This is a genomic window from Tepidibacillus sp. LV47 (assembly GCF_048381575.1).
Lineage (GTDB): Bacteria > Bacillota > Bacilli > Tepidibacillales > Tepidibacillaceae > Tepidibacillus.
On the sequence record NZ_JBLWIF010000006.1, the window covers coordinates 57,672 to 115,342 of the forward strand.

Here is a 57,671-nt window from a genome sequence, read left to right on the forward strand (position 1 = left end):
GCCAACAAAATTTTTCCTGTTAATTTCATAGCATACCTCCTTGAAGATAAAATAAAGCCATAGAAGGGCAAAGTCTTCTATGGCTTAAAATACGCCAAAATAAGACTCGTAATAAACGAGATCCTACCCCTCGAGACGCTTACGAAGTTAGCTGTCGGGTTCGGACGTGAGAGTCGCCCTACCTTAATGATAAATATTAAGGATTCACCCCAAGTGGCAATGCCACAATCTTGGTTCCTCCGCTCATATATAAAAATGATTCAGCGTGCGGACTATTCAATTTAACTTTATCTTAACAATAGTTTACATAAAAGTCAATCATGCGCTTCTCCTGAAGTATAGATTCGTTCCATGATCTTTGTTTGTTAAACTATTAAACAACTATTTAAAACATCGTCTTTAACAAAATAAAGTTATTAAATTTTATCTAAAATGTAAAATTTTTTTAAATGATCCGATATAGAAATTGATACAGGTTAAATCACTTGAAATTGAACAGCGATAAAGGCAAACCCGGCGAAAGCCGGGGACGCAAAGCCACAGGTCTAAGGCAAGTGAATGCTAGGATGGCTGGGTTACCGAACGGTTCGTGCGTTAAAACTCTTTTCATCGACGGTGTTCCTTGTGTTTAGACTGATGGGAAATCGTAGATGGAAAGGAGTTGTTTTTGTTTTGAAGAAACGAGTTCTCTACAAATCTATTATTTATTTCATGGTTATTCTGCTCATCACAAATTCTGTTTTGCCTGGAATGACCAAAAAAGCTGAAGCGGCTACGCCTGAAGCATTTTTAAATCCTTTTCTAGAAGAATGGCTTCCGCAGCCTGGACAGCCGCCTAGGTATTCCCAAGGATTTGCTTCGTTATTTAATAACCAATATACAGATGGCAACTCAGCTATCCCAAGTTTATTAAACGACCATCACTTTGCCCAATCACCGGAACCACCTGTATTGGAGGAACCTGTAGAGATTCCAAAAGGGAATGCATTTGTTCAAAGAGATGACTTTATACTCCCTTCTTATGGGTTTCCAGTGACAATCCAGCGATTATATCATTCGAGCCAAAAGAATCGCTTGTCACCTTTCGGTTATGGCTGGACATTTCCTTATAATCACTACATACAAATGTTTGATGAGTTTCATATCACGGAATTTAAATCAGATGGAACAAAGGTGAATTATACTTATCACAAAGAAGACGAAAGTTTATTAGTGGATGAGTATGATGGCGATCCGGCGATTTATTATCCGCTTGATAAAGGCTATTACACTGCGGAAGGATTCGCCAAGTCATCCCTAAAACGAATTTCGAAAGAGGAATATCGCGTAACACAACCCCATGGAACCACTTATGTTTTTAAAGGGTATTATGCACCTTGGCGAACCAACGCAGACCCTGTAGCCGGAAAATTAATCGCCGTTGAGGACCGCAATGGAAATCGCGTGAACTTGAGCTACGATTCCCAAGGTCGATTGGTTGAAATAAAAAGTCCCGATGGACGTACCGTTACATTCGAATATGCCGGTCAGCTCATCACATCTATGACCGATCCACTTGGCCGTGTAACAACGTATACCTATGAAAACAATGAACTGCGAAAAGTCACGCATCCTGATGGAACGACGGAATCGTATTCATATGACAACGAGCATCGCCTTCTGTCAGTGACAGATTCTCAAACTGGCACTAAGCAGTTTTCTTATACAGGAGATCGCGTCTCCAAAGTGACACATGAGGGTGATTTACTATACAGATATGAGTACGGAGATCATCAAGTAACGGTTTACGACGGATTAGGACATTCAACGGCTTATTTTTACAACGAAGACTACAATATAACGAAAAAAGTAGATGCTCTTGGAAACATATACACATATTCATTTGACGAACAAAAGCGCTTGACCAATGTTTCGGGACCGCTTGAAACGATATCCATTCAATATAACGAGTTTCATCATATTACAGTGGAAAAGTCATCGTTAGGAGAAGAATCGAATATTACCTATGACTCCAATCTTCAATTGCCTATGATCATTAAAGACGGAGAAGGACGGGTATGGAAGCGGACATACGATGCGAAAGGAAATTTAATATCTGTTGAATATCCGTTAGGGCAAAAAGAAGAATTCAGATATGATTCGCGAGGACTTGTGACGGAGTCTAAAGACTTGAACAACAAAATCACACGCTATTCGTATGATGCATATGGACAGCTCAAAACGGTCACTAACCCATTAGGCCAAACGATTTCATACACCTATGACCAAGTCGGCCGCTTAAAAAGTGTGACGATGCCAAACGGCTCCGTTACGACCTATACGTATGATAACGGTGACCGTCTTGTTTCGATAACAGACGCCAAAAACCAATCGATTCGTTATGAATATGATGCAAACGGCAGGCTGGTAAAGGCCAAGCTGCCTAATGGAGCGGTTTATGAGTATCGATATAATTCGAAAGGGCAAGTCATTAGCAAGAAGGAGCCTAATGGCGCAACGACCTCCTACACTTACAATGTCAAAGGTCAACTAACAGACATTCAAGGGCCGTTGGGAGCAACCGTTTCCTATACGTATGATCCGTTAGGAAGGTTGAAAAGTCAATCGGGCTCATTCATGAACGATGAAACATTTGAATACGATGCATTGGATCGTCTTGTCAAACATGTGACGCCATTTGGAACATGGACATATCAATACAATAGCAAGGACAAGCTTGAAAAACGGTTCTTAAACGGAAAGCTTTATACGGCTTACACGTATGATGCCAATGGATTTCCGAAGAACGTTACGAATGCTAAAGGAGAAACCTATACGTATTCTTACGACAAGATGGGCCACTTATTAAGTATTCGTGATCCGAAAGGGGCTGAAACAAGCTATCAGTACGATGATTTTGGAAATGTCATCGAAATAAAAGACCCACTTGGAAGAGTAACCCGTTATGAGTATAACGAACTACAGCAACTGACAAAAATGACAGATCCAGAAGGTAACACGACCACTTTCTCTTACGATGCGCTAGGTCAAGTGACCAAGGTAATTGATCCCCTTGGTCAAGAAACGTCTTATCAATACGATAAGATAGGCCAGCTTATTAAAGAAACGGATCCACAAGGTCATTCAATCACCTATACGTATAATTCACTTGGACTCGTTACGGCGATCGTCAATCCGTTAAAAGCTGCCTATTCATTTTCTTATGATGAAGTGGGAAATCTCCTGAAAGTGACGGATTCGCTAGGAAATGCCTCTACATTTTCTTACGATGCTTTAGGCCGGATCACAAAGTATGTGAATGAAGAAGGACATGAAACCAAGTATGAATACAACTTATCTGATCGAAGCGTTAAGGTGATAGAGCCTGGTGGGGCAACTTCTGTTTACCGATTTAACGAAAGGTTTTTACTTGAGTCGGCGATCGATCCAAAAGGACACATCACCTCTTGGACCTATGATGAGCTGGGAAGAATGACTTCTGTCAAGGATGCGGAAGGATTTATCACACAATATACGTATGATGCACTTGACCGGATGGTTGAAATCGTCGATCCGAAAGGACAAAAAGTCCAATATGGCTATGATGCCGCCGGAAATGTTGCGTCGATCATAGAGCCAAACGGGGCTAAAACAGAATTCAAATATAACCTAGCAGGGGAGTTAATAAAGGAAATTGATCCTCTAAAAGGGAAAACGGAATATTCCTACACAGCAAATGGCTTATTGAAATCTGTGAAAAATGCGCTTGGGGAGATAACGAGCTATCAATATGATGCGCTGCAAAGGCTGACGAAGATAACGGATCCGCTTGGCCATATCACTAAAATCTCGTACGATGAGGTTGGAAATATTCGTGAAATCATCGACCCCGAGGGGTTTGTGACAAAGATGTCCTATGACGCTGTCGGCAACATGACGGCACTGATGGATGCTCGCGGCCATACATGGAACTACAAGTATGATTTAAATAACCAATTACGTGAGATAATCAATCCGCATCAACAAAAGATCAGCTTCACCTATAACAAGGTCGGAAACGTTGATTCTTTTAAGGACGAACGAGGCTTTGTGACAAAGTTTCACTATGATGAAGCGGGGAGATTGGTAAAAGTAACGGATCCATTAGGATATACCGTTTCTTATGGCTATGACAAAGCCGGAAACATGATTAAAATGACCAATCAACAAAATCATACGTCAACATTTGTTTATGACAAAATGAACCGTTTAATCCAAGAAATCAATCCAAAAGGGGATACAACTACCTATACGTATGACGAAGTAGGGAATGTTAAGAGCATTAAGGATGCGGAAGGCCGTATTACAAGCTATGAGTATGATTCGGTTGGGAACTTGACAAAAGTCAAAGATGCTTTAGGAAATCAAACCACTTATTTATATGACCAACTTGGACAAATGACAAAAATGATCGATGCCAAAGGGAATCAAACGGAATGGGTTTATGATGCCATTGGTCAAGTCATTAAGGAAATCAATGCCCTTGGCGAAGTGCACCAATACGTGTATGACAAAGTTGGAAACCTCGTGCAAGAAATCGATCCGAAAGGACAGACGATTCAATATGCATACAACAAGCGCCAAGAGTTGACCAGTATCGATTTAGGCGACGAGAAACTAACTTATTCATATGATGCGGCTGGGAATCTAATCAAAGCTGCAAGCCCGGCTACGACGGAAATCTATGAATATGATGCGTTAAATCGCTTAACCGCATTGACGAATACGAAATTGAATAAGACGACAAGATTTACGTATGATGCGGCTGGCAACCGCACACAAATCCAAGATCCAGAAGATCGAATCATTCGATATGAATATAATGGTCGCAATGAAATGACCAAGCTCATTGATCCAGACGAGAATGAGACATCGTTTACTTATAACGGCGAGGGGCAAATCGCATCCATCTCCCGTGCCAATGGCATCAAGACAACCTATCAATACGACGAAAACAGTCAACTAACATCTGTCAAACATCAAGGAAAAACATTCCTTGCATCGTTTCATTACACGTATGATAAAGTTGGCAACCGTCTCACTCAGGTAGAAGAGGACGGAGCGAAGACCGTATACCAATATGATGCGCTGAATCGTTTAACGGAAGTAACCTACCCGAAAGAAAAAATCGAAGCAATTCGAAATACCGTTTATACACCGCCTAACGAGAAAAAAGGGACAAAGAAAGAACCTTCAAAGGACAGTGAAGAGGAAGACTCCGAAGAATCTTCATTTGTCGCCAATTTTGTCAGCTATATCTTTGGAGAAAATAGCCAAAAGGCGACAGAAACAATAAAAGGACAAGAAGAAAAAGAAGCGGATCAAGAAACTAACGTTCCAAAAGAGAGAAAAGCAAAGAGCGAAGGCAAGCCCACATCAAAAGAAGAAGAAAAAACGTTCTTCGGTAAAATCGTAGAAAAAGCAAAAGCCGTCCTTACGAAGGTGATCAATTTCTTTAAAGAAATTTGGAAAGAAATCGTAAGCTTCTTTGACACCATCGCAGAAGCGAAAGAGGTTTCAGATGAACATAACCGTAACAACGGAAAACCAGACGAAGCAAGACAGAATCAAGAGGAATCAACGAAGCAAGAAGCGAACACGTCGAACAAACCGAATAATAACGAAAAAGAGCAGAAGAAAGAAAAACAAGCGGAGCGTTATCACGGCATTGGCAAAGGACCAAAGGATTGGAATCAATTTTATGAAGAGGGCCCAACCACCTTCGACGAAACGCCAGACTACGTCAAAAAGCCCGTCCGCACGGTAACATACAAATACGACGAAGTCGGCAACCGGATTGAACAGTCAGAAGACGGAAAAGTAACGAAATATCGCTATAATGAACTGAATGAACTTGTTCAAGCAGGAGACGAATACTATTATTATGATGCGAATGGCAACCTTATTGAAAAAGAAACAAAAGAAGGTACTATCAAATATGAATATACGACAGATAACCGTCTAAAGGGAGTTTACTATCCAGACGGTTCCCAAGTGGAATACGAGTATGATGCTTTACGAAGAAAAGCCGTAAGGGATCAAGAATATTATGATGCTTCCCTCATCGGCAACGGCCGAGGAAAGGGACTGGAAAATGCCATAAATCGTGGCAAAGGAGAAAAGAACGGTCTCAAGAAAAAGCTCGGCAAAGCCCTTTATCAAGAAACGACCCAATATTTATACGATGGTGTCAATGTCTTTAAAGAATACGGCGAAAACGGCCAGCCATTAGCCCAATATTACATCGGGGCCGATCAAGTCATCGCCCGGAAAATGTTCGGATTCCACGGCCGTAAACAAGAAGGCTACGAAGGCAACATACGTACACGGGGTGGGTTGTTATATTACCATGAAGACGCGTTAGGGAATATCATGGATGTCACCGACCGCATTGGCGAACCGATCATGAAATATCGCTATGATGTCTTCGGCAATCTGTTTACACAGATGGCAGCCCCATACAATGTAGTTGGATTTACAGGCAAATCCTATGACGCAAAAGCAGGACTCATTGACTTTGCGGCAAGATGGTACAGTCCAAATGAAGGGCGCTTTGTATCAGAGGATACATTGGCAGGATGGATAGATCACCCACAAAGCTTAAACCGATATGTGTATGTTAATAATAATCCACTTGCATTCATTGACCCGACAGGCCGACAAGCAGAATCAAGCAATTGGACAGGACAAATATTAAAACGTGGTGATGAAGGACCGTTTGTTTCGGACCTACAAACCATGTTGAAGAACGTTGGATTTTCTCCAGGCCCCATTGATGGAATCTTTGGTCCGCTAACCGAAGGGGCAGTCATCGACTTTCAAAGATATGCCCATATCACGGTGGATGGCATCGCAGGACCTCAAACCTATGGGGCATTAGTAAAACATGGGAGCCTTGGAGGGAGTACAGGAGGCGAAAGTGGTCGTCAAGAAGTGACGCCACCACTTCCGACAAAAGAAGAAATCATCGCCATGAGAAGCAGCTATTTTCGATCGGTAGCCGGTGTAAGACAGCCATATGATGTTCAAAATAACGTAACCGTCCAAAGCCGGTATATTTATCATCAATCAACGCCATCAAGGTATGGATTTGACTTTAAAGCAGGATACTCATTGAAGAAACTGCCGAAATGGAAGAAGTTCCGTTTGCCATCATCATCCTTTAAACGGCAAGCAGGATCGATGGCCCTTGACTTCATCCCTGTAGTCGGCAATATTAAAAGTGGAATAGAGGCGATTATTGGCCGAGACTTAGTAACAGAACGGAAGCTATCGGTAACCGATCGGCTGATGGCGGGAGTAGGGATTTTTACCGGCGGAGCAGGAAAAACAGCCTTTAAAGGATTAAAGGCCGGGTTGGGATTTGCGTCTAACTTTGTTGAGAATATTAGGCGAAGTAGTAAGCTGAAGGGTAAGGGTACTCCTAATCTTACTAAACCAGCTTCAGGAGATAATATAGGAGTTAATTTACGTCCTAAGGGTAGTAGTAAACTTGATTGGAGTATAAAGGGTAAGAAAGGCGAAACAAGAATTGAACACGTTAATAAACATGGTAAAAATGATTTACAGAAGAAGCATCATGGCGTATTTTATGGAAATCCTATTGATGTAGTAAATAAAGCATGGGCAAAAAAAGGGAAGGTAAAGCCAATAACTCAAGGTAATGTTCAGATTTATCATATCCGATATCCAAATGCAGGTTATGCAGGTGGCTATGCAGGACAAGGTCAGAACTTAAATTATGTTACAATTATAGTGAAGAAAGGTACAAACAAGATTATTACAGCTTATCCATCATCAGGAAGGTAAACAGAACGGAGGTATATAAATGAGTAATAACTATGATTTCAAGGTTGTATGGTGTCCGATTTGCTCCCAAGGATGGGTTGAAATTGTAAAGGACGTTGCAACACAAGAACTTTATGTTATGTGTAGTGAATGTGAAACAGAATGGGATAATCCTGAAAATATTACAACATCAAATGCAAGAATGGAATTAAGTGAAAATCAAGTTACTAATCCAACTATTGAAGAGATACGAAATATTAACTGGGAAAAATATATAATTAATGAATAATAGCCACAGTTGTAAAGCCTTAGAGGAGTAATTACTCTTCTAAGGCTGTCTTTGTGAGATATGGAGTATCGAATAAACTCCTAGTGATACAATGTATACATGTAATCCATGCAACTTCTATATGATAATTTTTTGAATTATCTTGTACGCACAAAATGTGTATAAAAAAGATATCCTATTTTATAATTTTCATCAAATATAACCCACTGAAAAATTATCAGTTACTACCGTTTTTATCGCCAAAAACCCTGAAGCTCAGGAGGAGATACGGGATTAGGTAGACCCAGTTACACTGCCACCACCTCCACCGCCAACGTTTGAAGAAATTCTTGAAATGAGAAGCAGTCATTTCCGTTCACTCGCAGGTATCCGGCCATTATATGGTTATGAGTCCAATGTTTCGGTACAAAACCGTTATATATTCCATCAAACAAAGACATCGGGGTATGGATTTGACTTTAAAGCAGGCTACTCTTTGAAGAAACTGCCGAAATGGAAGAAGTTCCGATTACCATCATCATCCTTTAAACGTCAAGCAGGATCTATGGCCCTTGACTTCATCCCTGTTGTCGGCAATATTAAAGGTGGAATAGAGGCCATCAGCGGTCGAGATTTAGTAACAGGACGGAAGCTATCGGTAACCGATCGGCTGATGGCGGGAGTAGGGGTTTTTACCGGCGGTGGGGGAAAAGCACTCTTAAAAGGAATAAAATTTGGATTTAAATTTGCCAAGACACCAAAGTTAGGGATTAGTAGAAAGGGTACGAGTGATGTTGCACATAATGCAGTACAATATGCTAAATTAAAAACCCATTATAAGCAATGGGAGAAGTATGGAAAAGACGGAATGAGAGAACTTCCAGATGGAAGAATTAGATATTACGGTGAGGTAAAACCAGCTAAAAAACTAGGTGAAATGGCAGGCCGAAGAGTAGTTCGGGAATGGAATCCTGTTACTGATCAAAAGAGAACATGGCATGAAACTGTAGACGATAATGGCAGAATTAGACAAGTTAGACCAGATACCAAATTTACTGGTGGTGTCAAGATTCACTATCTTTTTGATAAAAACAGGAATTATATTGGAAAGAGGTGAAAAAATGAGACAGCCAACAAGAGAAGAAATCATTGATAAATTAAAAATGATTTTATCAGGACAGCTGACACGAGAAGAAGTAGCAGATTGGGCTTCTGAATATGTCATGCAGGATGATCCAAATATATCAGATGAAACTGTTTGGGAACTTTTGATACTTGCTTGCGGAGTTGATTTAAAAGATAGTCCAGATGAATATCTACATGTAGAAGAAGACATTATAGATTGGATAAACAAATATAGCAATTAAAAAGTGTTAATAACCTTGATTGGCTATATGCCTTTCAAGGTTTTTCTATTTTCAATCTAACAGCTATATCAAATAATAAAGTGTGTTTACGAGAGAATTTATATATCGTTTTTACCAACATTTTAATTCAGAGCTCTTAATGGTTGTACCTACATGGATCGTGGCGAGAAATAGGATATAAACATTTGACGCAAAAGCAGGACTCATTGATTTTGCGGCAAGATGGTACAGTCCGAATGAAGGGCGCTTTGTATCAAAGGATACATTTACAGGTTGGATAGATCACCCGCAAAGCTTAAACCGATTCAGCTACGCCCATAACAATCCAACCACGTTCACCGACCCAACCGGTCGATGCATTGTGATGGATGACGCGCCTAGATGTTGGTTCCCACCAAAAGATGATGGAGATGACAGCTCTGGAGGAAGCGGAGAATCAGGGGGATCCGGAGGAAGCTCAGGAGGAGATACGGGAGCAGGTTCTGACCCAGTTACACCGCCACCACCTCCGCCGCCAACGTTTGAAGAAATTCTTGAAATGAGAAGCAGTCATTTCCGTTCACTGGCAGGTATCCGGCCATTATACGATGTTGAAACGAATGTTTCGGTGCTAAACCGTTATATATTCCATCAAACAAAGATATCGGGGTATGGATTTGATGTTTCAAGCTTCTTATCCACACCGAAGTTACCGAAATGGAAAAAGTTCCGACTGCCATCGTCAGCTTTCAAACGACAAGTTGGCTCCATGGCCCTTGACTTCATCCCTGTGGTCGGCAATATTAAAAGTGGAATAGAGGCGATTATAGGCCGGGACTTAGTGACAGGGCGAAAGCTATCCGTCACCGATCGGCTGATGGCAGGAGTAGGGATTTTTACCGGCGGTGGAGGAAAAGCACTCTTAAAAGGAATAAAATTTGGATTTAAATTTGCCAAGACACCAAAGTTAGGGATTAGTAGAAAGGGTAATGTGGGTCTATTAAAATTAGACTTACAGTTCTTTGCTTCTAAGGGTACGGGTAAGTTTAAAATAGTAAATGGTTTTGAAGCCAAAGTTCATCTTGGAAAGCAAGGAAAGCACATACCAGGTCATCCAAATTATCAAAAGGGAAAAAGTATCTTTACTGGTGATGCTCAAAAACTTTTGGACAAATATGCAGGAAAAGGACAATGGATAGGTAGTAATAAAGAAAGAGTAGATTTTAAGCAAGTTATAGGTAAATGGGTAGACCCGAATACCGGAAAGGCTTATGAAACTACGAAAGGTATTATCCATTATTCGAAGAACGGTGCACATATTGTTCCTGCAAGACCATAGAATGGGGAGAAAGAAAAATGGATGAGTTTATTAAGGTGTTAAATCATTATCCCAATGGAACCAAACTGATAATAGAGTGGAAAAATGGATTGCGAATTAAAGGTTTATTAGACACCATTTATGAAACAGACAATGGGCTGGAGTTAGAAGATGAGGACTACGATGAATACTTTGCTTGTACTTTAAAAATTCTATCTATTGAAAACAATCCGTCCGGTAATGTTTTAAGCGAAAATACTTTATTAGAAGTATCAAAACAAAATAAACCAAATAAAATTTTTTTGGATAATGGCGTATTGATATGGAAGGATATGAATGATAAATAACAACTATTTTACCCCTGAGGATTACGTACTCAGGGGATTTTTTGTGCGCCCGGCATGGGCGCAGTCTAACAGGTGAAAGTCCTGAGTGCGGGTTGATAGTGCCAAGCACATAGTCAAAGGCAAGGGTGTCCACCGTGAGGTGGAATCTGAAGGAAGCCGAAGGCAAACTTCTGGTCTGACGAACAGAAATCACATCAGGCATATGTAGGCTGGGTAAGGTTGAAAAACAAACTGAAGCCCTAAACTATCCGGAAGCCTACGGTGTAAATGTGGCAGATATATGGAAGGAAAGACTGCGTTCTTACCCGGGGAGGTCTCATGGACGTGAAGAGATGAGTTTCGAATCACGGTTGAAACAAGATTTGTCATGAGAAGTCAGCAGATACCATAGTGCGTGCGTGGCAGCACGATCATCAGGTGGGTTAAAGTCCCACTGAGCCTCGGACTAGGGGGCTCATATCCAAAACCCGGGGGTAATGCCTCGGGGGCCGGCAATTTTGTTGCCGGAGGGCAGGGCGTCTGTCGCGAGGCAGAGTCTGAAGGGCTTGAGGAGAAGTACCAGGCCGTAGTGAAACGGGGCTGCCCGAATTGCGAACCGGTCGGCCAAAGATGGGGCAAGGTCGAGTCTGCACTATGGAGACGAAGGCGTTCTAGTCCACCCATCGCACCAAGGTGTGTGCGGACGGCATGGTACGGAAGATGACGATGTGACCCACGGAGATCTCGTCATGTCTGAAACCAATGCACTTGCAGGACGAGTGGGTAAATAAAGTCGAAGCGGTCGTGCCGCGCCCGCCGCTTCAAAGAACGCGCGGCAGTTTCAGTAACGGATGTTATAAGGAAACCCCGAAGTGCATACCGGACGCATGGCGAGAAGTCGGAGAGCCGCGTAATACTTTGGAACGGACGAACAACAGAAACGTCCGGATCAACCGCCCTGGTGCGGTTGGCTTCTGCTCACTCAAAAGGTGATGCAGAAGGGGAAGGCGGCTCGCTTTATGGAGACCAGAACTGGAGTGAGTTTCGCGAGTAGGCGGCAAGGAACGGATAGTTCCCTATGTGAAAGACCCAAAACTTGCAGGCGGAGGACACGGAACGCATGAAAGCAGAAGGCACAGGACGAAAGGTTCATTCGTTAATCGACAAAGTGTATCACAGAACGAACTTGGAAATGGCATGGGAATCGGTGAGAGCAAACGGAGGAAGCGGTGGGATCGATAAGGTCACTATTCCGGCATTCCAAAAGACAGCCGAACAGGAACTGGAGCGGCTGCACGAAGAACTGAAACGGGGGACGTATCGGCCGATGCCAGTTAGGCGGATTCTTATTCCCAAGAAAGGGAAACCAAATGAGAAGCGGCCACTGGGCATCCCGGCGATACGAGATCGGGTATGCCAGCAAGCGTTGAAAAACCGGTTGGAACCCATTTTCGAACCTCTTTTCAGTGAATGCAGCTTCGGATACCGACCGGGAAGGTCTATGCATCAAGCGATGCGTAAGATTTACCGCGAACTGATGGATGGATGTGAATGGGTCGTTGACGCTGATCTGCGGGACTTCTTCGGTACAGTTCATCATGAACCGCTTATCGACATGATTGCTGAACAAGTCAGTGACGGGAGAATCCTCAAATTGGTTAGACAAATGCTCGAAGCCGGGTACATGGAAAGCGGGAAGAAATACGCGACGCCGAACGGCACACCGCAAGGAAGCGTCATTAGTCCACTGTTCAGTAATATCTACCTGAATCGGTTTGACCATGAAATGACTGATAGAGGATACCGACTGACGCGATTTGCCGACGATTGGGTCGTCCTCTGCAAAACGCAGGCGGAAGCCGCACGAGCGCTGCGGGACGCAAAGACCATTCTGGAGTCGCTCGGATTGACGCTTCACCCGAACAAAACAAAGATCACCCACATCAAATGGGGATTCGAGTTTTTGGGATACAAGCTGAAACGGGGAAAGGGACTGTCGCTACCGCGGGAAAAGGTGAAGAAACAACCAAAAATCAATATTTATGCTTATCCCAAGGACAAGTCGATCAAGCAGTTCATGGACACGATTCGGGCACGAACGCGCAGACGTATCCCACTCACCGTCTTCCAAATCATCGATTTCATCAATCCTGTTATACGAGGATGGGGCAACTACTACCGTAAAGCCCACGTAAGAAAGTTGTTTAACCGACTCCAACGCTGGATTATTCGACGGATTTGGAGCCACCGGTTTAAACGTTGGCGAAATACGGGATGGAAGAAACTACCCGAAGCCATACTCTACTCCAAGTACCGACTGGTAAATCTTTTATCGATAATTCCAGACTTGAACCTACGAACTGCACCCAAAGGGTGACATGAAGGAAAGCGGATTGCGGGAAAACTGCACGATCCGTTTGATTGAGCGGACGGAGGAAGGCGTAAGCCGACCTCCTTCGACTCTACACTCGATAAAGTTGACGTTATCGGGGAAGGGTTGAACCTTAGGAGGTGATAGTCAATGAATGTTACCAAAACAGGAGCGAAGTGTAGCCAACTTTCAACAGGCAATAGCCATATGGAGGGCTCTTTACAAAAGAATAGTGCGGAACACGAAGGATATGTAGGAGTGCACAATCCTGAGAGGATAACTGAAAACAACATCACCAACGCAAACAAGTCGAAAGATGGATTACTTAAGAAAATATTGGACAGGAACAACATGAACAAGGCATACAAGAAAGTGAAGTCTAATAAAGGAACTCATGGGGTCGATGGGATGGGAGTAGATGAACTTCTACAATATCTCAAAGAAAACAAAGACCAACTCAAGCAATCTATTCTGGATGGTAAATACCGTCCTAATCCCGTTCGGAGAGTAGAAATAGACAAAGAAAATGGGAAGAAAAGGAAATTAGGAATACCTACGGTAGTAGACCGGGTCGTTCAACAGGCAATAGCACAAGTATTAACCCCAATATTTGAACAACAATTTTCAGTGAATAGCTTTGGATAGACCAAGGCGAAGTGCCCACCACGCCATCAGACACTGCCAGTTCAACATAGATGAAGGATATAAATACGTAGTAGATATGGACTTAGAGAAATATTTCGATACAGTGAATCACAGTAAGCTAATAGAAATACTATCAAGAACCATTAGAGATGGCAGAGTTATCTCCCTTATCCACAAATACTTGAGAGCAGGAGTAATAGTCAAGCATAGCTTCAAGGAAACGGAAATCGGTGTACCGCAAGGTGGACCGCTGAGTCCGCTTCTTAGTAACATCATGCTCAATGAATTGGATAAAGAACTTGAAAAAAGAGGTCATCGATTCATCCGTTACGCAGATGATATGCTCATTTTTAGTAAAAGCAGACGGAGCGCAGAGCGTATCTTAAATAATATCTTGCCTTTTATTGAAAAGAAACTGTTTCTTAAAGTAAATAGGGAGAAAACGGTGGTTGACTACGTAGGAAAAGTGAAATTTCTTGGATTTGGATTCTATGAACATAAGGGTAGATCAAGAATCAAAATTCATCCAAAATCAGTCGCTAAAATGAAAAGTAAAATAAAAGAACTGACTTCCAGAAGTAACGGAATGAGTAATGAACTAAGAGCAGGAAAACTTAGACGGTACATTATGGGGTGGGTTAACTACTTTAAAATAGCTGATATGAAGAAATTGATGACTAAAACTGATGAATGGATGAGAAGACGTATCCGAATGATCTACTAGAAACAATGGAAACGAGTGAGAACGAGATTTAAAATGCTAAAATCGCTTGGAATCCATGAGCAGAAAGCATGGGAATATGCAAACACAAGAAAAAGCTACTGGAGAATAGCCAATAGCTATATACTATCCACGTCCCTTAAAAATGATGTACTTAAAGGATTTGGATTCCTATACTTTTCAGATTATTATCGACAAGTTACTGCGTAAACTTAGGAACCGCCGTGTACCGAACGGTACGCACGGTGGTGTGGGAGGTCGGTTACTCAAATAATGAGTAACCTCCTACCCGATTTCTGATTTTCGATTTTCGTCTGGGATAATGTGCAAAGGATCGGAAAAAGTCTGCAAAATCCGAGGGAATTCGAAAACATTTTGCGCGGTATTTCCGATTTTCATCCAAAATAATTTGAAAGAGTGGTTCTGGAATAGTGTGCTAATTTACATTTATACATCCACATCTACTAACATTAATCACAATTTGTGCATTTTCTTTGGAAAATTTAAGAATAATTTGTGGTAAAATCCACTGAATCTATCCGTGTTTTCAGCAAAAAAACATGGTTTTTACGTTCTTTTGATGAATGAAGGGTTTTTTCTGTTTTTTGGAATTGGTTGAAGGTTTTTATAATGTAAATGCTGAATTTTGATTATTAACTGTAGATGAGCAAATTCACTAACATAAATTTACAACAAACAAAAAGGAGACATGAACCCAACTCCTTGGTTAGAATAGATGTGCTACCAACCATTCACAAGGAGGTTCATGTCTCATGAATAGATTAGCACATCATCAAGGAATCCACAAGTTTTTCCTGACGTTGGGGTTGGCGCTTTCTTTCTCGAAACCGGTCCTGAAGCATCTCGGTCATATCGTCGATGTCTTGACCACCAAAGGATTCTCGGGAACGCTGACCGACCTCCATCACTGGAGTTTCCATCCCAACCATCGAACGACGCTCAGCCATTTTTTTACGAAGAGCCTTTGGGATGAAGAGACGTTGCTTTACAAACTCCAGCAGTGGATTCTTCATCGTGTCGAGCGAATCGCCAAACGGGAGAATCAGCCCCTTTTTGTTTCGATCGATGATACGATTTGCCAAAAAACGAAGCCTTCGTCACGGGCGGCGCACGCCATTCAAGGGTGTGATGGGCATGACTCGCACAAAGATCATCAATCGGTCTGGGGGCATTCGCTCGTTTGGTTGATGGTGCACACCCTGACGCAGGTGTTCCCATTCGCGTTTCGTCTTTATGAGAAGGCGGCAGAAACCAGCAAAATCGACCTGGTGATCGAGATGCTTTCTTCGTTCAAGGTGAAGCCGGAACTGCCGGTGTATGTGCTCATGGATTCCTGGTATCCGTCCAAGGAGCTCATCGAAGCCTGCTTGAAAAAGGGATTCCACGTGATTGCGATGCTCAAGTCGAACCGGATTCTCTACCCGAAAGGCATCGCCGTCCAAGCGAAATAGTTGGCCCGCTATCTCGAACCGAAGGACACCCGCCTCGTCACGGTGGGTCGGGAGCGTTACCGCGTGTATCGCATCGCTATGAGGGAGCGCCGGGCGGCCTCGATGATGCGGTGGTGCTGCTGGCTTAGAAGACTGATCATCCGATGACGGCCGAACATCTCTATTGCGTCTTGAGCACCGATTGGGAGATGAGTGACGAAGACATCTTGCGCTATGATGCCCAACGCTGGTCGATCGAATGCTTTTTCTGGCAGGCGAAAGACCAGCTGAAGCTCGATGGGTGCCGCATTCTCCACGTTCGGGCGGTCAAACGGTATTGGGTGACCGTGTTGTCGGCTTGCGTGTACAGCATAGCGGAATCCCAATAAGACATCTCGGCCGGGCTGGACCTTCTTCGAACTCGGAAAGGACATAGCCTGATGGAGTTCATTTACGACGCGCAGAAGCAAGAGATTCCCATTGATGTTGTCAAAAAACAGCTTCATGTCGCCTAAGGGGTACCCTGTTTGTCTCTCTTTACTTAGAAATTATTGTAATGAAAATTGCTCATCTACAGATGGTAATTATTCCTAATTTATATTAATTATGTTAAAATTATTTTGCTATTATTTTATTTGAGATTGAGGAGGGGGCTTATGAAATTTCCTTTTATTGTTTATTCCAATTTATCGCCAAAACTAATTGAGAGATGGGAAAAATATTATAATAATCCGACAAACGAATATGATCGTAAAGTTGAAGAGGGTTTATGGCGTAGAACTCAAAGTGAAGAAAATAAAGAAGAATCAGGGTGGAAAAGCGATCTAGATGCTAGAAGAAGAATGCTGCACTATCGACATCATTATGATGTGATAACTGACAATAATGGAAATAGTCATCTTGCATTAGTTGGCACCTACCTATGGCTACATTTATGTTTTCCTGAAGATGAGTTAGAGGATTATAAGAAATCTATATCAGTCGGTTTAGGAATAGGAGGATGGAATTTATTAAGTAGCTCTCCAAGGTTATCATTTTATGAAAAGGGAGATTTATTATTAAAAATCGAATTATTCAATCAAAAAGAGCAAGATATAAAATCAGGTAGAACATTCCCTGAATCTTACAGAATATTGGAAGCTACAATACATAATAAAGCATATACTATTGACCAAGAGTTTGAATCAAGACCTTGGGCTATTTTGGACTCAGGAATTCGTAAAAAAGATGTCAGAAGTGAAAAGTTTGAAGAAATACCGTATCTAAAAATTCTAGATTATCTACCTGCTCAGTTTGAAATAGGATGTGGCCCATCAATTGAGGCTGGAATTCCACCACTTCATTTCTTACATCAAGTGTACTATGTAACTAATAAAAAAGATCACACTTTTATTTTAGGAAGTCAAGAAGACCGGTTACTTTATGAAATATTATCCAATACAGAGAAAAAATATATTAATATGGTAGAAATGTACTTAAAATGCTTTATTTCGGAGCCAACTCCATTTTATAAAGGATTGGAAATTTTGGATAAAATGGGTTATCTTGTTGGACCTATCATCACAAATAATTTTGATGGCTTGGTGACAAGAGTCGGATTAAAGGAAAAATATATTAGGCGTTTTGAAGAAACTCATATTATACCGGAGATAGATTTCCATCCTGATGCCAGATCATTAATAGTAGTAGGAAGTCACGCAGATAGAAGGAGAGTAAGAGCTGCTGCCAGAAAAAAGGGATTAAAAATTATTTATATAGACCCTGAGGGATATTCTGAAGATGGAGAATTTATTCCTTATCCATTAGAGTCATTGGAGGCAGACGATATTCTTATCAGAGAAAGCGCAAGTATAGCAATGGAAAATATAATTGCAGCAATTAAAGGAAAGAGGGAACTTATTAATGTCTAAAGTTATTATTCAAAATATTAAGAGTAAAATAACCGCATTTTATCATGGAGAAACAATTGAACTAAATGAACGAGATAAAAGGGAAATTAACGAATACTGGAAAAAACTTACTAATGATGGACGTCCACTTATTAGGGGGCCTGTATTTACTATTTTAGATATTAGTAATAGTCATAATGAATTAAATATTAATTTATCATTAACTGACTATGCTCATTACATGTATACAATAAATAACCCAGGTAGATTAACGCGGGAATGTATGGTAGTCTTTACTTCGGCTTTAGTCGAAACAGTTGATGGTTATTTAGTCATTGGAGAAATGGGAAGTCACACATCTACACCAGGAAGATTACAGTGTCCAGGTGGAGGAATTGATAAAAGTGATATCAAAGGAAGAATTGTAGATTTTGAGGGTAATATTGTAAGTGAGCTAGCTGAGGAGCTTGGAATTGAGCAAGGAATCGACTATCACAAAGTGATTCCCAAATATATAAAAACCGGGGGAGATAATAATTTTGTAGCTATTATTTTCTATGTGAATATTTCCTTGACAAAAGATGAACTTCAAAGAAGATTCGAAATACTACAATCTTCTAAACAAAGTGAATTTCAATCACTTCAGTTCATTGAAAAGAAAAAATGTGCTGATTTTTCTAAAATAAATAAAAAGCCTGTTGTTGATTATCTATATCCTTTACTCTATAAAGTACAAGAAGATGCTTCGAGAGAGGGATAGTAAATGAAAAATATATTAGTGTTAAATCGTATAAATTACAAACACTATCTAAGAGAGGGACAACCAATACTCAATCCAGCCGAATATAAGGTCTTTTTCTTTACTAAAAAGGAAAAGATATATGATATTCCTAAAAATCATGTAGCAGAAATATATGCTATGGATATAAATAATGATGAAATGTTATTTGAAATTGCTAACATAGTCCATAAACATAATCCAATTAATCATGTGATATCGTTGTCAGAACGAACTATGTGTATTGCAGGTAAACTTCGAGATCTATTTGGTTGTTCAGGACTTTCCTATGAACAAACTTTAAAATTCCGAGATAAATATATAATGAAAAAGGCTTTGGTTGGATCGGGAATTAATTTACCAGCATTTCAAATTCCAACATGTATAGAGGATATAGTCAATTTTTTGAATGTTTATGGTTCTATTATCTTAAAACCAAGATTAGGAATGGGATCGCAGAATACGTACAAATTAAATAATATTTCCGAAATAATTGATGTCACATCAAGGGAAGGATTTCATTTTGAGGATTATATTATGGAAGAATTTATAGATGGAGATATGTATCATTGTGATTCTATTGTACAAGGTAATGAGGTTATAGTTAGTTCGGTATCAAAATATTTAAATTCTACAATGAGCTATCAAAAAGAATGCTATTTAGCATCAGTTATGGATGATAGTGCGAATTCTGTTGCAATTAAAGAGTTGAACGAAAAAGTAATAAAAACCCTTGGATTAGATAACGGTGTAACACACTTAGAAGTATTCAGAAAAAAAGATGGAAGTATATATTTTTGTGAAATTGCAGCTAGGATTGGTGGGGCTGGGGTGGTTCCATCTTTTAAAGCATCATATTCAATTAGTTTAATAGATGCAGCGATTTGTCTTGAGGTAGGCATGGATTTACCTGAAATTAGATTTACCGGTGATATTTCTGGATGGATTGTATTTCATTCTAAAAAAGGTATTGTAAGAAGTGTGGCGGATGCAAGTTTATTTGATAAAGAATGGATAAAGGAATTTAGAATTAATGCCAAAAAAGGAGATTTCCTTAGCGATTCGAAATTTAGCTCTGATTCAATAGCTTCCTTTATAATAACTGGAAACAATTCAAAAGAAGTAGGAGAGCGGATTGAATGGATTAAACAAAACTTTTTTATAGAATATGACGAGGTATAGACTGATACCAATGAAAAGAAATGTTTTTCTACTCTATGCTAGCAGACTGATCTCCTCTTTTGGGGATCAGTTTTACCTAATAGCTATTTCAACAACTATCTACTATCAAACTCAATCTGCTCTTGCTACAACTAGTTTTGTTATAATAAAAGGTATTACAAATCTTTTGGGTCTCATAGTATACAAACCTTTTTCAGTTACTATACAAAAAAAGATTGCTTTATATAGCGACTTAATAAGATTTTTACTAGTTCTTTTATTATGTTACTTCTTTAATTCTAACCTTATTTTGGTATTGATTATAATAATTATAATGGAAGGAATACAGATATTTTATTCGCCAGCACGAGTTGTATTATTGAACTCATATTGTTTAGCCTCAGACAGAAAAAGAATTAATAGCGTAGATCAGGTTGTTACTACAATTTCGTTAGCAATAGGGCTCTCTATTGCAGGATTTATTTATAATTTATACGGTTTTAAATTGACTCTGATAGTTGATGCGTTATCTTTTCTTATTAGTGCTTGCTTAATACTTGCACTTAAACCTGTAGAAAAATATGGTAACGATGGAATAGAAGTTCATTCTAAGGAAAAAACAGCGTTACTGACCGTCATAGGAATTATTAAGTCAAAAGATAATTACGAAAGAAGATTATTAACGGTTTATTTTCCATTACTTTATTTTTCTCTTGTAGGATATAATTCATTAATTGTGGTTTTTGTTTTTAGTGTTTTAAAAAAGGATGAAGTAACGTATGGTTTTTTCGAAAGCTCTATGTCGCTAGGGCTATTCATAGGTGGAATTATACTAACCAAATATATGACAAATAAATATATATATACAATAAGATTTATGCTTTTGTCGATATTTCTAATGGGAACACTCTATTTATCTGTTATTTTCCTCCGCTCTGTTTTATTTTCCTCCGCTCTGTTTCTTTAATTGCAATTATACTTTTTCTATCTTCCATATTTAATATGATTTATGCTGTGGTTCAAAGATATTATTTGACCACATTAACCGATAAGAATAAATCGGATCATTTGGCTAACTACTGGGCTATATATAGAATATTGTGTACTATTTTTGGTTCATTAGGTACATTTTTTTATGCATTATTATCAGATATTTATAATGTTAGGAGTGTTATGGCATTTGCATCTATTGTAATTATCTTGCAAATTTTATACTTTTATATCATGTCAAAGAAATATAGATTGGAGTGAGTCTATAATGCGTGGGTTAGTAACTGCAACCGATAGACTCGATTTAATTCAGAAAGCTTTTATTGAACATGAGTTTGAAATGGTTGTAGTTAATCAATCGGATATATTAGATGGTGAAAATAATTTTAATTTGACAAAATTAATCACTGGGGAAAGCTTGGGAGAAATAGAAAATAAAATAAGAAAAATGATCGAACTTGGGGAAATTAATTTTTGTGTTTCCACTACCGGTTACGATAATGGAGCAATCTGGGATGCTAAAATTGGTGAACTATGTAATGCACATGACATCATATTTATGGGTCATAAGGTAAGTACGGCCAAATTGTGTATAAATAAAGCTAAAACAAAAGAAGTACTTAAACAACAAAATATACTAGTTCCTGATGGTAGAGTTTGTAATAACGAATTAGAATTGAGATGTATTATGCGTGAATATCAGGATATACCAATAGTGTTGAAAGAAATCGAGGGTATTTCGGGTAGAGGAATGTTTTTGATAAACACCAACCAAAATCAGGATCTTTCTTTTGTGAAGTACCCTATTTTGGCTGAAATATTTATTGAAGGAATTGAAATAAGTGTAGATGTTTATTCAAGAGGAGATATATTTTTTATGTATCCTCCTGTTTATAAAGGGAAGACCGATAAGAACAAGTTTGAACACCCATTAAAAAAAGTTAGATCGTGTCCATATATCCTCCCTAAACATTTAAATGAAAAGCTTATTAGTGTTGTTAAAAAAATAACAAATATTACAAAAAGTGTACACTGGTTAAATATTGATATAGTTATAAAAGGAGATGAGTTTTATATATTAGAAATAAATTCGAGATTTTCTGGTACATCAAGACTCTGTTATTATGCAACTGACATAAATCCTTATTCAATTGTTCTGTCATCTATGAAAGGAAATAGGATTTATAATTATGTAGATATGGGAAGAAAAATATCATTTGAATTACCTATTTTTAAAAAAATCGATTATCCAATAACAAATAGTGTCCATATCTATTATTCTAAAAGTCAAATAGCATCTCTTGGAAGGATAACTTTTTCCTTAGATTTAATGGATAAAGAATACAAAACGAATATAGAGTCTCTAATTAGAAAAGTTAGTGGTATGGAATACGCTACTGAAATCGATAAACAATATAATAATTTTGTGCAATTTTTTCAGACATAAATCTTAAAATTGGGGAATTTATTGTATAAATCTTTTATGGCTCATTTCAACATTCTCAAAAGAAGCGGGATATGAGTTGGTATTATGTCAAGAAAATAGACACATAAAATGGAGAAACATTTTAACCCCTACAACCGCACTTCGTTTGGTGGCCTCTTGATAAGGAGAACGGTTGGTAAACCCTTCCCCTTATCAAGAGGATTAAGAAACCGCCATATCGCGATTTCATTCAGAGAAGGATTGTTTTTTGCCGTGTTGATGCAGCTTTTCATATGCCATCGGAGACATGTACTCGTTAGCGGAATGAATTCGCTGAGAGTTATAAAAATACTCAATATATTCAAAAATCCGATGTTTGGTCTCTTTCCTTGTTGTAAAGGTCTCGTGGAAAATCAGTTTCTTTTTGATGATGCTGTGAAACGATTCCGCACATGCGTTATCATAACAGTTTCCTTTTCGACTCATGCTGGTCTGTATGCCGTATTGCCGCAACATCGCTTGATATTCATTCGATGCATATTGGCTCCCTCGATCCGAATGGTGAATCAGACAAGGTTGAGGCTTTCTCTGATGGATAGCCCGGTTGAATGCTTTCATGACTAACTCCTTTGTCATGCGCTCGGAAAGATACCAGCCCACGATTTTACGAGAAAACAAATCCATGATCGAAGCTAAATACAGCCAGCCTTCTTTCGTCCAAATATAAGTCATATCAGCCACCCATACTTTGTTTGGCTCATCCACTTGAAACTGCTGATTTCTATTTAATTAAACTTTATCTTAATAATTGTTTACATAAAAGTCAATCTTGTGCTTCTCCTGAAGTATAGATTCGTCCCATGATCTCTGTTTGTTTTTCCTCTTTGATAATTCCTGTGAAAAGAATGGTCATTGCAGAATGAAAGGCTTGATCAAAAGAAATATTGTTTTGTTGTAAAAATAGTGGGTGGATCACCGTCTCAATCATCGCAAAAAGAATTCTTGAGATTACTTTCACATGGATTGTTTCCTTGATAAAATCCTCTTTCTCATTCTCTAAAAGATAAGCGATTCTCTCTAATAAAGAATGGCGAAACTGATCAATTTCTTCCCAAATATGGGGATAAAGAAGTGGCAATTCTATCATGATATTTGGATACATCGGGTAAAAGAACTTCGTGTCTTGCTCATTAGACGAATATTCCCCATGGGTCATGCGACGTAATTGTTGAATAAAACGTAAAAAGGTAGTAATAGGAGATAACTGTTCAATCATCGAAGTATTAAAAAGGTCTTGAAAGACAGAAAAATTATCATGAACGATCGACCGAATTAATTCTTTTTTATTGTCAAAGTATTTATAGAAGGTCTTTTTTGCGATTTGCAATTCCTTACAAATCATTTCAATTGAAGTGTTTTTGATTCCATTTTCCGAAAATAATCTCCACGCCGTTTGTTTGATTGCCTTTGGATATTCCAATATTTTCACATCCTGTTTATTCTATTCGTTTATGAAATTTAACGATTGCAATGGTACAAATGATAAGTGCAAAAACAGATAAAATCAAAGTTTCCCGCCAAAGATATTCCAGTCCTATTCCTTTTAAAAAGATACCACGAAGAATTTCTAAGAAATAGGTGAGGGGAATCAATCCGCCAAACCATTGAATGATGGTTGGCATCGTCTCTCTTGGAAAGATAAATCCAGATAACAGCACACTAGGTAAGATAAAAGCAAACGAGATTTGCATGGCTTGTAACTGCGTTTTGGCTACTGTTGAAATCAAGATCCCAATCGCTAACGTGGTGATTAAAAATAATAAACTTAAGAGCATGAGTAATGGAATACTTCCTTTTACAGGTACGCCAAACCAGTAAACCCCAGTTAGGAGAACAATACTAAAAGAAAAGAGCCCAATTCCAACATAGGGAACCAATTTTCCAAGAATTAATTCGATTGGGCGAACTGGAGTGACGACCAACTGTTCCATTGTTCCTCTTTCTTTTTCACGAACTAAAGCAAATGCCGTAAGAATTGCCGTTACGTTCTGCATGATTAAGCCAATCAATGCAGGAATATTAAAAACTAAACTTTTCATATTTGGGTTATAGAGAATTCTTGGTACGATAGAGATTGACGGTTCAAAGCTACCTACACCTTGTTTTGCTAAAAGCTGTTGTTGTCGATCCAATGCTTGATGTTGAATCGTTAATTCGGCATGAGTGAGAGCTGTTTTTGCAGCATTGGGTTCTGTTCCATCCACAAGCATTTGTACTGAGGCGCTCTCTCCTTTATCCAGAAGATGGCTATAATCAGGTGGTATAATAATTCCAATTTTAATTTTTCCTTGGTCGATTAATTCTTGGATTTGATCATAACTATTTGCATAATAGAGAACCTGAAACGACTTGGTATTCACTAGATTTTGAATAAATTCTCGACTTTCCGCGCTCTTATCTTGATCCCAAACACCTGTAGACAAGTGTTCGATATCTGAGTTTACAGCATATCCAAATAAAAGAAGCATGAAAATCGGCATAATGATGGCAATCGCCAAACTTGGGGGATCTCTACGTATTTGGAGGATCTCTTTTTTAATAATAGAAGTAAATCTTAACCAGTTAAATGAAGGTTTTGTCAATTGCATTATTGGTTTCCCCCTTCCCATTTTGAGCATTGACGTATAGAACAAATAGATCTTCCAGACTTTGTTGTAGAGCTTGTTGTTTTAATTCCTCTGGTGTCCCTTTGGCTAATAATTTCCCATTATAAATAAAGGTGACAAAATCAAATGTTTCGGCTTCATCCATATAATGAGTGCTCACTAAAACAGTCATACCTTGTTTGGCTAAGTCGCGGATCACGTTCCAAAAGATTCTTCTCGAAACAGGATCAACACCTGCTGTTGGTTCATCTAGGATTAAGACTTCAGGTTGATGAAGCAAGGCACAGGCTAAGGCCAACCGTTGTTTCCAACCTCCAGAAAGAGTACCTGCACGTTGTTTTTCTCTTCCTGTTAAACCAGCCATTTCAATTAATTCTTTTTTTCGCTCTTTAGCTGTATTTCCTTTCAGTCCATAGATCCCTGCATAAAAATCTAGATTTTCGTCCACTGTGAGTTCTTCATACAAACTAAACTTCTGTGACATATAGCCGATCCGTTGTTTGATTTTTTCTGCATCCTTTACAATATCATAACCTAGAATCGTTCCAGTTCCGGAAGTGGGCGTAATAAGTCCGCATAACATTCGGATTGTTGTTGATTTTCCTGAGCCGTTTGGCCCCAAAAAACCATATATTGAACCTTTGGGAATTTCAATACTAATGTGATCGACTGCTGTTAATGAACCGAATTTTTTTGTTAGATCTTTACAGGAAATAGCGATATTCATTGTTGATCACCCTTATCAAAAGTGAGATCAACTGGCATTCCTGGCTTCAATTCATTCCATCCTTCAATGGGTTCAACAACAACTGCAAACACTAATTTTGTCCGCTCATCAGGTGTCTGTACATTTTGGGGAGTATATTCTGCTCGATTGGAAATAAAAGTAATTTTCCCTTTAAATGTTTTGTTAGGATAGGCATCGACCCGAAGCAGTGCTGTATTACCAACCTTGACTTGATTCAGCTTATTCTCGGGAATATATACTTTTACATTTAACTTCTTCGGATTGAGCAGGGTGAATAGTTGATAGTTGGGTTTTACTGTTTCATGGATGGAAATATTTTTTCTGAGAACAATTCCATCAATTGGAGAAGTAATCGTTGTTTTCTCTAACTGTATCCTTATCTGTTCTTCATGGGCTAACGCTTGTTGCCATTGATGATAAAGGCGAGAGATGGTAAAAGGAGTTGCACCTTCTTTTAACAGGTCTAACTGTGCCTCTTGAGCTTTTTTCTTAGCATTGATCCCATCGATTTGTGATTGAATCGCTTCTTTGTCCCGTTTTGCCATTTGATATTGGGCATCCATTTGTCGTAGTTGAGCGGTTAAGGAATTCACTTGTCCTTCAGCTTGATTAATGGCTTCTTGCTGGGCATTCAATTGCGAATCAGGAGCATCACTGTCTTCTAATTCTTTTAATTTTTCTTTTTGATAATCGAGCGTTTTTCTGGCGGATGCGAGTAAACTCGCAATTTGATCATATTGTGCTTTTTTCAATGAAATATTTTCATCAGCTTTCTTAGCTTGGACGAACAATTGGCTCATTTCAGCATTGATCTGTTCTAGAGAAGATAAAGTTTTTTTGATCTCTTGATTTCTTGTTCCTGCTTTCGCTTCATCTAAATTGGCTTTTGCTGCTTCAGCAGCAGCTTTTGCTTCTTTTAATTGGGCTTGTAAGATCCGATCATCCACCTTGGCTAAAATATCTCCTTTCTTCACCTGTGAACCTTCATCTACAGCTAAATCGATGATTGGTCCACCCACTTCTGCTAGAATTGGAATTTCTTCGCTTTCCAAAGTTCCAGAGTAAACCTCTTCTTGGTTGGAACAACCAATCAAAAGTAAGGATAGTAAGAAAAAGATCATGACGATTCGTTTCATAATTTCCCTCCCATTTTTTCTTCTTTGATTACTACTATAGACTACGGAAACGGAATTTACAATAATCGTTTCCGTGTTTTGGATATGCCAATTTGTCATAGAAAGAGGACATTATTTCATGGTCTTTGACTTGAAAAATAAAAGCATTAATTACTTTCAAACAGATTTCTTATATAAAATCAGCTCCCCACAATTTTTATTCCCAAACATCTAATCTTGGCATTATTTTTGCATAAAACAATATTCGACAAAATCAGTGATGATTCCAAGTACTGAGGTGATGTTGATATGAAATTAAACCGAAGAGACTTTTTAAAAGCTTCCGCATTTATTGGATCGTTAAGCATTTTCGGAATCGGTTTAGGAAAAGTAGCAGCCGATGAGAACTTTCGACCAACTTCAAAGCGAAAAAAAAGCTCAACCAAGACAGGGCAAGAACCGGAAATCAAAGTCGATCTAAAAACGGGTAAAGTTGAACTTAATCCAAATTACGTCATGCGAAATAGCGTTTGTTTAGGTTGTTTTAGCGTTTGTGGGAATCGTTTAAAAATTGACAAGAAAACAGGACAAATCGTGAAAGTGTTCGGTAACCCTTACCACCCCAACTCTGCACAAAATCCAATAAAATACGATGCGCCGCTTCTTGAAGCTTACCTAAGTGCAAGCCGATATGAGGAAAAAGGAATTATCAATCGAGCGACCGTTTGTCCGAGGGGAAATAGTGCGTTTGAGACCACATATGATCCACAACGGATTTTGGTTCCATTAAAGCGGAATGGGGAAAGGGGATCAGGGAAGTGGAAACCGATCTCCTATGAGGAATTACTAAATGAAACAGTGAATGGTGGGAAATTGTTCAAAGAAATTGGGGAAGATCGAGAAATCGAGGGATTTAAACAAGTTCGTGATTTGCAAACATTAATTGATCCTAATCGCCCGGAATTAGGGGCAAAAGTAAATCAAATGGTGTTCCTCGGTGGAAGATATGATGGAAGAACAGAATTTACGAAAAGATTTGTGCAAGCATATGGCACTGTGAACTCTTATGGTCATACAGGAATTTGCGGAGGAGCGCGGCGTGTAGCTTATCAGGCGTTTACCGATGAGTGGAAAAAAAGTCCACACATGAAACCTGATTTTGATGAATCAAACTTCATTATCTTCTTCGGTACAGCACCAGGACAAGCAGGAAATCCTTATCAACCCATTGCAAGGAAGACAGCGAATGCTGCAGTTGAGGGCAATTTGCAATTTGTTGTTGTTGATCCAATCTTACCCAATCTCACAGGAACCAAAGGAAAATGGATTCCGATAAAACCTGGCCAAGACGGCGCATTAGCTATGGGAATGATTCGCTGGATTTTGGAAAAAGGACGTTATAACGAGAAATATTTATCCGCTGTAAATGAAGAATCAGCCAAACAAATTGGCTATCCAAGTTGGACCAATGCGGCTTACCTCATCATTGATGATCCCAAACATCCGAATTATCGGAAATTTTTACGTGCAGCAGATTTAGGGATTGGTGCAGAAGATGAATATGTAGTGATTGATCGAGATACATTACAAGTTTCCACGAACAAGAAGAGTAAGTTTGGGCAGATTCTTTTCAAAGGGGAAGTGCAAGGAAAAGATGGCAGCAAGATTCTAGTCAAGACTTCCTTAATGGCACTAAAAGAAAATGCAGAGAAATATACATTACAAGAATATAGTCAGCGATCAGGAGTACCTGTAGAAAAAATCACTTGGTTGGCTGATGAGTTTACCAAACGGGGAACGAAAGTAGGAACGGATCATCATGGTGGTCCATCGATGCATCCGAATGGTTTTTATTCAAGCTTAGCGATTATTCTTCTTAATGCTTTAGTCGGTAGTGTGAACAAAAAAGGTGGAATGAGTAAAAGCGCAGGAGGATTCAAAACCTTTGATGAAGGCCCAAAATATGATTTACTGAACATTCCTGGTGCGCAAAAGCCAAAAGGTGTCAAACTCTCTAGAGAGAAGTTTGCTTATGAAAATACGACAGAATATAAAGAAAAAGTGGCAAAAGGAGAAAATCCTTATCCTGCGAAAGAACCATATTACCCATTTGCTCAAGAAATGATGCAAGAGATTATTCCTTCGGCAATCAAAGGATATCCATATCGTCCAAAAATTCTTTTAAACCATCAAATGAATCCTTTATATACCGTTCCTGGACTTTATCAAAAGGATATCATTGAAGGGTTAAAGGACCCGAAAAATATTCCATTGATTATTTCGATTGATGTCGTGATGGGAGAAACAACGGCTTATGCTGATTATATCGTCCCTGATACGGTCTTCTATGAAAGCTGGGGTTTACCAAGCGTATGGAATGGTATGGTCAATAAAGTATCCGCCACTCGTTGGCCTGTCGTCACTCCCAAGACACCAAAGCTAGCAGATGGCCGTCATATCAACATGGAAACCTATCTCATTGATATTGCAAAAATGCTAGGTTTACCTGGCTTTGGTGATCAGGCGATTCCAGGTACAGATGGCAAACTTTATCCATTACACCGTCAAGAGGACTTCTATTTAAGAGCAATTGCCAATATTGCCTATGATGGAAAGAAACCGGTAAAAGATGTGAAACCGGAAGAAGTGAAACTTGTGGAAATCGATGAAGCATTAAAAGGTTTTGAAAACATACTCAAACCCGAGGAATGGAAGAAAGTCCTCTATGTCCTTGTACGTGGTGGTCGATTTGAAGCGAGAGAAAATGCCTACGAAGGTGACGATCTCAAATACAAATACCCAAGAGTACTAAATATTTATAACGAGCTTGTGGGTTCTAGCAAAAACTCATTAACGGGTGAGTATTTCGAAGGAACGGCTACCTATATCGAACCTGCATTTAGCGATGGAAAAGCGATCAAAGATGCTTATCCAGAATCGGAATGGCCATTTACTCTCATTTCTTATAAGTCAAGATTTAGAAGTACGTCAACATTAGCCAACATCAGAAAGTTGCGCAATATTAAAGAATCGAATCAAATTCAGATTCCACGAGATGCAGCAGAGAAGTTGGGAATCCGTGATGGCGACAAAGTAAAAATTGTGACTGCAACAGGTGAAGCCATTGGCGAGGCAAAAGTTCGCGACGGGTTAATGCCAGGAACCATTGCAATCGCATTTGGATATGGACATTGGGAATATGGAAGCAGAACTTATCAATTGGGGGACAAAAAAGTTGTAGGAAATGAAAAAATTGCTGCCGGTGTTGCTCTAAACCCCATTGCCCATCGCGAGAAAAATGGAAACATGGTGAATGACCCTGTAAGTGGTGCCATTTCCCGCAATGACACACGGGCAAAACTGATTAAATTGTAAACGGGGAGGTTTCATCATGTTGTCAATTATTGAGATTACAGCACGAGAACAACTTTATCAGTTTTTTGCTTCTTTGTTTTTAAAAGAGCCTTCAAGGGAATGGCTTGAAGGCTTAATCGCGACAACTCCCTATTTAAAAACACTATTTGCAGAAGAGATCTCTTTTCAAGAATGGGATCGATTGATCGATCAATATCTGCAAGGAGATTTAACAATAGAAAAGATTCAGCAAGATTTTTACGATTTGTTTTTCGTACCTGTTTCAGGGCGTTATGCTCCTTGTGTTGAGTCGATTGTCCGTTATAACAAAATGTGGGGGGAAACGGAGATCGATTTAAGAGAGCGATATGAGCAGGTAAAATTTATTCCTGAAAAACTAGATATCTATCTTCCAATCAAACAATTGGCAATGTCTGATCATCTTGGCTATGAACTTGCATATATGGCTCATCTATGTAACATGGAAACACATTCGAGAATGGAACTTAGGCAACGAATTCAAGAGGAAGAGATTGAAATGTTAGAAGGCCATCTTATTCCCTTTATTAAGGGATATGCAGAAAGCTTTATCTCCATTGCAACTGGAACATTTTACGCTTTATTTGTTCAACTTGTCCAAAAATTTTTAGAACTAGATCGTCAGATGATTCTAAACAGTGAGGTGAATGGTTATGGGGAATGAACAAGTTCAGGAAAGAAAAAAACGCTATGCAATGGTGATTGATATTGGGAAATGTAGTGGATGTGATGCTTGTACTGTTGCTTGTACGATAGAAAATAATGTTCCAGATGGGAAATTCCGTACCTGGGTAAAAGAGATCGAAGTAGGAACTTTCCCAGATGTAAAACGAGCAAAATTACCACGGTTATGTAACCACTGTGAAGATGCTCCCTGCCAAAAGGTTTGCCCTGTTGAGGCGACATGGAGAGCAGAAGACGGTACAATTCTCATCGATTATGATCGTTGTATCGGGTGTAAATATTGTATGGCTGCGTGTCCCTATGAAGCCCGTTATGTGAATCCGATTACCAATACCGTAGATAAATGTACTTTCTGTTATCATCGTGTGGAAGAAGGTTTAGAGCCGGCTTGTGTCGCAACTTGTGTGGGTGGAGCAAGGGTGTTTGGCGATTTGAATGATCCGAATAGTTTGGTTCATCAATTAGTGGCAACAAAGAATACCCAAGTATTAAAGCCAGAAATGGGAACAAAGCCACAAGTATACTATATTGATGCAGACGGTACATTAATGAGTTCTGATTATTCTGCCTTAAAGAAAGGGGAGAAATAACATGGGAGAGTTTGTAAATCTCAACTATTTATACAATGTACACCATGAGATTCCACTTGGTTATTTGATCTCCGTATACTTTTTCTATACAGGACTTAGTGCAGGATCATTCCTATTATCTAGTTTAAGTTCGGTATTAGGGATTAAGAAATATAAACCGATTGCCAAAATTGGAACCGTGATGGCTCTTTCTTTACTTGTCATTGCGCCATTACATTTAATTGTGGATCTTGAACAGCCAACAAGATTTTGGCATTTGTTCGTCTATTTTAATCCTACATCACCAATCAGTTATGGCTCTTTTCTCTTAACCGCATATCCCATCATGACAGCCATTTATGGTTGGTTTATGTTTCGCAAGGATTTTGCAATCGGTGCAAAACAATTAACGAACTGGAGAGGAAAATTATACCGCTTTTTATCCTTTGGCAAGTTAGATACCAGTGAAGAATCCTTCCAAAAAGATCAAAAACGTGTAAAGTTACTTGGTATGATCAATGTCCCATTAGCGCTGCTCGTTCATGGTTATACAGGATTTATTTTAGCCAATGTTCAGGCAAGAGGGATTTGGAATACCGCGTTAATGCCATTTATTTTCTTAATGTCGGCAGTCGTATCTGGAACAGGATTGCTTTTAATCTTAACTATGCTTGCAGAGCGGTTTTTAAGTCGTGAAAAACGAATTACGGAAGAAAGAAAAGAGTTGATCTTTGATATTGCCAAAATGATGGTTTGGTTTATTTTAATTGATGCGGTTTTACTAATTGTTGATTTTATCGTTCTATTCTACGCAGGAACCAATGCTTATGAAACGGCTTGGCAGATGCTTCATGGCGAACATCAAGTATCGTTCTTGCTTTATGAAGTCACAATTGGCTTACTGATTCCCTTTATTATGTTTGCCATTCCTAAGATTCGTAAGTCTTATTTAGGTATTACGTTAGCTTCACTAATGACGTTGTTTGGTGTTATGGCTATGCGGATGAATTTTGTTGTTGGCGGTCAACAACTTCAATTAGATGGAAATGGGTGGACAGAATATATTCCTAATCCTGTTCATTTAGGGTTTATCTTTGGTTTTGCTGCATTGGAGATTGTTTTATTAGCTGTATTGTTCTATGTATTACCGATTACAGAAGATCATCCTTATTATGAAATATAATTTTCGACAAAATATATGAATCTTAGCTACTGTTTATTCAAAGAAAGCCGTGAGGAATCGGAATGCGTGAGAACATATAATCCTCAAAACCTAGATTGGAGGTCGTAGGTGTGCTAGGGAATTTATTGAAGATTGGTATGAAATGGGCCGAACGAAAAATACCAATTCAAGTCCACCCTGAAAAATGCACCCATACTCGCCATAAATCTTCTTCTTGCAATGCGTGTATAGAGATTTGCCCAAATCAATCTATTGACTTACAACCTCGTTTAACGATTGATTGGTCATGTAATGGGTGTGGCCTATGTACCTCCGTCTGTCCTACAGAAGCATTAGAATTAAGAGAAAAACCAAATAAAGAGTTTTATACAGAAGTTAAGAAAAAGACAGAAGGCAATGAAATAATATTTTTCCATTGTCATCAAGCCAAAGAAATAAACCTATTAGAAAACCAATTGATACTACCCTGTTTGGCGATGATTGATGAAATTACGATTCAATTAGCAATTGCAAATGGTATCAATCAATTTTGTTTTTTGACAGATGTTTGTGATCAATGTACTCTATCTAAAGGTAAAAATCTGTTTCAAAATCGTCTTCATCAATGGAAGAAACGTTATCCTGAGATTGAATGGATTACGACGACACGTGCAACTTATCGTGCTTTAATTAACAATGGACAAAATGGTAATAAGGAACTTCAAGATTCAGGCCAAATCAATCGACGAGAGTTTTTTAAAGTGTTTGGTAATGAAGCCAAACAAACCATTGTAAAATCACTCTTTAAGGAAAAGGATAATTCTCCGTGGAAAAATGGTGAATTAACTACTCAACAATCGATTCGTTTACAAGTATACCAAAAATGGATCAAACCGAGTTTGGAATTGAGTTATCCATTGCAAGAAAAAGAATTTCAATTCGATATGAATCAATGTACCTTATGTGGGATATGCGAAAAAGTCTGTCCTACAAAGGCAATTCAAGTTCATCAAGAAGATCAACAACTTGTTTTTCAACAAGAACAATGTATTGGCTGCAATCTATGCAAGGATGTTTGTTATCGCAATGCAATTACATTTCTTTAACCTTCCCTATAAATATATATATATTGCTATGTGCGTAGTCGAAAAGGCTACGCTTCTTTTCCTTTTGTTATAGTTGCAAATCTCAAATGTTAGGGGGAGTAAATCATGAATATTAAAAAAGGTATGGGAATTCGGAGCAAAATTCTATTGGGTATCTTTACCATTCTTGTTATTTTACTAGTGATTTCCATCCTAGCCGTCGTGAATATCCAACAAGTGAATAAAAGAGTCAATGATATTGAAACAAAACAAAATGAATTACTCAATTATGAGAATATGGGATTCAACATGGTACGGGCAAATGCTGCCATTCGCGGCTATTTATTGTTTAATGAAGCAAAGATGATTAAAAATTATGAAGACATTACGACTCAATTAGAAAATAGTATTGAAAAGATAAAGAAAACCGGAAACGTCCCACCCAATCTGCTAGAATTCGAGCAAGGATTTACAGATTGGACAAACGCAATTGAAAAACAGGTCATTCCCTTATGGCAAAAAGGGGAGAAGCAAAGAGCATTAGAAATTGCAAAACCTTTAGTCGGTGATCAGTCAACAAAATTAGTACTCTTAAGCCAAGACCTAGCGAAGCAAAAAGAGAAAGAAATTCAACACCATTTACAAAGCATTGTAAGTAATGGCACAAAAACGGAGAAGTCTATGTTATGGATAAGTCTTATTGCGATTATCGTTGGTGCTGCAATAGGAATTTTTATTGGAGAGCGAATTTCAAAACCTATTCTACAAGTAGTAGATACGATGGATCAACTAGCCAAAGGTGATTTTACAAAACGTATTCCTTTTACGAAGAAAACATCGAAAGACGAATTGGGGCAGCTTGCTCTTTCTACGAATCAGATGGTGGAACAATTATCAACGATTCTTAAAAAGGTGGAGGAAACGTCTGTGCAATTAGCGGCATCCTCTGAAGAGCTTTACGCAAGTTCTGAGCAAACGAGTAAAGCTACTGAACAGATTACGAATTCGATTCAAGAAATTACGAGTGGAACAGAAGATATCGTGATTCAGACACAGCAAACGGATCGAACAGTAACGGAAATATCGAATAGCATGGAACAAATAGGGCTTTATACAAAGACAACAGCCAATGCAGCTATTGAAGCATCAAAGACAGCGGAGAATGGGAACCAAGTGATGGAAAAGGCAATTCAACAAATGGAATTCATTCATACAAAGGTAGGAGATTTTGCAGAGGTTGTCCATCGATTAGATAATAAATCAAATCAGATTGGGCAAATTGTTCAAATGATTACGGAAATCGCAGAACAGACCAATTTATTAGCCTTAAATGCAGCGATTGAAGCAGCGAGGGCTGGAGAGCATGGAAAGGGATTTGCTATAGTTGCGGATGAAGTTCGTAAGTTAGCCGAACAATCAGGAAATGCTGCACAGAATGTCAATGAGCTTATCCTTGATATTCAAAACGAAATTACAGAAGTTGTGCATGAAATGAAACAACAAGAGAATTCAGTTAGCGAAGGAATGATCATGATTGAACAAGCAAAAACTTCATTTTTCGATATTCAACGAGCAGTGGATCAGGTATCCAATCAGATGCAGGAGGTTTCGGCATCTGTGCAACAAGTTACTTCTGGAATCAATGGAATGGTAGGGTTGATTAAAGGAATTAACGAAACCATAGAAGGTGCAGCAAAAAATATGGAGACCATTGCTGCATCTACGGAAGAACAAACCGCATCAATGGAGGAAATTGCCGCCTCATCAGAGGAACTTGCTAAGATGGCTGAGGAATTAAAAAGCGTAATTTCCATTTTCAAACTCTAAGAAAGGAGCATCGCTAACTTCTTTAAAAAGTAGTTAGCGATGCTCCCAAAGAAAGCAATGCTTTTCTTTCCATTTATCAAACCTACCTACACTTAAATCGTCTTTTTTGTTCTTCAAACAATACAATATGATGCTCCTCGTCTTTAATAATTCGTCGTAATATGGCTTGTATATGGGGATCGGCAATTTGCTGAATGTGGATCTCATAATTTTTAATTGCTTCAACCTCTGCACGAATATCCAAATCAAGCTGTTCGCACAAGGTTTTACCATAACCAATAAAACTACCATTCCAATATTTCCCTTTTGTACTTTCGCCACCTCGTATTCGTGGATCTCCTCCCAACAAAATAATCAATTCAGCAAGGATTTCCAAATGGTACATTTCAATGACAGCAACACCTTCTAATAAATCAGCTAATTGATTGTCAATAATATCAAAAAAATAATGATGATATAGATATTGATTGATCGCAGTAAATTCACTTATTACACCTGCGTAGTCGTCCATTAGAATTTCTGCGTAGGCTCGGTTTGGCTTTAGCACTTTTATTTCAGGGTATGGCCCTGGTGCTGCATATTTACGGAAACGTCCGCTTAAATGGTGATTCTCTTTTGGACACATTTTTGTCCCCCCATTCATTTCACTACTACTTATATGCGTAGCCCAGCTTGAACTATGACACTTAGTTTATTTATAGACCTGTACATATTACATTAAGCTTATTTTTATCTGAATTTTGTTTGTACTCATCAAATAAGGCTGATCATTTTTGTCTGTGATCGTTTTCAATACGAACTACAGTTTTTTTTACCCAGTCTATTCTGTTTTCAATCAATCTGTATAGAATGCGTTAAGGGAATTGTCCCTTAAGGGAATAGATCCAAATTTGGTGTTAATATAACTATAACAATTCATTAATAAGGATTTACAATTAACAAATATTCTCCTAACATTTACAAGCTATAGTTATTCATGTGAGAAAAAACAAAGCTTGAAGGAGGAGAAGTAAATTGAAAAAGAAATTTAGTAAAAGAGTTTTACTTATTGCATTTCTATCATCGATGGTCATTACAACAATGTCTGGTGTCATCCCATCGTTTGTTGATGCAAAGAAAGAGGATGAAGCAAAGATTAAGAATGTCATTTTGTTAATCGGGGATGGAATGGGAACATCTTATACAACGGCATATCGTTACATGAAGGATAATCCAAATACGCCGGAAATGGAGAAAACCGAATTTGATAAATACCTAGTAGGACTACAAACCACCTATCCAGAAGATGAACATGAGAATATCACAGATTCAGCTGCTGCTGCCACTGCTTTGTCGGCAGGAGTCAAAACGTATAATGCAGCAATTGCTGTCGATAATGACTTTACCAATGTAAAAACTTTACTAGAGCAAGCAAAAGAAGAAGGAAAGTCAACAGGATTAGTGGCTACATCCGAAATCACTCATGCAACTCCTGCCGCCTTTGGTGCCCATGAAATTAGTCGTAAAAATATGGATGCGATTGCCGACGATTATTATGATGAAATGATTAATGGAAAACATAAAATAGATGTCATGCTTGGTGGAGGATTAAAGAACTTCGTTCGTAAAGATCGTAACCTTGTAAGCGAGTTTAAAAAAGACGGTTACAGTTATGTCACAACTCGTGAAGAATTAATAGAAGACAATAATAAGCAGATTCTTGGATTGTTCGCACCTGGCGGTTTAGATAAAATGATTGACCGTGACGATCAAACTCCATCTTTACAAGAGATGACTCAAGCAGCCATTCAACGTTTAAGTAAGAATAAAAAAGGTTTCTTCTTAATGGTGGAAGGTAGTCAAATTGACTGGGCAGGTCATGACCATGATATTGTCGCCGCCATGAGCGAAGTGAAAGATTTCGAGGATGCGTTTAAAGCAGCCATTGATTTTGCCAAGAAAGATGGACATACCTTAGTCGTGGCAACGGCTGACCATTCAACCGGTGGATTATCTATAGGAGCCAACGGAATTTATAATTTTAATGCAACTCCTATCCAAGCAGCAAAACGGACACCAGACTATATTTCCAATTTGATTGCAAAAGGCGCCATTGTAGAAGACACATTAAAACAATATATTAATTTACAATTAACTTCACAGGAAATTCAATCAGTAAAAGAGGCCGCTGCTACAAAAGACCAAACAAAAATTGATAATGCGATTGAAGCAATTTTTAATGCGCGTTCCTTTACAGGGTGGACAACAGGTGGTCATACGGGAGAAGATGTTCCAGTTTACGCTTATGGCCCTGGAAAAGAAAGGTTTTCCGGGTTAATTGACAATACCGACATAGCAAAAAATATCTTTAACATTTTAAAATCAGGTGGAAACAAAGAACAATATTAATTCGTTAAAAAACGTTAAGTAATGTACAATCCCCCCTTAATTATATATTTATTTATATCCCTATTCCTTTGCGAATAGGGATTTTTTGTGTTGCGCCCAGCAAGGACGACAACTTGGCGGTATCTTGGTTTATATCATTATTGGTTTAAATAGAAACATTTTTATTATTCTACTTCCTTAAACACTGCAGAATGATTGGTAATAAATATTCAGATATAAATAGTGGGTTTTTTGTCTGCATAAATTTGTAACACTTTTTCCGCTTAGTCCTATGGTACAATGAATATAGATAGATATTTATAGATTGGAGGCCATCATGAAAAAATTCGCTTGGGGAACCATCATCGTTAGCGTGTTGTTATTTTCCTTTCTAGGTTTTCAACATTGGCAAAATCAAAGTGAAGCAAAAGAACAATTTCGAATAGGAATTCTAATAAGTGGTCCAGAACGATTGGAAAAAGTAAAAGGATTGAAGGATGGATTACAAAACCTAGGATATATTGAAGAAATGAATGTATCATATATTGTAAGAAATGCGAAGAACGACCGTAATTTAATGAAGAAATATGCTTCTGAGTTAGACGCGATGAATCTTGATGTGATTGTAGCAGGCGGCGCGATTGAGGCGAAATTCTTTAAAGAAAATAAGCAGGGAAAAACGCCTGTTATTTTTCTTGGTGTGGCCAGTGCAGGACAACTCCATCTAGTCGAAAACTATAAAAAACCAGATGGCCGAATGACAGGAGTTGAAAATGGACATATTGAACTTTCTGCTAAACGATTAGAGTTATTTCAGATGCTTATACCATCCATTAAGAAAATTATCGTTATTTATGATGGACAAATTGATGCAAGTCTACTCAGTTTAGAACAAGTGAAAAAGGTAGCAAAGGAACAAGGTATACAGATAACCCCTGTCTCGGTATCAGATACACAGCACTTAGAAACGCTTAAAAAAATGAATTTCAAAAATAATGAAGGTATACTTGTCTTACCAAGTTTTTATCTAGAAGAAATTAGCTCACAGTTAAGTCAAATTGCATTGCAGAAAAAGGTCCCTATTTTTGGGGTGAATATCAATGATGTGAAAAATGGTTTCCTTTTATCTTACGGTGTTTCATATTATGATCAGGGTTTCCAAGGTGCAAGTATGGTTAGCCGCATTCTGCAGGGTCAAAGTTCAAGAGATATTCCGGTAGAAAAACCAAATACAGTACGGTTATTGGCTAATTCGTTAACCGAAAAAAAATTGAACATTCATTTTTCAAAAAGCGGTAGTGCGTTTATCCAACGGATTCCTGTAACAGAAAGGGAGATTGAATAATGAATCGACATCTTGGTGAGAACAAACGCTATTCACTCTCTTTTTGGAATCGAATTAAATTTAAACTTTTATTTTTTGGTATTACGATGTCCATTTTACCAATTGCAATTGTTGGCGGCTATAATATTCAAATCACTAAAAATACCATAGAGGAAAGTGTAAAAGAAAAACAACTTTACATTGTTCAACGGGCAGCGACAGAGGTAGATCACCTACTCTCTATAATCAATAGCAAGATGCAACTCACGATTGATACCAATGGTGGAATTACTAACCATTCCCAAGCGAAACAACAATGGGAGCAGAGTCTGTACGGATTTCTTAAGCAGGATCCGGAAATTGAGAACGCATTTCTTCTTGACCAACAGGGACAAGTTATTATTGGAGTATCTCGATGGACGAGTAAGGATAGGTTACAACAAATGGCGAATTCCCTCCATGACTTGGTATTACAAAATACAACAAACAAACAGGATTGGATGAGTTCGGTTCAGTTTAAAGCAGATGGAACGCCGTCGATTCGAATGGTACGAACGGTCTATTCACCAGAAGATCATTCTTATCAAGGGCATTTCATTGTTGATGTGAATTTAAAAGGTACATTTCAAAATATCTCTGCGATTCATTCCGGTAAAAATAGCTACATTTATTTGATTGATGACAAACATCGATTGATTGCTCATACCGATTTTGGCCAAGTCATATTAGGCAAAAATGTTATACAAGCTCCTGAATTACAAAAAATGATCAACCATAAGGGTAGGATGTCAGAACCAATACAGTATCGCAGTTATACAGGAGAAAAGGTCATTGGTGCATATGCCCCGATTGCTTCGGCAGATTGGGGAGTAATTATTGAACAGCCAATTAAACAAGCATTTGCGCCCATTCAATTTCTGATTCAACGTCTATTGATCATGATGGGACTTGTGAGTGGAATAGTTGTCCTGCTTAGTGTTATATTTGGTATTTGGTTTACCAAACCGATTGAGTTGATGGAAAAAGCAGTACAAAAGGTGACAAAAGGAAAACTGGATGCAAAAATCAATTATCAATCCAATGATGAATTTGGTCAATTAGCTGCTGCTTTTAACCATATGACAGATGAACTTCAGCTAAAAACAGATCATTTGGCAAGGGAAAAAGAACGCCTTGATACGATTGTGAATGGAAGTGGGGCAGGCTTTGCATTAATTCACGATGATTATTCAGTCGAATGGATGAATGAGCGGTTGCGACAATGGTTGGCTGATGATCGCCAACAATTTTCTTGTTATTCTTTATTAAGACGATTGTCTGAACCTTGTCATGATTGCCCAATCACAAAAAATGATCCCATTCAATTCCAAAATGAAATGATTACGACCATTGATTATAACGGAAAGAAAAAGACCTATAGGCATCGGATGTATCCATTGGAAAAAATAAAAGAGGGGGATCCAAAGTATTTGGTCGTGGTTGAAGATATTACCGAAAAGCGCCAACTGGAAGAAATGGTTATTCAAGCAGATAAACTATCTTCCCTTGGAATTCTTGCTTCAGGATTTGCTCATGAAGTCAATAATCCCTTGGCATCCATCAGCGTTTATGCAGAAGATCTAAAAGAACGCTTAAAAGAAGAATCAGTAGAAGAGCTATTAGAGAAGGGAGAAATTGATCGTTATTTGGACATCATTCGGAATAATGTAGATCGTTGCAAGAAAATTACGGGGAGTTTACTCAATTTTTCAAGGAAATCTTCGTTTATCACTAAAGATATTGATTTGATCAAATTGATTGACGACAGTTTAGTATTAATGCAGTATGCCTTAAAGAAAAAAAATATTATCGTCTCTAAACACTTTGAAACTTCTCTACCATTTATTATCGGGGATGGATTACAAATCCAACAGGTTTTCATTAATATCATTCAAAATGCAATTGATGCTATGGATGAAGGCGGGCAATTAATGATTGGAGCTAGAGTACAGGACCAGTGGATCGAAGTTCAGATTCAAGATAATGGCATAGGAATGACGAATGAGCAATTACAAAAGGTATTTGATCCTTTCTATACCACGAAGCCAGCGGGAAAAGGTACAGGATTAGGACTTTATATTTCTTATCAGATCATGAAGAAAATAAATGGAGAAATCGTGATCGAAAGTGAGAAAGGAAAAGGGACAAAAGTACGAGTCGTCTTTCCCATTCCGATGGAACTAGCAAATTAAGAGGTGATCCAGATGGAACCATCAATTCGCATTCTCGTCGTCGATGATGAAGAAGATCTATTGCAATTATTGGTTCAGCGATTAAAGCGAAAAGGATATCAAGTGGATGGGGCGCTATCAGGAGAAGAAGCGGTTAAGAAAATGAGAGAGATTTATTATGATGTTGGGATTTTTGATATTAAAATGCCGGGGATGGACGGAATAGAACTGCTAAAGGAAGCCAAGAAACTGATTTTTGATATGGAAGTGATCATGCTTACTGGTCATGGAACAGTAGAAACAGCGATTGAAGCGATGAAGTCAGGAGCATATGACTATTTGACCAAGCCCTATAACCTTTCAGAATTAGATGTCATCATTCAAAAAGCGATTGAAAAGAAACAACTATTTGAAGAAAATCAACGATTGAAGGAAGTTTTACAATCTGAAGGCTCCCAATTTGAAATCATCGGCGAACATCCAAAACTGAAAATGTTGTTAGAAATGACAAAACGTGTGGCCAAAAGTCATGTACCAGTTTTGATCGAAGGTGAAAGCGGAACAGGAAAAGAACTGATTGCTAGAGCCATTCATGCATGGAGTGATCGAGCGAATCAACCATTTATTGCCATCAATTCAGGTGCTCTGATGGAAAACCTGCTAGAAAGTGAATTATTTGGCCACGCAAAAGGAGCCTTTACCGGTGCTATTAGCGAGAAAAAGGGATTAGTTGAGATGGCCCATAAAGGAACCTTGTTTCTTGATGAGATTGGCGAAATGCCATTGCCTCTACAAGTGAAATTATTACGTTTTCTAGAAAGTGGGGAATTTCGCCGTGTGGGAGATAATCAATTGCGTAAGGTAGATGTTCGTCTAGTAGCGGCAACCAATCGGAATTTAGAAAAAGAGATAGAGATGGGAAAGTTTCGCGAAGATCTTTATTTTCGCCTGAACGTAATGAAACTAATTGTCCCCCCATTACGAGAACGTAAATCGGATATTCCTTTATTAGCACAATATTTTCTAAAAAAATCTCAAACCTATTATGGGGAAAAAAAGTTGAGCAAAGAAGCACTACAAGCATTATCTCAATATCATTTTCCAGGTAATGTTCGTGAATTATCCCATTTAATTGAACGAGGAGTTCTCTTGTCAATGGGTAAGATAATTCAAGCTTATGATATTTTCCCTCAAGGGATCAATTCTAACTTGAATGAAGAAGAGAAGAACGAAGAAAAAGGGGAACTGATTTCTTTAGAAGAATTGGAACGACAACATATTGAGCGAGTTTTAAAGGAATGTGATTGGAATAAGACAAAAGCATCTCAGATTTTGGGGATCAGTTTACGAAATCTTTATCGAAAAATTGAGACTTATCAGCTTGAACCAAAGTAAATTATTTTGACAAAATCGCACATTATGACAGATTGTCAGAGTAAACTTCTTTTAGGAATGGCTAAAGTTGAGGTTTGTGATTGGCATTTTTTTTGCATTAAATCTATAATAATTGAAACCTTTCTTTAATATATTGTGGTTAATATTTCATGGAGGTGTTTTCGATGTTAAATAATATTGGTATTCCTGGATTAATTCTGATTTTAGTCATTGCATTGGTCATTTTTGGACCTAGCAAACTACCTGAAGTGGGACGTGCGTTTGGACGAACCATTAAAGAGTTTAAAAATGCAACGAAAGATATTTTAGATGAAAACGAAAAGAAAGAAAGCTAATGTCAGGGAATGACATAATGTTTGTTCGAGATCTATTAAAACAGTTTGGTACATTCATTTATACAGAAAATCAATTGGATGATCTTGTGTTGATGGAGCTTGAACTGCAAGATTTGTATGAATACAAAATGATTATGGATGAGGATTATCTGAAAGCGAAAATGATCCTTTCCAAAGCAAAAAGAGAATTAGAAGAACAAAAGTAGATGGCACAGAAGTGTCATCTACTTTTGCTATTGTGCAAAAAAATAGATTGTAAAAAGGCTAAAAACTTGTTATCATTAATTCAATAAAACTTTATTGCTTATACGCGTTAAAGCAGCTTATATACGTTTAAGCATATAAGTAATAAAGCAGACCGAATTTACATAGAAAGTAGGGAGAGATTGATATGAAAAAGTGGATTCGGGGAACTTTGATTCTTGTACTTATAATGAGTATTTTATCTTTGGTTGGTTGTTCAACATCAACAACTACAGACACGAATAATTCAAAGGCTGCAAACGAAAAGCAAAAAATAATCGGAATCCTTCAAATTGTAGAACATCCATCTTTAGATGCCGCGAGACAAGGATTTATTGATGCGCTAAAAGCAAACGGGTATGAGGACGGAAAACAAGTGAAATTAGACTATCAAAACGCTCAAGGTCAAGTGCAAAACTTAACTACCATTTCACAAAAATTCGTCAATGATAAGGTTGATATGATCTTTGCGATTGCTACACCTTCTGCGCAAGCAGCAGCACAACAAACGAAAGATATTCCTATTTTGATCACAGCTGTAACGGATCCAGTAACCGCTGGTGTTGTCAAGTCAATGGATAAACCTGGAACAAATGTAACAGGAACCACGGATATGAATCCAGTGAAGGATCAGTTAGCTTTAGTTAAAGAAGTAAAACCTTCTGCTAAAAAAGTAGGGATTATTTACAATACAGGGGAAGCTAATTCAGAAGTTCAAATCAAGATTGCAAAAGAAGTTGCACCAGAGTTAGGACTTAATCTAGAGTTAGTAGGGATTACCAATAGTTCCGAAGTAAAACAAGCGGCAGATGCTCTTGCGGCAAAAGTGGATGCGATTTATGTTCCTACAGATAATACTGTTGTATCAGCACTTGACTCGGTTTTAATGGTTGCTGAACAAACTAAGATTCCAGTTGTCGTAGGTGAAGGTGACTCTGTCAAAAAAGGCGGTTTAATTACTTATGGATTAGATTATTATAAATTAGGTTATCAAACAGGGGAAATGGCGGTAAAAGTTCTTAAAGGTGAAGCAAAACCACAAGACATGCCAATTGAAACGCAAAAAGATATGAAACTGATCGTGAATAAGAAAGCAGCGAAAAGGATGGGAGTTGAACTTTCTGAGGAGTTGTTAAAGAAAGCGGATGAAGTGATTGAATAATTTTGATTTTATGACAGCTAGAGGAGGAACATTATGAATGTAGTCATTGGTTCGTTTGAACAAGGGTTGATCTATGCCTTAATGGCAATAGGTGTCTATTTGGCTTTTCGTATCTTAGATTATCCTGATTTAACGGTAGATGGTAGCTTCCCATTGGGGGCTGCCGTTTCTACCTTATTGGTCACAAAAGGGTTCAACCCATTTTTCTCATTACTTTTCGCCTTACTTGCCGGTGGAATTGCAGGTTTCATCACTGGAGTATTGCATACAAAGGGAAAAGTAAATAGTTTATTAGCAGGGATTCTAACCATGACAGCCCTCTACTCGGTTAACTTGAAAATCATGGGGACAGCGAATCTTTCCCTTTTTCGTTTTGATACGATTTTTACCCCATTTAACTATTTAAAAGAAATGATAACCCAGTCTTTAGGGAATTCCGTTATCACATCAGCGTTCAATGATTGGCTATATTCCATTCTTTTACTTGTTTTTGTCGTCATCGTAAAGAAAACTATCGATTGGTTCTTGCAAACTGAATTAGGTTTGGCTATTCGGGCAACAGGTGATAATCCATCAATGATTCGAAGTGTGGGTGTCAATACCGATTATTCAACGATTGTTGGTTTGGTTTTGTCTAATGCATTGGTCGGCTTGTCTGGTGGGATGATGGCACAATATCAAGGTTATGCCGATATTCAAATGGGAATCGGAATGATTGTGGTTGGCCTTGCTTCCGTTATAATAGGTGAAGCAATCTTTGGTGATCGTTCGATTCAAAGAGCTACATTTGCAGTTATTAGTGGAGCGATTATTTACCGATTGGTTATTGCTTTGGCCCTTTATCTTCCAGGTTTTAGTCCTACCGATATGAAATTGATTACAGCCTTACTTGTTATCTTATCTCTTACTCTTCCTCGCTTTTCATTGAAAAAGAAGAAAAAAGAAGCAGTAGCTAAAAAAAATATTCAATCGATTGATTATTCAATGGAAAAAGCAACCAAAGAGGGCTAGATCGCGTAGGAGGGGAAAATCAATGTTACGAGTGAATAAAATATCTAAAACATTCAACCAAGGAACCGTAAATGAAAAACAAGCACTTATCGATATCGACCTTCATTTATATAAAGGGGATTTTGTGACGGTCATCGGTAGTAATGGCGCTGGAAAGTCAACATTAATGAATGCCATTGCAGGTGTTTATCAAGTGGATAGCGGATCCATTGTCATTGATGGTGAAGATGTAACCCATTTAAGTGAGAGTGAGCGGGCAAAATATATAGGTCGAGTATTTCAAGATCCAATGGCAGGAACGGCTCCTACAATGACCATTGAAGAGAATCTAGCCATGGCATATAAAAGAGGCAAAAAAAGGGGATTACGCCTAGCATTAAATAAAAATCTTAGAGATTTCTTCCGAACTTCCCTTGAGTCATTGGAACTAAACTTAGAAAACCGCTTGGAAACCAAAGTGGGTTTGCTTTCCGGAGGAGAACGCCAAGCATTAAGTTTATTGATGGCCACCTTTACAAAACCTAAAATCTTGCTTCTTGATGAACATACAGCCGCTCTTGACCCAAAAAGAGCAAGATTAATCACTCATCTTACGGAAAAAATTGTAGAGCGCGAACATCTTACGACTCTAATGATTACTCATAATATGGATCAAGCTTTGAAGTTAGGGAATCGCTTAATTATGATGCACCAGGGTGAAATCGTACTGGAACTAAATGAGTTGCAAAAAGCTAAAATGACTCCTGCTGATTTAATTCATGCGTTTGAAGAGTTAAAAGGTGAAAAGTTCGTAGACGATCGAATTGCCTTAGGGTAATTGGATTTCACAACCCCCTCATAACCTCTTCTATATGATAAATAGAAGGGGGTTTTTTATTTTCTTTTTATTGATAATTCTTTCATCATTTTCTAAAATGATAAAATAATGTTGAAATAGGAGTTGAATGAGATGGACTTGTTTAATCTAGAAGGTAAAGTAGCTATTGTGACTGGTTCTGGAAAAGGTATTGGTAAAGCAATGGCTTTAGGGTTGGCAGATGCAGGGGCCGATGTTGTCGTCGTAGCTAGAACACAATCGGATATTGACCAGACAGTTTTGGAGATTGAACAAAAAGGGAGAAAAGCGATTGGCATTTCTACGGATGTAAAGAAAAAAGAAGAGATCGAAAAAATGGTGGAGCAAACTCTACATACCTTTGGAAAAATCGATATTCTTATCAATAACGCTGGGATGAATATTCGCACCCCTGCCCTTGAAGTTCCCGAAGAAGAATGGGAATTAATTGTTCAGACGAATATGAAGTCTGTTTTTCTTGCTAGCCAAGCAGTAGGAAAACATATGGTAGAACAAAGACACGGCTCGATTATTAATATTAGTTCCGTCGCTGGACATGTTGCTTTAAGAACAGGGGTAGCTTACGCAGCGACAAAAGCAGGAATTATTCAAATGACCAAGACCTTAGCATTGGAATGGGGAAAATACAACGTTCGTGTCAATGCGATTGCCCCTTGGTATTTTAAGACGCCATTAACGGAGAAACTATTAGCAAACGAAGAGTACTATAATGAGGTGATCAGTCGTACGCCTTTATGTCGCGTTGGGGATGTAAAAGAATTAGTAGGTCCAGCCGTATTCTTAGCTTCCGATGCTTCTACTTATGTAACAGGTCATACGATTTTTGTTGATGGTGGAATGAGTATATACGGATTTTAATTTTGGACACTTAAAAAGAGTTCTTTTTTTACTGGTGAGAAAAACTTAAATCTACTAACCTTTTGATTTTTTAAAGTAGAAACCGATTCCTATCCATACAAGAGCGGCGATTACTGTAATTGATGCTCCTTTTCTTCCATAGTAAGGATAAATTTCAATGGTAGATAATAGCGAAATGGCGGCAACAACCATACTCGAAAAAAATGCTGCGTCTTTATTCAAAGGGAATCCCTCCCAGAATTCTATTTTATCTATCTATTTAGAACTTCGTCATTCATGAGTTACTCTAATATTAACATAGAAAGATAGGAAAATCATTGCCAATTCTCTTTCTGCTCCAAATCTTATACTTTCTTTTTATGAAAAAAGCAGCTGTTGATTTACTCAACAGCTGCTCTTGCTAATACCGAAGCATTCACTACACCAGCACCTTGGGCATAAGAGGATGCTTTGATGGGCTCGGCAGATTGGCGTAAAAAATGCCTTAATTCTTCTGATGATAGGCGATATTTACTTAAAATAAGTGCTGCAACACCTGTTACATGGGCAACAGCCATCGATGTCCCGCTAAGTTCACGATAGGAATTGTTGGTCCAAGTGGAAGTAATCTTTTCACCAGGAGCAGCTAAATCAACATTAGGTCCAATGGTGCTGAAATCAGAGATTTTATCCTCTTTATTGATCGATGTGACGGCAATGGTTTCTGGAAATTGAGCTGGATATTCTAATCGTCCCCGCGTTCCTTTATTCCCCGAAGCGGCGATCATGACAATTCCCGCTTGATGTGCTCTTCGTACGGCCTCTTGGAAAGTAGAACTAGGTTCATTAAAGCCGAAACTCATATTGATAATGTTGATTTTATTATTAATACACCAATCAATTCCTTTAATAATATCCGATAATTTTGCTGTTCCATCTTTATTGAAGGCTTTTACCGCATAAAGATCAACCTCTGGTGCTGCACCGACCACTCCAATTCTGTTGTTCACTGCTCCGACAATACCTGCAACATGAGTACCATGTCCGTTGTGATCATAAGGTGGCAACAAACGGTTAAGTAGATTTATCCCACCTTTTACATTGGGCCTAAGATCAGGATGATCAAAAGCGATACCCGTATCAAGTATAGCAACCCGAACTCCCTTTCCTTGTGTGACAGGCCAAGCTAGATCGGCATGGATTCGTTTAATTCCCCAAGGAATCACTTGCGGTTTTGAAAATATTTTCCCTTTTATAGGAACATGAATTTTGACTTCTATATCTTCCTCAACGGAAAAGATAACAGGATGTGTTTGAAAATCCGTTCGCAAGTGAACTGGAACATTTCCAATAAAGGCATGGAGTCCTTTTAAATATTTTAATTTTCTAATCCCACACATTCTTAAATCATAATAAGATTCCTGCGGAGAAACATCAGGCTTAATAAAAATAATCTTCTTTACATATTGAGTATTCACTAAAGACCTGTGAAAAAATGGCGGGGGATAAAAAGGTGGCCTATGCCAGGAATAAGGAGTCATCGAAAAAACTCCTTTCTATTTTTTTCTCTTCTTCTTTGCAGTTTTTTGAATAGCCTTTTGCAGTTGTTGGGCTTGAGAATCGGAAAGTAATTTTTCATTTTTTAAAAAATCCAACGCAGAGCCAACACTTCCTGTCTTTTGGATTTCTTCTGCCATTCTTCGAAGTTGATCTTTACTTGTTGGTGCATTTGTCACTCTTTGTACATATTCAAGTAATCCTTCCGTACCTTTTGTTTCTTTGACTTTCTTTGCCTCTTCCAAAAAACGAGAAAGTTGATCTTCATTCATTACTTCTCGACCCATGACAGAATTAATCAAATCTACAAAATCTTTCTTTGTTGGTCTTTGATCAGCCACGAAACATTCCTCCTTTACAATATAACTTACTAGGAAAGGGAGAAATCGGTGATGGGATAAAGCCTAGAAAATATAAAAAAAGCAAAAATTGGGCGGAGAAAAAAATAGACGGACAAAGAGAAATGGGCGAACATCAGCCTTTTTAGGTCATAGCATATATTGAAATGGCAAATCAGGGAAAAACTTAAGGAGGGATTCAGAACGTGAGTTCCCATAAAAAAAAATCAGCGAAAGCTCGTGTAAGTAATAAAAGTGCTCAAAAGAAACGAACACCTCGTTCCTTTGTTGTCGAAGAACAGGAAGAGACACGGTTCCCAGCGATTATTCCTGAATCATTTTCCTTTAAAAATTTTGACATTGTTGGGAAAATTGACGATATGAGAGGTTTAACAAAGGAATTATCGATTATGGCCAGGCAATTAGAAATGTGGATGAATGTTGCGTATACCGTGGCTATGGCATTCAAAGATAATGGGGTACTAAGGGAAGTTGTTAAGTCGCTCGCGTCAATTGGTATACCAAATGAACAATCAGCTGAAGCAAAACCAAAAAAGGCTTTACCTCCTCCACCTTTTCCATTCTTCCAAAGAAACGTAGACGAAGAAGAACTAACGGAAGGGCAAAAGGTAGAAAAAGATTCTCCAAAAGAAAATATAAACATCTTTGAAATTATGAATAATCCTGCTTTTAAGGAAATTGTATCCAAACTGTTTCTTAACAATAAAAAGAAATAATAAGGGAAGAAAGCCAGGCAAATGCTGGCTTTCTCTTGTTGATGAGCCCTTTTTTTAATTTGAAGGATTTCCCTCCAAAAGGTCATCTCCACTTGTGGGCACTATACGGCGAAATCATAAATTCTTCAGGAAATATAAACCAGAAGATGACGATTAATATTAGGATGAATAGAAGAAGATGCCTAAGACTTGGTGAAATCATCGGACTAGCTCCTTCCGTGTCGTGAAATATGACCCTCTTGTTATTAATCTATGAAAGAAAGGGTATTTCGTCGCTGGACAGTAACCTATTTTTAAAAAATAGGCGTCAAAAAAAGGGCTGACTCATTAAGGATCACGCCCATCATAGAATGACAATATATTGAGTTATGGTCGAGCAAGGAGTTGACGGAAATGTTTTGTTCTCGATTCATTATCAATGATCATGTTCGATCCTACTTGAAAGACCGCCGCTGTAGATAACCCATTGATTTTAACATGGTTTACTTTAATCAATGGGTTCTTATTTTCTATATTGATATTCACATTTTCCCAAATAATCGGCTGAGGAAGGGGACGTGAAAAAAGAGAAGACTTGGTAAACTCTCCTTCTTTATCATCGAAATATAAATATTCCCAACCTTTGTGAATGGCAAATACGCGAGAACGTGGTTTTAGTACTTGGGTATCACCAATCAAAATCACAGAATTAAAAAGGATAAGCTCAATATGAATCGAATTGACGACAGATGTTCGTACCAATCAACTCACCTCGTACCTATAAACGTACAAGCGGTAAGAAGGTCACAGCTTCAGGTGGGGTATCAAAGATCGAAGAGGCTGTAATATAATGGGTGTCGCCAATAAGAAAGACAGCTGAACTGGTAATCCCTATAACTTTAATATAGCCAACAGATATATTATGGTTAATCACATGAAATTTCACTTTTCTTCGCCCCTTTTATGAAAAAAATGATCAAAGAAATTTTGAATCCCATTTTGAATATCGTGCTTTATTTTTTCAATAATCTTTTGTTGAACTTGATTTTTATCATCATTCTGATCCGCAAATTGATTGAGATAAAGGTGAATTCGGTCGTCAATTTGTTTTTTTATATCTTCAATCAGTAAATGGCGATAATTTTCATCTTTTAAGTGAAATTGTTTTTTTTCTTCCATCGATTTGAGATCGTTGTAAATATCATTTTCGAGATAATGGAAGATCGAATCGCGAATTTTGTTAAATAAGGGATGATCTGACTTCGTTGCAATTGGGACATCTTCACGATGTTGATCTTCAAGAGAAAGATCTTCAATCGTACCAGCACCATTTGGCGACATGCCGATAATTAACGTTCCTTCTAGCCTTTCTACTTTTAATTGGTCAAATTTATACTCAATTTTTCCGACAGAAAGATTTTGATTCTTTTTTATTTGATCGATCTCTGTTTGTAGTTGCAAAATGGTTTCCTCCATCATACGAATATGTTGATTTTGCAGCTTGATATAATGATGGAGCTGACGAATATATTTATCGAATTGTGGAGTTAGATACATACTTCATTCTCCTTTCAAGTCTGGATTGAAGAAAGGTGGAATAGGACTTAAAGGAATCTGTGGTTTTCTAGGAGAAGGGATTGGCCCAGTAAACCCGCCGGTATTATAGATATTGGATAATGGTTTAATTACTCCAGCACTTCCAATTTGAAATACAGAGGAGTTTCCAATACTTTGAATCCGAATCTGATGGATCATAATATTTTGATGCACATAAATATTCATGTTTCTCACCTTTTTTCCATTAAGAGCTAAAGGAATGTTCCGCTTCAAGTAAGTCCGTGTCATTCGTATTGGTTGAACTTAATCCATTATTGTTATTTAAGAAATCACCCGTATTAAACGACCCTGAACCAGCATAGCTTTTTGATGTAGATTTGGGGGAAATGTAGATGGCATCACCAACGTTAACGACTCCGCCGCTTCCAATACTATTAATTTTGATTCCGCCCACGATAGAAGGCATAGATACCATCCTTCCTTCTTTTAATAATGTATTATATGGCCATAAAAGCCCACATGTTCAGTTTTTTTAACACAATATTATTCCTTATCACGTACGTCAAGTTAAGAGAATGCATAAATTGTAGAAGAATCGTGCCAAGGAGGAAAAGAAAAAATGCCATTTAATCCCTTTGATTTTGTCAATATGGATGCATCTCTATTTGAAAATGAATGGGAGAAATATCGAAGCTTTTTTGAGAAATTTTTTAATCTAAACGAAAAAAACCTTACACAAACGAGGACAATTCCTATCGATTTGTATCAAAGGCAACATGATCTCCTATTGGTTCTTGAAATTCCTGGGTTAAAGGATGAAAAAGATATTCAGTTAAAGGTCGTGGGTCAGACGCTAATCGTTGAAGGGGAAATCAATCGTAGTTATATACCGCAAGAAGGAGAAATTGTAAAATCAGAGAGAAAGATTGGAAAATTCTCTCGAAAAATGACGATTCCTGTTGCTTTTGATAGTAAAAAGATTCATGCTAGATATCAAAATGGTTTATTGGAAGTTCGCATTCCCATCATAAAATCAAATCAACAGGATAAAATAATGGTTCGTTTTACCGAACGATAAGAACAGTATTTTCTGTCCACTTCTCTTTTGATATGATATAATCGAAAAAATATGATCAAAGGGGTAGAATATGAAGGTTTTATTTGCCATTTTCATAGGATATTTCATTGGAGCGATTCCAACGGCTTTAATTGTTGGCAAAAATAAGAATATTGATATCCGAAATCATGGTAGTGGAAATATTGGTGGAACCAATACGTTTCGTGTTCTTGGTAAAAAAGCGGGTTTCTTTGTTACGATTGTCGATATATTAAAAGGAATTATTCCTACACTTATCGGTTTAGGGATGGGTGGAGAAGCCACAGGGGCAGCAGCTGGTATCGCAGCAAGCTTCGGACATTCTTATTCCCTCTTTGCTGGATTCAAAGGGGGAAAAAGTGTGGCAACAAGCACAGGAGTCATGCTGGTGTTAAATCCCCTATCCATACTTTATGGTGCTATTGTATTTGTTATTGTACTTTTTACCACGAAATTCGTTTCTCTATCTTCGATGTTGGCGGCGATCACTGTAGGAGTTACCGTGCCATTCATGAATGTAGCTATTTCGGTCAAATTGGCTGCTATTTTCTTTGCTGTTTTCATTCTTTATCGTCATCGCTCCAATATCGAACGACTATTGAAAGGTACAGAAAACAAAGCCTTTCAAAAAAAGCATAGAAAATAAACTGAACTATCTGCATAAAAAATTCCGCTAAAGAAGGACTTGACTAAGTCTCCGAAAAGACTTCGATAAAAGTTTTTTTATTTCTGATCTCTGACTTCTGACTTCTGTAACGAGAGGAGATTTGATTTGAAATTTTCAGGACAATTACTTGAATTAGAGCATGAATATAAAGAACCTATTCAATATTATTTGCAACTTGGAGAGGAAAAAATCCCTTTAAATCCATATTTAGGGCAAACGATAAAAATGAAATATCTTCAGGAGATCCGTTGTATATATTGTGGAAGAAAGGTGAAGAAGACCTACAATAACGGTTATTGTTATCCTTGTTTTATCAAGTTGCCCCAAAATGACTTATGTATTGTGAAACCCAACCTCTGTCATTATGATCAAGGAACATGCCGAGATTCGGAATTTGGCGATCATCATTGTATGGTTCCCCATTATGTCTATCTTGCATTAAGTAGTGATGTAAAAGTTGGGCTTACACGAAGGACGAATGCCTTCAAAAGATGGGTAGATCAGGGTGCCATTCAGTCGATTCCCATCGCCGAGCTGCCCACAAGAAAAATGGCTGGGGAACTGGAATATTTCTTATCTCAACATCTTCCTGATAAAACCAATTGGCGAAAAATGTTAAAAGGGGAAATAGCAGACAAAGATATACGAAAAATCAGAGAAGAGATTCTTGCCTTGATTCCAGAAGAATATCAATCTTATTTACTTGATGTGGATCAGATTTATGAATTTCTTTATCCAATTGAAGAGACGGTTCAAAATCTAACTTCCATCAATTTGGACAAGCAGCCAATTTTTGAAGGAAAGTTAATAGGAATGAAAGGTCAATATCTGATTTTTGATACAGGTGTTTTTAATGTCAAAAAATATGCAGGCTATCAAGTAGAAATTGAAATCATTGAGCCTACAAAATAAAAAAAAGGAGAGATCATATGGCATGGTTTGATGCTTTCGCAAAAGATTATGATCAATGGTATGAATCGAAGTTAGGAAGCTTTGTCGATCAAGTTGAAAAAGAATTGATTGAAGAAATGGCTAAACCAAAGGAAAACGAAAAAGTACTCGATCTAGGTGCAGGTACAGGAACTTATAGTCTTTGGCTAGCAAGAAGGGGATTAAAAGTAACTGCTTTAGACCAATCAAAAGAGATGTTAAATATCGCCCAAGAAAAAGCGGAAAAAGAAGGGCTAAAAATTGATTGGCATCTTGGTGATGCTCATCAGTTGCCTTTTGAAAATGAAACATTTGATTTAGTTGTCTCTGTTACCGCTATTGAATTCATGGATGATCCTAATAAAGTTCTATTCGAAGCAATGAGAGTGCTTAAACCAAATGGCCGTCTTGTCATTGGGCTTTTGAGCAAAGAAAGTCCATGGGGTGAGCTTTATACAAAAAAAGCGAAGGAAGATCCAAACAATCTCTTTGCAAAAGCTCATCTCTATCAAGAAGAGGAAATTGAAACCCTTCTTCCGTATCCTTTTCAACTCAAAAAGGGATTATATTTACCTCCTGTGATGGAATTTGATGAAAAAGAAGCGAAAAAAAGAGAACAAGTAAAGCAAGCAAAACAAGAACAAGGGGCAGGATTTTTTGTCATTCGCTGGGATAAGGGGAATGGGATATGATCTCATGTCAATTAGCGCTTTATCCGTTAGCCACAAAGGAATTTGCTAAAGTGATTGTTGAAGCATTAAAAGCACTTGAGCCACTTCAAAAAGAAGGATTGATCATTGAAGTTGGATCGATGAGTACTGTGATTAAAGGAAAAGATGATCTCGTATGGAAAGCCGTTCGGCTGCTTTTTGAAGAAGCTGCTAAAGACGGACAACAAATTGTTTTAACTGCATCGATTTCCAACGAGTGTGGTTGTGACTTATAAGGATGGAAAACGAAACGATTCCCATTCTTTTTTTGTGCGATCGGCAAGAATCGATTTCATCTTAAAACTGATCATAATGCCAAGAATTAGCAAAACGATTGTCACACCAATAACCCCATACCAGCCAAAAGGATCCCAGACATAACCAAGAAGAGTTCCTCCTATACTACCTCCCATATAATACGAGAGTAAATATAATGCGGATGCACCTGCTTTCGCACGAGATGCATGAAGGCTAACCCAGCTGCTCGAGGCTGCATGGGCAAAGAAAAAACCAAAGACAACAAGGGTTAAACCGATTAAGATCAAAATCAGCGGTTTTAACATCATGAGAAGGATTCCAATAAAAATAATCACTAAACCGTAAAACACCCTTTTTGGGATCGATAAAAATTGATCCAATTTCCCAGACAATGTTGAACTAAATGTACCAGCAAGATAAGAGATATAAAGTAGTCCAATAATCGATGTAGAGAGGTAATAAGGAGCTTGATGCAAATAAAAACTGAGATAATTAAATAGCCCAAGAAAAATAAAATAAATGATGGAAGCAATATAATAGGCCTGACGTAAGATTGGATTTTTCCAATGTTGAATCATTTCTATAATCCCTGTTTTTAGCGAAAAACGATGAGGATGAAAATGTCTGCAATTAGGTAACAAGACGAGAAAAAGAACAAAACAAAGAAGTCCAAGTATCCCCATAATTAAAAAGGAATATTGCCACCCCAAAAGATCGGCAATAAACCCGCTGATAATTCTCCCTCCCATTCCACCAATACTATTCCCGCTAATATACACGCCAATTGCAATTCCGATTGCTTCTCGTTCATACTCTTCACCGATATAGGCATAAGCGATCGCCGGTAAACTCGCTAAAAAAATTCCTTGTAATGTCCGAAATACTAATAGAACAGAAAAATTAGGAGAGAAAAAAATGAGGATAGACATGAGCGATGAACCAAATAAACCCATCGCCATAATATTTTTTCGGCCAATTGCATCAGATATTGGACCAAAAATCAACATAAAAATACTAAGGGTAAACGTAACTAATGAAAGAGATAAACTTGCAGTAACAGGCGAAACATGAAAATGGTGGGAAAAAACAGGGAGTAACGGCTGTACCATATGCAGGTTAGAGAAGATTAAAAAAGACCCAATACTTAAAGCAATAGTGGCCTTCCAAAATTCCTTTGTAGATTTACATATATAATCATTTGAACTCACGGTATGGTCATCTCCTTTACTGCTATTATAAAATAAGAAAATAAACCTGGTAAATAAAATTGTAAAAATTCAGAATGTAAGGTTGGAATGAGGAAATGAAATACTATCAATGGAGGGATAAAAAATGATAAAAATGTATTATTACAACAAATGTGGAACATCGAGAAAAGCAAAGAAATTCTTTGATGAGCATGGGATTCCTTATGAAATCGTGCAAATCGTTGAAGAACCACCAACAAAAGAAGAATTAAGAGAAATGATAAAACAAAGTGGTGTAGATATTAAGAAGTTTTTCAATACAAGTGGAGCATCTTATCGTGAATTAGGAATGAAGGATAAAATAAAAACCCTAAATGAGGAAGAATTGTTAGATATCTTAGCTTCAGATGGAAAGATGATCAAACGTCCAGTGATAACGAATGGAGAAATTACCACTGTCGGCTGGAATGATGAAATCGCTGAAACCTGGTTAAAGTTGTCTACTTTTCATAAATATTGGAAAAAATGATATTAGAAAAATTTATGGGTGTAAACATCTATTTATTATTTTCTAATATTATGATAGAATGAAATAAAATATCAGAAAATTTAGCAAATTTTCTGATATTTAAAAAAAATAAGGAGGGAACAAATGATGAGTAACTTTTGTTGCGGTGCAAGTAAAATTGGTGGAATTGGGACGATTCACCAAGACGGAATTACCATTAATCAAGTTCCCATCCTCTACTGTCCAGTTTGTCATGACGTTGAAGTTCATCCCAAAGTAAAAGAGAACATCGACGTGGTGATAGAAATCGCCCAATCAGAAGGTTCCAAACGAGTCAACCTTGAAAGCTATATGAAAGAAATCCGTGATGAGCATTTTTTTGAAGATTGTTCCACAGTAAATCGCGGGGATATTCATGAAGTCATCCAATCACAAATCGATATTTCGTTGGGACTATTATCATTTGCTAGGGATATTGGCGATATAGAATGGCAAGAACAATTAAAGAATCGATTGTCAAGATTAAGTCAACAACGAGATCTTACAACGAATAAATAAGGATCCTCCCTATAGGAGGATTTTTTTTGAATAGAAAAAGGTGTATACTTCAAAATGAGGAGATTATACTTTAATGGAGGAACAGCATGACTAGAGAAGAGTTT

General features: G+C 38.0%; 54 protein-coding genes, 3 pseudogenes and 2 riboswitches (2 of these 59 cut by a window edge). Of the genes and pseudogenes, 41 read left to right on the forward strand and 16 right to left on the reverse strand.

Annotation, left to right across the window (positions count from 1 at the left end):
* Positions 1 to 29, reverse strand: the beginning of a protein-coding gene (locus tag ACMW72_RS08300; RefSeq protein ID WP_418368366.1) for a dicarboxylate/amino acid:cation symporter. It extends 1,243 nt beyond the left edge of the window; 29 of the gene's 1,272 nt are visible here — the first part of the coding sequence; its start codon is at positions 27 to 29; the stop codon falls past the left edge of the window.
* 92 nt (positions 30 to 121) lie between these two features.
* Positions 122 to 276: riboswitch (cyclic di-AMP (ydaO/yuaA leader) on the reverse strand.
* Positions 277 to 496: 220 nt separating this feature from the next.
* Positions 497 to 583: riboswitch (cyclic di-GMP riboswitch) on the forward strand.
* An 89-nt stretch (positions 584 to 672) separates the two neighbouring features.
* Between ACMW72_RS08300 and ACMW72_RS08305 the strand changes: the two genes are divergently transcribed.
* The 16 genes and pseudogenes from ACMW72_RS08305 (at position 673) to ACMW72_RS08380 (ending at position 22,517) form a co-directional block, all read left to right on the forward strand.
* Positions 673 to 7,827: an RHS repeat-associated core domain-containing protein gene (locus ACMW72_RS08305; protein ID WP_418368367.1), complete on the forward strand. Its 7,155-nt coding sequence runs from the start codon at positions 673 to 675 to the stop codon at positions 7,825 to 7,827.
* Between the two features lie 19 nt (positions 7,828 to 7,846).
* Positions 7,847 to 8,095: a hypothetical protein gene (locus ACMW72_RS08310; protein WP_418368368.1), complete on the forward strand. Its 249-nt coding sequence runs from the start codon at positions 7,847 to 7,849 to the stop codon at positions 8,093 to 8,095.
* Positions 8,096 to 8,429: 334 nt separating this feature from the next.
* Complete coding sequence (locus ACMW72_RS08315) at positions 8,430 to 9,191, forward strand: pre-toxin TG domain-containing protein (RefSeq protein ID WP_418368369.1); 762 nt, start codon at positions 8,430 to 8,432, stop codon at positions 9,189 to 9,191.
* Positions 9,192 to 9,195: 4 nt separating this feature from the next.
* Positions 9,196 to 9,441, forward strand: coding sequence for a DNA-binding protein (locus tag ACMW72_RS08320; RefSeq protein ID WP_418368370.1), 246 nt, complete (start codon positions 9,196 to 9,198; stop codon positions 9,439 to 9,441).
* A gap of 196 nt (positions 9,442 to 9,637) precedes the next feature.
* Positions 9,638 to 9,781: pseudogene (locus tag ACMW72_RS08325) on the forward strand (RHS repeat-associated core domain-containing protein); the annotation flags it as partial.
* Between the two features lie 24 nt (positions 9,782 to 9,805).
* Complete coding sequence (locus ACMW72_RS08330) at positions 9,806 to 10,759, forward strand: polymorphic toxin type 50 domain-containing protein (protein ID WP_418368461.1); 954 nt, start codon at positions 9,806 to 9,808, stop codon at positions 10,757 to 10,759.
* Between the two features lie 17 nt (positions 10,760 to 10,776).
* The gene (locus ACMW72_RS08335) at positions 10,777 to 11,085 is read left to right on the forward strand and encodes a hypothetical protein (RefSeq protein ID WP_418368371.1); all 309 of its coding nucleotides are present in this window, start codon (positions 10,777 to 10,779) and stop codon (positions 11,083 to 11,085) included.
* 1,099 nt (positions 11,086 to 12,184) lie between these two features.
* Positions 12,185 to 13,441: a group II intron reverse transcriptase/maturase gene (ltrA, locus tag ACMW72_RS08340; protein WP_418368372.1), complete on the forward strand. Its 1,257-nt coding sequence runs from the start codon at positions 12,185 to 12,187 to the stop codon at positions 13,439 to 13,441.
* Positions 13,442 to 13,585: 144 nt separating this feature from the next.
* Positions 13,586 to 14,080: a hypothetical protein gene (locus tag ACMW72_RS08345; protein WP_418368373.1), complete on the forward strand. Its 495-nt coding sequence runs from the start codon at positions 13,586 to 13,588 to the stop codon at positions 14,078 to 14,080.
* Positions 14,073 to 14,804, forward strand: coding sequence for a reverse transcriptase domain-containing protein (locus ACMW72_RS08350; RefSeq protein ID WP_418368374.1), 732 nt, complete (start codon positions 14,073 to 14,075; stop codon positions 14,802 to 14,804). Before ACMW72_RS08345 ends, ACMW72_RS08350 begins: the two co-directional genes overlap by 8 nt.
* Positions 14,805 to 15,574: 770 nt before the next feature.
* Positions 15,575 to 16,767: pseudogene (locus ACMW72_RS08355) on the forward strand (IS701 family transposase).
* A 141-nt stretch (positions 16,768 to 16,908) separates the two neighbouring features.
* Positions 16,909 to 18,162, forward strand: coding sequence for a hypothetical protein (locus tag ACMW72_RS08360; RefSeq protein WP_418368375.1), 1,254 nt, complete (start codon positions 16,909 to 16,911; stop codon positions 18,160 to 18,162).
* Positions 18,155 to 18,901, forward strand: coding sequence for a hypothetical protein (locus ACMW72_RS08365; RefSeq protein ID WP_418368376.1), 747 nt, complete (start codon positions 18,155 to 18,157; stop codon positions 18,899 to 18,901). Before ACMW72_RS08360 ends, ACMW72_RS08365 begins: the two co-directional genes overlap by 8 nt.
* Positions 18,902 to 18,904: 3 nt before the next feature.
* On the forward strand, positions 18,905 to 20,101 hold the full coding sequence (locus ACMW72_RS08370) for an ATP-grasp domain-containing protein (protein ID WP_418368377.1): 1,197 nt from the start codon (positions 18,905 to 18,907) through the stop codon (positions 20,099 to 20,101).
* Between the two features lie 10 nt (positions 20,102 to 20,111).
* On the forward strand, positions 20,112 to 21,047 hold the full coding sequence (locus tag ACMW72_RS08375; RefSeq protein WP_418368378.1) for an MFS transporter: 936 nt from the start codon (positions 20,112 to 20,114) through the stop codon (positions 21,045 to 21,047).
* 291 nt (positions 21,048 to 21,338) lie between these two features.
* Positions 21,339 to 22,517, forward strand: coding sequence for an ATP-grasp domain-containing protein (locus tag ACMW72_RS08380; RefSeq protein ID WP_418368379.1), 1,179 nt, complete (start codon positions 21,339 to 21,341; stop codon positions 22,515 to 22,517).
* 225 nt (positions 22,518 to 22,742) lie between these two features.
* Here ACMW72_RS08380 and ACMW72_RS08385 read toward each other — a convergent pair.
* The 5 genes and pseudogenes from ACMW72_RS08385 to ACMW72_RS08405 form a co-directional block, all read right to left on the reverse strand.
* Positions 22,743 to 23,276: pseudogene (locus tag ACMW72_RS08385) on the reverse strand (IS3 family transposase); the annotation flags it as partial.
* A gap of 43 nt (positions 23,277 to 23,319) precedes the next feature.
* Positions 23,320 to 23,976 (reverse strand): TetR/AcrR family transcriptional regulator, encoded by a 657-nt coding sequence (locus tag ACMW72_RS08390; protein WP_418368380.1) that lies wholly within the window; start codon positions 23,974 to 23,976, stop codon positions 23,320 to 23,322.
* Positions 23,977 to 23,992: 16 nt separating this feature from the next.
* A complete protein-coding gene (locus ACMW72_RS08395; RefSeq protein ID WP_418368381.1) occupies positions 23,993 to 25,144 on the reverse strand; it encodes an ABC transporter permease in 1,152 nt (383 codons plus the stop codon).
* Positions 25,119 to 25,889: an ABC transporter ATP-binding protein gene (locus ACMW72_RS08400; protein WP_418368382.1), complete on the reverse strand. Its 771-nt coding sequence runs from the start codon at positions 25,887 to 25,889 to the stop codon at positions 25,119 to 25,121. Before ACMW72_RS08400 ends, ACMW72_RS08395 begins: the two co-directional genes overlap by 26 nt.
* Positions 25,886 to 27,046 carry an HlyD family secretion protein gene (locus ACMW72_RS08405; protein WP_418368383.1) on the reverse strand — a complete coding sequence of 387 codons (1,161 nt, stop codon included), beginning with the start codon at positions 27,044 to 27,046 and terminating at the stop codon, positions 25,886 to 25,888. Before ACMW72_RS08405 ends, ACMW72_RS08400 begins: the two co-directional genes overlap by 4 nt.
* A gap of 288 nt (positions 27,047 to 27,334) precedes the next feature.
* Between ACMW72_RS08405 and ACMW72_RS08410 the strand changes: the two genes are divergently transcribed.
* From ACMW72_RS08410 to ACMW72_RS08435, 6 genes are all read left to right on the forward strand, one after another.
* A complete protein-coding gene (locus tag ACMW72_RS08410; RefSeq protein ID WP_418368384.1) occupies positions 27,335 to 30,400 on the forward strand; it encodes a molybdopterin dinucleotide binding domain-containing protein in 3,066 nt (1,021 codons plus the stop codon).
* A gap of 16 nt (positions 30,401 to 30,416) precedes the next feature.
* Positions 30,417 to 31,082, forward strand: coding sequence for a TorD/DmsD family molecular chaperone (locus ACMW72_RS08415; RefSeq protein ID WP_418368385.1), 666 nt, complete (start codon positions 30,417 to 30,419; stop codon positions 31,080 to 31,082).
* A complete protein-coding gene (dsrO, locus tag ACMW72_RS08420) occupies positions 31,072 to 31,692 on the forward strand; it encodes a sulfate reduction electron transfer complex DsrMKJOP subunit DsrO (RefSeq protein ID WP_418368386.1) in 621 nt (206 codons plus the stop codon). Before ACMW72_RS08415 ends, dsrO begins: the two co-directional genes overlap by 11 nt.
* Before the next feature lies 1 nt (position 31,693).
* Positions 31,694 to 32,854 (forward strand): NrfD/PsrC family molybdoenzyme membrane anchor subunit, encoded by a 1,161-nt coding sequence (gene nrfD / locus ACMW72_RS08425; protein ID WP_418368387.1) that lies wholly within the window; start codon positions 31,694 to 31,696, stop codon positions 32,852 to 32,854.
* A 110-nt stretch (positions 32,855 to 32,964) separates the two neighbouring features.
* Positions 32,965 to 33,939, forward strand: a complete 975-nt coding sequence (locus tag ACMW72_RS08430; RefSeq protein WP_418368388.1) for a 4Fe-4S binding protein — start codon at positions 32,965 to 32,967, stop codon at positions 33,937 to 33,939.
* 105 nt (positions 33,940 to 34,044) lie between these two features.
* A complete protein-coding gene (locus ACMW72_RS08435; RefSeq protein ID WP_418368389.1) occupies positions 34,045 to 35,745 on the forward strand; it encodes a methyl-accepting chemotaxis protein in 1,701 nt (566 codons plus the stop codon).
* Between the two features lie 82 nt (positions 35,746 to 35,827).
* Here ACMW72_RS08435 and ACMW72_RS08440 read toward each other — a convergent pair whose 3' ends face one another.
* The gene (locus tag ACMW72_RS08440; protein ID WP_418368390.1) at positions 35,828 to 36,370 is read right to left on the reverse strand and encodes a ferritin-like domain-containing protein; all 543 of its coding nucleotides are present in this window, start codon (positions 36,368 to 36,370) and stop codon (positions 35,828 to 35,830) included.
* A 440-nt stretch (positions 36,371 to 36,810) separates the two neighbouring features.
* On the opposite strand from ACMW72_RS08440, the gene ACMW72_RS08445 reads away from it, so the two are divergent.
* The 10 genes from ACMW72_RS08445 (at position 36,811) to ACMW72_RS08490 (ending at position 47,506) form a co-directional block, all read left to right on the forward strand.
* Positions 36,811 to 38,133 (forward strand): alkaline phosphatase, encoded by a 1,323-nt coding sequence (locus ACMW72_RS08445; RefSeq protein WP_418368462.1) that lies wholly within the window; start codon positions 36,811 to 36,813, stop codon positions 38,131 to 38,133.
* Between the two features lie 316 nt (positions 38,134 to 38,449).
* On the forward strand, positions 38,450 to 39,457 hold the full coding sequence (locus ACMW72_RS08450) for an ABC transporter substrate-binding protein (protein ID WP_418368391.1): 1,008 nt from the start codon (positions 38,450 to 38,452) through the stop codon (positions 39,455 to 39,457).
* The gene (locus ACMW72_RS08455) at positions 39,457 to 41,667 is read left to right on the forward strand and encodes an ATP-binding protein (RefSeq protein ID WP_418368392.1); all 2,211 of its coding nucleotides are present in this window, start codon (positions 39,457 to 39,459) and stop codon (positions 41,665 to 41,667) included. Before ACMW72_RS08450 ends, ACMW72_RS08455 begins: the two co-directional genes overlap by 1 nt.
* A 12-nt stretch (positions 41,668 to 41,679) precedes the next feature.
* A complete protein-coding gene (locus ACMW72_RS08460; RefSeq protein ID WP_418368393.1) occupies positions 41,680 to 43,041 on the forward strand; it encodes a sigma-54-dependent transcriptional regulator in 1,362 nt (453 codons plus the stop codon).
* 164 nt (positions 43,042 to 43,205) lie between these two features.
* Positions 43,206 to 43,376, forward strand: coding sequence for a twin-arginine translocase TatA/TatE family subunit (locus tag ACMW72_RS08465; protein ID WP_418368394.1), 171 nt, complete (start codon positions 43,206 to 43,208; stop codon positions 43,374 to 43,376).
* 17 nt (positions 43,377 to 43,393) lie between these two features.
* Positions 43,394 to 43,582, forward strand: coding sequence for a YqgQ family protein (locus tag ACMW72_RS08470; protein ID WP_418368395.1), 189 nt, complete (start codon positions 43,394 to 43,396; stop codon positions 43,580 to 43,582).
* Positions 43,583 to 43,767: 185 nt separating this feature from the next.
* Complete coding sequence (locus ACMW72_RS08475; RefSeq protein ID WP_418368396.1) at positions 43,768 to 44,781, forward strand: ABC transporter substrate-binding protein; 1,014 nt, start codon at positions 43,768 to 43,770, stop codon at positions 44,779 to 44,781.
* Positions 44,782 to 44,814: 33 nt separating this feature from the next.
* Positions 44,815 to 45,792 (forward strand): ABC transporter permease, encoded by a 978-nt coding sequence (locus tag ACMW72_RS08480; protein WP_418368397.1) that lies wholly within the window; start codon positions 44,815 to 44,817, stop codon positions 45,790 to 45,792.
* 22 nt (positions 45,793 to 45,814) lie between these two features.
* Positions 45,815 to 46,609, forward strand: coding sequence for an ABC transporter ATP-binding protein (locus tag ACMW72_RS08485; protein WP_418368398.1), 795 nt, complete (start codon positions 45,815 to 45,817; stop codon positions 46,607 to 46,609).
* A 132-nt stretch (positions 46,610 to 46,741) separates the two neighbouring features.
* Positions 46,742 to 47,506 (forward strand): SDR family NAD(P)-dependent oxidoreductase, encoded by a 765-nt coding sequence (locus ACMW72_RS08490; RefSeq protein ID WP_418368399.1) that lies wholly within the window; start codon positions 46,742 to 46,744, stop codon positions 47,504 to 47,506.
* Between the two features lie 54 nt (positions 47,507 to 47,560).
* On the opposite strand, the gene ACMW72_RS08495 is transcribed toward ACMW72_RS08490, so the two are convergent.
* The 3 genes from ACMW72_RS08495 to ACMW72_RS08505 all read right to left on the reverse strand — a co-directional run bounded on the left by ACMW72_RS08495 (position 47,561) and on the right by ACMW72_RS08505 (position 49,383).
* A complete protein-coding gene (locus ACMW72_RS08495) occupies positions 47,561 to 47,728 on the reverse strand; it encodes a hypothetical protein (RefSeq protein ID WP_418368400.1) in 168 nt (55 codons plus the stop codon).
* Positions 47,729 to 47,886: 158 nt separating this feature from the next.
* A complete protein-coding gene (locus ACMW72_RS08500) occupies positions 47,887 to 49,026 on the reverse strand; it encodes a S8 family peptidase (RefSeq protein ID WP_418368401.1) in 1,140 nt (379 codons plus the stop codon).
* Between the two features lie 15 nt (positions 49,027 to 49,041).
* Positions 49,042 to 49,383: a hypothetical protein gene (locus ACMW72_RS08505; protein WP_418368402.1), complete on the reverse strand. Its 342-nt coding sequence runs from the start codon at positions 49,381 to 49,383 to the stop codon at positions 49,042 to 49,044.
* 203 nt (positions 49,384 to 49,586) lie between these two features.
* Here ACMW72_RS08505 and ACMW72_RS08510 point away from each other — a divergent pair, with 203 nt between their 5' ends.
* Positions 49,587 to 50,117 (forward strand): hypothetical protein, encoded by a 531-nt coding sequence (locus ACMW72_RS08510; RefSeq protein WP_418368403.1) that lies wholly within the window; start codon positions 49,587 to 49,589, stop codon positions 50,115 to 50,117.
* A 366-nt stretch (positions 50,118 to 50,483) separates the two neighbouring features.
* Here ACMW72_RS08510 and ACMW72_RS08515 read toward each other — a convergent pair whose 3' ends face one another.
* From ACMW72_RS08515 to ACMW72_RS08535, 5 genes are read right to left on the reverse strand one after another with little or no spacing between them, the layout of a single operon-like run.
* Entirely contained in the window at positions 50,484 to 50,858 is a 375-nt protein-coding gene (locus ACMW72_RS08515) for a spore germination protein GerPE (protein WP_418368404.1), read from the reverse strand.
* A gap of 16 nt (positions 50,859 to 50,874) precedes the next feature.
* On the reverse strand, positions 50,875 to 51,042 hold the full coding sequence (locus tag ACMW72_RS08520; protein WP_418368405.1) for a spore gernimation protein GerPD: 168 nt from the start codon (positions 51,040 to 51,042) through the stop codon (positions 50,875 to 50,877).
* Positions 51,039 to 51,653, reverse strand: a complete 615-nt coding sequence (gerPC, locus tag ACMW72_RS08525) for a spore germination protein GerPC (RefSeq protein WP_418368406.1) — start codon at positions 51,651 to 51,653, stop codon at positions 51,039 to 51,041. The genes ACMW72_RS08520 and gerPC overlap by 4 nt, the downstream gene beginning before the upstream one ends.
* Positions 51,654 to 51,656: 3 nt before the next feature.
* Positions 51,657 to 51,878, reverse strand: a complete 222-nt coding sequence (locus ACMW72_RS08530) for a spore germination protein GerPB (protein ID WP_418368407.1) — start codon at positions 51,876 to 51,878, stop codon at positions 51,657 to 51,659.
* A gap of 19 nt (positions 51,879 to 51,897) precedes the next feature.
* Positions 51,898 to 52,119, reverse strand: coding sequence for a spore germination protein (locus ACMW72_RS08535; RefSeq protein WP_418368408.1), 222 nt, complete (start codon positions 52,117 to 52,119; stop codon positions 51,898 to 51,900).
* Between the two features lie 153 nt (positions 52,120 to 52,272).
* Between ACMW72_RS08535 and ACMW72_RS08540 the strand changes: the two genes are divergently transcribed.
* The 5 genes from ACMW72_RS08540 (at position 52,273) to ACMW72_RS08560 (ending at position 55,292) form a co-directional block, all read left to right on the forward strand.
* Complete coding sequence (locus ACMW72_RS08540; protein ID WP_418368409.1) at positions 52,273 to 52,731, forward strand: Hsp20/alpha crystallin family protein; 459 nt, start codon at positions 52,273 to 52,275, stop codon at positions 52,729 to 52,731.
* Positions 52,732 to 52,801: 70 nt separating this feature from the next.
* On the forward strand, positions 52,802 to 53,395 hold the full coding sequence (plsY, locus tag ACMW72_RS08545; protein ID WP_418368410.1) for a glycerol-3-phosphate 1-O-acyltransferase PlsY: 594 nt from the start codon (positions 52,802 to 52,804) through the stop codon (positions 53,393 to 53,395).
* Positions 53,396 to 53,521: 126 nt separating this feature from the next.
* On the forward strand, positions 53,522 to 54,328 hold the full coding sequence (locus tag ACMW72_RS08550; protein ID WP_418368411.1) for a DUF2797 domain-containing protein: 807 nt from the start codon (positions 53,522 to 53,524) through the stop codon (positions 54,326 to 54,328).
* Positions 54,329 to 54,345: 17 nt separating this feature from the next.
* Positions 54,346 to 55,038, forward strand: a complete 693-nt coding sequence (locus ACMW72_RS08555; RefSeq protein ID WP_418368412.1) for a class I SAM-dependent methyltransferase — start codon at positions 54,346 to 54,348, stop codon at positions 55,036 to 55,038.
* Positions 55,035 to 55,292 carry a YkoF family thiamine/hydroxymethylpyrimidine-binding protein gene (locus ACMW72_RS08560; protein ID WP_418368413.1) on the forward strand — a complete coding sequence of 86 codons (258 nt, stop codon included), beginning with the start codon at positions 55,035 to 55,037 and terminating at the stop codon, positions 55,290 to 55,292. Before ACMW72_RS08555 ends, ACMW72_RS08560 begins: the two co-directional genes overlap by 4 nt.
* Here ACMW72_RS08560 and ACMW72_RS08565 read toward each other — a convergent pair.
* Entirely contained in the window at positions 55,287 to 56,522 is a 1,236-nt protein-coding gene (locus ACMW72_RS08565; protein ID WP_418368414.1) for an MFS transporter, read from the reverse strand. The genes ACMW72_RS08560 and ACMW72_RS08565 overlap by 6 nt on opposite strands.
* Before the next feature lie 124 nt (positions 56,523 to 56,646).
* Here ACMW72_RS08565 and ACMW72_RS08570 point away from each other — a divergent pair, with 124 nt between their 5' ends.
* The 3 genes from ACMW72_RS08570 to ACMW72_RS08580 all read left to right on the forward strand — a co-directional run.
* The gene (locus ACMW72_RS08570) at positions 56,647 to 57,030 is read left to right on the forward strand and encodes an arsenate reductase family protein (protein WP_418368415.1); all 384 of its coding nucleotides are present in this window, start codon (positions 56,647 to 56,649) and stop codon (positions 57,028 to 57,030) included.
* Between the two features lie 123 nt (positions 57,031 to 57,153).
* Entirely contained in the window at positions 57,154 to 57,567 is a 414-nt protein-coding gene (locus tag ACMW72_RS08575) for a hypothetical protein (RefSeq protein WP_418368416.1), read from the forward strand.
* A gap of 86 nt (positions 57,568 to 57,653) precedes the next feature.
* Positions 57,654 to 57,671: the beginning of a hypothetical protein gene (locus ACMW72_RS08580; protein WP_132770189.1), read on the forward strand. Its footprint extends 261 nt past the window's final position; the window shows 18 of its 279 coding nt (coding positions 1-18); its start codon is at positions 57,654 to 57,656; the stop codon falls past the right edge of the window.

Bases quoted from the DNA above. Each gene is read 5' to 3' on its own strand.
- ACMW72_RS08310 (WP_418368368.1), top strand. From the start codon at position 7,847: ATGAGTAATAACTATGATTTCAAGGTTGTATGGTGTCCGATTTGCTCC.
- ACMW72_RS08490 (WP_418368399.1), top strand. From the start codon at position 46,742: ATGGACTTGTTTAATCTAGAAGGTAAAGTAGCTATTGTGACTGGTTCT.
- ACMW72_RS08405 (WP_418368383.1), bottom strand. From the start codon at position 27,046: ATGAAACGAATCGTCATGATCTTTTTCTTACTATCCTTACTTTTGATT.
- ACMW72_RS08480 (WP_418368397.1), top strand. From the start codon at position 44,815: ATGAATGTAGTCATTGGTTCGTTTGAACAAGGGTTGATCTATGCCTTA.
- ACMW72_RS08485 (WP_418368398.1), top strand. From the start codon at position 45,815: ATGTTACGAGTGAATAAAATATCTAAAACATTCAACCAAGGAACCGTA.
- ltrA (WP_418368372.1), top strand. From the start codon at position 12,185: ATGAAAGCAGAAGGCACAGGACGAAAGGTTCATTCGTTAATCGACAAA.
- ACMW72_RS08410 (WP_418368384.1), top strand. From the start codon at position 27,335: ATGAAATTAAACCGAAGAGACTTTTTAAAAGCTTCCGCATTTATTGGA.
- ACMW72_RS08400 (WP_418368382.1), bottom strand. From the start codon at position 25,889: ATGAATATCGCTATTTCCTGTAAAGATCTAACAAAAAAATTCGGTTCA.
- ACMW72_RS08575 (WP_418368416.1), top strand. From the start codon at position 57,154: ATGATGAGTAACTTTTGTTGCGGTGCAAGTAAAATTGGTGGAATTGGG.
- ACMW72_RS08555 (WP_418368412.1), top strand. From the start codon at position 54,346: ATGGCATGGTTTGATGCTTTCGCAAAAGATTATGATCAATGGTATGAA.
- ACMW72_RS08415 (WP_418368385.1), top strand. From the start codon at position 30,417: ATGTTGTCAATTATTGAGATTACAGCACGAGAACAACTTTATCAGTTT.
- ACMW72_RS08315 (WP_418368369.1), top strand. From the start codon at position 8,430: ATGAGAAGCAGTCATTTCCGTTCACTCGCAGGTATCCGGCCATTATAT.
- ACMW72_RS08560 (WP_418368413.1), top strand. From the start codon at position 55,035: ATGATCTCATGTCAATTAGCGCTTTATCCGTTAGCCACAAAGGAATTT.
- ACMW72_RS08365 (WP_418368376.1), top strand. From the start codon at position 18,155: ATGTCTAAAGTTATTATTCAAAATATTAAGAGTAAAATAACCGCATTT.
- ACMW72_RS08435 (WP_418368389.1), top strand. From the start codon at position 34,045: ATGAATATTAAAAAAGGTATGGGAATTCGGAGCAAAATTCTATTGGGT.
- ACMW72_RS08335 (WP_418368371.1), top strand. From the start codon at position 10,777: ATGGATGAGTTTATTAAGGTGTTAAATCATTATCCCAATGGAACCAAA.
- ACMW72_RS08330 (WP_418368461.1), top strand. From the start codon at position 9,806: ATGGATGACGCGCCTAGATGTTGGTTCCCACCAAAAGATGATGGAGAT.
- plsY (WP_418368410.1), top strand. From the start codon at position 52,802: ATGAAGGTTTTATTTGCCATTTTCATAGGATATTTCATTGGAGCGATT.
- ACMW72_RS08320 (WP_418368370.1), top strand. From the start codon at position 9,196: ATGAGACAGCCAACAAGAGAAGAAATCATTGATAAATTAAAAATGATT.
- ACMW72_RS08380 (WP_418368379.1), top strand. From the start codon at position 21,339: ATGCGTGGGTTAGTAACTGCAACCGATAGACTCGATTTAATTCAGAAA.
- ACMW72_RS08450 (WP_418368391.1), top strand. From the start codon at position 38,450: ATGAAAAAATTCGCTTGGGGAACCATCATCGTTAGCGTGTTGTTATTT.
- ACMW72_RS08445 (WP_418368462.1), top strand. From the start codon at position 36,811: ATGGTCATTACAACAATGTCTGGTGTCATCCCATCGTTTGTTGATGCA.
- gerPC (WP_418368406.1), bottom strand. From the start codon at position 51,653: ATGTATCTAACTCCACAATTCGATAAATATATTCGTCAGCTCCATCAT.
- ACMW72_RS08375 (WP_418368378.1), top strand. From the start codon at position 20,112: ATGAAAAGAAATGTTTTTCTACTCTATGCTAGCAGACTGATCTCCTCT.
- ACMW72_RS08345 (WP_418368373.1), top strand. From the start codon at position 13,586: ATGAATGTTACCAAAACAGGAGCGAAGTGTAGCCAACTTTCAACAGGC.
- ACMW72_RS08475 (WP_418368396.1), top strand. From the start codon at position 43,768: ATGAAAAAGTGGATTCGGGGAACTTTGATTCTTGTACTTATAATGAGT.
- ACMW72_RS08470 (WP_418368395.1), top strand. From the start codon at position 43,394: ATGTTTGTTCGAGATCTATTAAAACAGTTTGGTACATTCATTTATACA.
- ACMW72_RS08360 (WP_418368375.1), top strand. From the start codon at position 16,909: ATGAAATTTCCTTTTATTGTTTATTCCAATTTATCGCCAAAACTAATT.
- ACMW72_RS08530 (WP_418368407.1), bottom strand. From the start codon at position 51,878: ATGAATATTTATGTGCATCAAAATATTATGATCCATCAGATTCGGATT.
- ACMW72_RS08570 (WP_418368415.1), top strand. From the start codon at position 56,647: ATGATAAAAATGTATTATTACAACAAATGTGGAACATCGAGAAAAGCA.
- nrfD (WP_418368387.1), top strand. From the start codon at position 31,694: ATGGGAGAGTTTGTAAATCTCAACTATTTATACAATGTACACCATGAG.
- ACMW72_RS08460 (WP_418368393.1), top strand. From the start codon at position 41,680: ATGGAACCATCAATTCGCATTCTCGTCGTCGATGATGAAGAAGATCTA.
- ACMW72_RS08535 (WP_418368408.1), bottom strand. From the start codon at position 52,119: ATGCCTTCTATCGTGGGCGGAATCAAAATTAATAGTATTGGAAGCGGC.
- ACMW72_RS08455 (WP_418368392.1), top strand. From the start codon at position 39,457: ATGAATCGACATCTTGGTGAGAACAAACGCTATTCACTCTCTTTTTGG.
- ACMW72_RS08370 (WP_418368377.1), top strand. From the start codon at position 18,905: ATGAAAAATATATTAGTGTTAAATCGTATAAATTACAAACACTATCTA.
- ACMW72_RS08540 (WP_418368409.1), top strand. From the start codon at position 52,273: ATGCCATTTAATCCCTTTGATTTTGTCAATATGGATGCATCTCTATTT.
- ACMW72_RS08395 (WP_418368381.1), bottom strand. From the start codon at position 25,144: ATGCAATTGACAAAACCTTCATTTAACTGGTTAAGATTTACTTCTATT.
- dsrO (WP_418368386.1), top strand. From the start codon at position 31,072: ATGGGGAATGAACAAGTTCAGGAAAGAAAAAAACGCTATGCAATGGTG.
- ACMW72_RS08500 (WP_418368401.1), bottom strand. From the start codon at position 49,026: ATGACTCCTTATTCCTGGCATAGGCCACCTTTTTATCCCCCGCCATTT.
- ACMW72_RS08465 (WP_418368394.1), top strand. From the start codon at position 43,206: ATGTTAAATAATATTGGTATTCCTGGATTAATTCTGATTTTAGTCATT.
- ACMW72_RS08440 (WP_418368390.1), bottom strand. From the start codon at position 36,370: ATGTGTCCAAAAGAGAATCACCATTTAAGCGGACGTTTCCGTAAATAT.